50 protein-coding genes and 2 tRNA genes (2 of these 52 running past the window's edge) are annotated in these 56,714 nt (G+C 65.1%); 28 read left to right on the top strand and 24 right to left on the bottom strand.

What is annotated here, in order from left to right; translation table 11 throughout:
• Nucleotides 1-63 carry the 3' end of a DUF4031 domain-containing protein gene (locus tag E3T41_RS00665; protein ID WP_092450788.1) on the top strand. It extends 210 nt beyond the left edge of the window, so 63 of the gene's 273 nt are visible here — the last part of the coding sequence; its start codon lies beyond the left edge, outside the window; the stop codon is at nt 61-63.
• Between the two features lie 23 nt (nt 64-86).
• On the opposite strand, the gene E3T41_RS00660 is transcribed toward E3T41_RS00665, so the two are convergent.
• Genes E3T41_RS00660 through E3T41_RS00645 form a run of 4 tightly spaced genes read right to left on the bottom strand, consistent with a single transcriptional unit; the run spans nt 87 to nt 6,315 of the window.
• Nucleotides 87-1,559 (bottom strand): hypothetical protein, encoded by a 1,473-nt coding sequence (locus E3T41_RS00660; protein ID WP_134476775.1) that lies wholly within the window; start codon nt 1,557-1,559, stop codon nt 87-89.
• The gene (locus E3T41_RS00655) at nt 1,549-2,316 is read right to left on the bottom strand and encodes a TIGR03943 family protein (protein WP_092450792.1); all 768 of its coding nucleotides are present in this window, start codon (nt 2,314-2,316) and stop codon (nt 1,549-1,551) included. Before E3T41_RS00655 ends, E3T41_RS00660 begins: the two co-directional genes overlap by 11 nt.
• Nucleotides 2,306-3,373: a permease gene (locus E3T41_RS00650; protein WP_134476773.1), complete on the bottom strand. Its 1,068-nt coding sequence runs from the start codon at nt 3,371-3,373 to the stop codon at nt 2,306-2,308. The genes E3T41_RS00655 and E3T41_RS00650 overlap by 11 nt, the downstream gene beginning before the upstream one ends.
• A gap of 14 nt (nt 3,374-3,387) precedes the next feature.
• On the bottom strand, nt 3,388-6,315 hold the full coding sequence (locus tag E3T41_RS00645) for a ribonuclease E/G (RefSeq protein ID WP_134476771.1): 2,928 nt from the start codon (nt 6,313-6,315) through the stop codon (nt 3,388-3,390).
• A 318-nt stretch (nt 6,316-6,633) separates the two neighbouring features.
• Between E3T41_RS00645 and E3T41_RS00640 the strand changes: the two genes are divergently transcribed.
• Complete coding sequence (locus E3T41_RS00640) at nt 6,634-7,233, top strand: vitamin K epoxide reductase family protein (RefSeq protein WP_233195431.1); 600 nt, start codon at nt 6,634-6,636, stop codon at nt 7,231-7,233.
• A gap of 54 nt (nt 7,234-7,287) precedes the next feature.
• Here the strand turns inward: E3T41_RS00640 and ndk are convergent, their stop codons facing one another.
• The 4 genes from ndk to ileS all read right to left on the bottom strand — a co-directional run bounded on the left by ndk (nt 7,288) and on the right by ileS (nt 12,944).
• Nucleotides 7,288-7,710 carry a nucleoside-diphosphate kinase gene (ndk, locus tag E3T41_RS00635; RefSeq protein ID WP_092450801.1) on the bottom strand — a complete coding sequence of 141 codons (423 nt, stop codon included), beginning with the start codon at nt 7,708-7,710 and terminating at the stop codon, nt 7,288-7,290.
• Nucleotides 7,707-8,084: a DUF4233 domain-containing protein gene (locus tag E3T41_RS00630; protein ID WP_158251688.1), complete on the bottom strand. Its 378-nt coding sequence runs from the start codon at nt 8,082-8,084 to the stop codon at nt 7,707-7,709. The genes ndk and E3T41_RS00630 overlap by 4 nt, the downstream gene beginning before the upstream one ends.
• Complete coding sequence (locus tag E3T41_RS00625; protein ID WP_092450988.1) at nt 8,081-9,451, bottom strand: folylpolyglutamate synthase/dihydrofolate synthase family protein; 1,371 nt, start codon at nt 9,449-9,451, stop codon at nt 8,081-8,083. Before E3T41_RS00625 ends, E3T41_RS00630 begins: the two co-directional genes overlap by 4 nt.
• Nucleotides 9,452-9,536: 85 nt before the next feature.
• A complete protein-coding gene (ileS, locus tag E3T41_RS00620) occupies nt 9,537-12,944 on the bottom strand; it encodes an isoleucine--tRNA ligase (protein WP_241990989.1) in 3,408 nt (1,135 codons plus the stop codon).
• Nucleotides 12,945-13,277: 333 nt separating this feature from the next.
• Between ileS and E3T41_RS00615 the strand changes: the two genes are divergently transcribed.
• The 7 genes from E3T41_RS00615 to E3T41_RS00585 all read left to right on the top strand — a co-directional run bounded on the left by E3T41_RS00615 (nt 13,278) and on the right by E3T41_RS00585 (nt 21,866).
• Nucleotides 13,278-14,942, top strand: a complete 1,665-nt coding sequence (locus E3T41_RS00615; RefSeq protein WP_092450807.1) for an ABC transporter substrate-binding protein — start codon at nt 13,278-13,280, stop codon at nt 14,940-14,942.
• Nucleotides 14,927-15,895, top strand: coding sequence for an ABC transporter permease (locus E3T41_RS00610; protein ID WP_092450990.1), 969 nt, complete (start codon nt 14,927-14,929; stop codon nt 15,893-15,895). Before E3T41_RS00615 ends, E3T41_RS00610 begins: the two co-directional genes overlap by 16 nt.
• 62 nt (nt 15,896-15,957) lie before the next feature.
• The gene (locus E3T41_RS00605; protein WP_241990988.1) at nt 15,958-16,752 is read left to right on the top strand and encodes an ABC transporter permease; all 795 of its coding nucleotides are present in this window, start codon (nt 15,958-15,960) and stop codon (nt 16,750-16,752) included.
• Nucleotides 16,749-18,407 carry an ABC transporter ATP-binding protein gene (locus tag E3T41_RS00600; protein ID WP_134476765.1) on the top strand — a complete coding sequence of 553 codons (1,659 nt, stop codon included), beginning with the start codon at nt 16,749-16,751 and terminating at the stop codon, nt 18,405-18,407. Before E3T41_RS00605 ends, E3T41_RS00600 begins: the two co-directional genes overlap by 4 nt.
• Nucleotides 18,408-18,528: 121 nt before the next feature.
• The gene (gene valS, locus E3T41_RS00595) at nt 18,529-21,138 is read left to right on the top strand and encodes a valine--tRNA ligase (RefSeq protein ID WP_134476763.1); all 2,610 of its coding nucleotides are present in this window, start codon (nt 18,529-18,531) and stop codon (nt 21,136-21,138) included.
• An 8-nt stretch (nt 21,139-21,146) separates the two neighbouring features.
• Nucleotides 21,147-21,593 (top strand): N-acetyltransferase, encoded by a 447-nt coding sequence (locus tag E3T41_RS00590; protein ID WP_092450816.1) that lies wholly within the window; start codon nt 21,147-21,149, stop codon nt 21,591-21,593.
• A gap of 3 nt (nt 21,594-21,596) precedes the next feature.
• Nucleotides 21,597-21,866 (top strand): hypothetical protein, encoded by a 270-nt coding sequence (locus E3T41_RS00585; RefSeq protein WP_092450818.1) that lies wholly within the window; start codon nt 21,597-21,599, stop codon nt 21,864-21,866.
• A 15-nt stretch (nt 21,867-21,881) separates the two neighbouring features.
• Here E3T41_RS00585 and E3T41_RS00580 read toward each other — a convergent pair whose 3' ends face one another.
• A complete protein-coding gene (locus tag E3T41_RS00580; protein ID WP_134476761.1) occupies nt 21,882-22,715 on the bottom strand; it encodes a class I SAM-dependent methyltransferase in 834 nt (277 codons plus the stop codon).
• 90 nt (nt 22,716-22,805) lie between these two features.
• Here E3T41_RS00580 and E3T41_RS00575 point away from each other — a divergent pair, with 90 nt between their 5' ends.
• Entirely contained in the window at nt 22,806-24,869 is a 2,064-nt protein-coding gene (locus E3T41_RS00575; RefSeq protein ID WP_134476759.1) for a M3 family metallopeptidase, read from the top strand.
• An 89-nt stretch (nt 24,870-24,958) separates the two neighbouring features.
• Here the strand turns inward: E3T41_RS00575 and E3T41_RS00570 are convergent, their stop codons facing one another.
• The 6 genes from E3T41_RS00570 to E3T41_RS00545 form a co-directional block, all read right to left on the bottom strand.
• Nucleotides 24,959-26,149: a benzoate/H(+) symporter BenE family transporter gene (locus E3T41_RS00570; RefSeq protein WP_134476757.1), complete on the bottom strand. Its 1,191-nt coding sequence runs from the start codon at nt 26,147-26,149 to the stop codon at nt 24,959-24,961.
• Between the two features lie 30 nt (nt 26,150-26,179).
• A complete protein-coding gene (clpX, locus tag E3T41_RS00565) occupies nt 26,180-27,457 on the bottom strand; it encodes an ATP-dependent Clp protease ATP-binding subunit ClpX (protein WP_092450827.1) in 1,278 nt (425 codons plus the stop codon).
• A gap of 131 nt (nt 27,458-27,588) precedes the next feature.
• A complete protein-coding gene (locus E3T41_RS00560) occupies nt 27,589-28,248 on the bottom strand; it encodes an ATP-dependent Clp protease proteolytic subunit (protein WP_241977922.1) in 660 nt (219 codons plus the stop codon).
• 66 nt (nt 28,249-28,314) lie between these two features.
• Complete coding sequence (locus tag E3T41_RS00555; protein ID WP_104199110.1) at nt 28,315-28,917, bottom strand: ATP-dependent Clp protease proteolytic subunit; 603 nt, start codon at nt 28,915-28,917, stop codon at nt 28,315-28,317.
• Between the two features lie 180 nt (nt 28,918-29,097).
• Complete coding sequence (tig, locus tag E3T41_RS00550) at nt 29,098-30,507, bottom strand: trigger factor (protein ID WP_166791466.1); 1,410 nt, start codon at nt 30,505-30,507, stop codon at nt 29,098-29,100.
• Nucleotides 30,508-30,550: 43 nt separating this feature from the next.
• Nucleotides 30,551-30,624 (bottom strand) — tRNA-Pro (locus tag E3T41_RS00545).
• A 183-nt stretch (nt 30,625-30,807) separates the two neighbouring features.
• Between E3T41_RS00545 and E3T41_RS00540 the strand changes: the two genes are divergently transcribed.
• Nucleotides 30,808-30,878, top strand: a tRNA-Gly gene (locus tag E3T41_RS00540).
• Between the two features lie 93 nt (nt 30,879-30,971).
• Here E3T41_RS00540 and E3T41_RS00535 read toward each other — a convergent pair.
• The 4 genes from E3T41_RS00535 to E3T41_RS00520 are packed head-to-tail and all read right to left on the bottom strand — an operon-like array spanning nt 30,972 to nt 34,722.
• Nucleotides 30,972-32,552, bottom strand: a complete 1,581-nt coding sequence (locus E3T41_RS00535) for a multicopper oxidase family protein (RefSeq protein WP_134476755.1) — start codon at nt 32,550-32,552, stop codon at nt 30,972-30,974.
• Nucleotides 32,553-32,597: 45 nt separating this feature from the next.
• Entirely contained in the window at nt 32,598-33,581 is a 984-nt protein-coding gene (locus tag E3T41_RS00530; protein ID WP_092450838.1) for an Fpg/Nei family DNA glycosylase, read from the bottom strand.
• A gap of 1 nt (nt 33,582) precedes the next feature.
• A complete protein-coding gene (locus tag E3T41_RS00525; RefSeq protein ID WP_104133103.1) occupies nt 33,583-34,080 on the bottom strand; it encodes a ribose-5-phosphate isomerase in 498 nt (165 codons plus the stop codon).
• Nucleotides 34,081-34,089: 9 nt separating this feature from the next.
• Entirely contained in the window at nt 34,090-34,722 is a 633-nt protein-coding gene (locus tag E3T41_RS00520) for a DsbA family protein (protein WP_092450842.1), read from the bottom strand.
• A 165-nt stretch (nt 34,723-34,887) separates the two neighbouring features.
• On the opposite strand from E3T41_RS00520, the gene E3T41_RS00515 reads away from it, so the two are divergent.
• The gene (locus E3T41_RS00515; protein WP_092450844.1) at nt 34,888-36,456 is read left to right on the top strand and encodes an MFS transporter; all 1,569 of its coding nucleotides are present in this window, start codon (nt 34,888-34,890) and stop codon (nt 36,454-36,456) included.
• Between the two features lie 98 nt (nt 36,457-36,554).
• Entirely contained in the window at nt 36,555-38,081 is a 1,527-nt protein-coding gene (locus E3T41_RS00510) for an SDR family oxidoreductase (RefSeq protein WP_134476753.1), read from the top strand.
• On the opposite strand, the gene E3T41_RS00505 is transcribed toward E3T41_RS00510, so the two are convergent.
• Together E3T41_RS00505 and E3T41_RS18805 are read right to left on the bottom strand one after the other, a co-directional pair.
• Nucleotides 38,082-38,381 (bottom strand): type II toxin-antitoxin system PemK/MazF family toxin, encoded by a 300-nt coding sequence (locus tag E3T41_RS00505; RefSeq protein ID WP_134476751.1) that lies wholly within the window; start codon nt 38,379-38,381, stop codon nt 38,082-38,084.
• Between the two features lie 2 nt (nt 38,382-38,383).
• Nucleotides 38,384-38,620: a YlcI/YnfO family protein gene (locus E3T41_RS18805; protein ID WP_092450850.1), complete on the bottom strand. Its 237-nt coding sequence runs from the start codon at nt 38,618-38,620 to the stop codon at nt 38,384-38,386.
• 169 nt (nt 38,621-38,789) lie between these two features.
• Here E3T41_RS18805 and E3T41_RS17725 point away from each other — a divergent pair, with 169 nt between their 5' ends.
• From E3T41_RS17725 to E3T41_RS00480, 5 genes are all read left to right on the top strand, one after another.
• On the top strand, nt 38,790-38,939 hold the full coding sequence (locus E3T41_RS17725) for a hypothetical protein (RefSeq protein ID WP_166791465.1): 150 nt from the start codon (nt 38,790-38,792) through the stop codon (nt 38,937-38,939).
• A gap of 24 nt (nt 38,940-38,963) precedes the next feature.
• Nucleotides 38,964-40,532, top strand: a complete 1,569-nt coding sequence (locus E3T41_RS00495; protein ID WP_134476749.1) for an ATP-binding protein — start codon at nt 38,964-38,966, stop codon at nt 40,530-40,532.
• A 190-nt stretch (nt 40,533-40,722) separates the two neighbouring features.
• Nucleotides 40,723-43,269, top strand: coding sequence for an aminopeptidase N (gene pepN / locus E3T41_RS00490; protein ID WP_134476747.1), 2,547 nt, complete (start codon nt 40,723-40,725; stop codon nt 43,267-43,269).
• Between the two features lie 203 nt (nt 43,270-43,472).
• Nucleotides 43,473-44,603 carry a mechanosensitive ion channel family protein gene (locus tag E3T41_RS00485; protein WP_134476745.1) on the top strand — a complete coding sequence of 377 codons (1,131 nt, stop codon included), beginning with the start codon at nt 43,473-43,475 and terminating at the stop codon, nt 44,601-44,603.
• Nucleotides 44,604-44,630: 27 nt separating this feature from the next.
• A complete protein-coding gene (locus tag E3T41_RS00480) occupies nt 44,631-45,092 on the top strand; it encodes a globin (protein ID WP_092450861.1) in 462 nt (153 codons plus the stop codon).
• 156 nt (nt 45,093-45,248) lie between these two features.
• Here the strand turns inward: E3T41_RS00480 and E3T41_RS00475 are convergent, their stop codons facing one another.
• Entirely contained in the window at nt 45,249-45,743 is a 495-nt protein-coding gene (locus E3T41_RS00475; RefSeq protein WP_158251685.1) for a MarR family winged helix-turn-helix transcriptional regulator, read from the bottom strand.
• Between the two features lie 91 nt (nt 45,744-45,834).
• On the opposite strand from E3T41_RS00475, the gene E3T41_RS00470 reads away from it, so the two are divergent.
• The 7 genes from E3T41_RS00470 to E3T41_RS00440 all read left to right on the top strand — a co-directional run bounded on the left by E3T41_RS00470 (nt 45,835) and on the right by E3T41_RS00440 (nt 52,364).
• Complete coding sequence (locus E3T41_RS00470; RefSeq protein ID WP_134476744.1) at nt 45,835-46,515, top strand: NADPH-dependent F420 reductase; 681 nt, start codon at nt 45,835-45,837, stop codon at nt 46,513-46,515.
• A gap of 12 nt (nt 46,516-46,527) precedes the next feature.
• On the top strand, nt 46,528-47,583 hold the full coding sequence (locus E3T41_RS00465) for an LLM class flavin-dependent oxidoreductase (RefSeq protein ID WP_134476742.1): 1,056 nt from the start codon (nt 46,528-46,530) through the stop codon (nt 47,581-47,583).
• A 96-nt stretch (nt 47,584-47,679) separates the two neighbouring features.
• Nucleotides 47,680-48,300, top strand: coding sequence for a PadR family transcriptional regulator (locus tag E3T41_RS00460; protein ID WP_104133094.1), 621 nt, complete (start codon nt 47,680-47,682; stop codon nt 48,298-48,300).
• Nucleotides 48,297-48,986 (top strand): ABC transporter ATP-binding protein, encoded by a 690-nt coding sequence (locus tag E3T41_RS00455; protein ID WP_134476740.1) that lies wholly within the window; start codon nt 48,297-48,299, stop codon nt 48,984-48,986. Before E3T41_RS00460 ends, E3T41_RS00455 begins: the two co-directional genes overlap by 4 nt.
• Nucleotides 48,983-51,145, top strand: coding sequence for an ABC transporter permease (locus tag E3T41_RS00450; protein ID WP_134476738.1), 2,163 nt, complete (start codon nt 48,983-48,985; stop codon nt 51,143-51,145). The genes E3T41_RS00455 and E3T41_RS00450 overlap by 4 nt, the downstream gene beginning before the upstream one ends.
• A 171-nt stretch (nt 51,146-51,316) precedes the next feature.
• Nucleotides 51,317-51,787, top strand: coding sequence for a DUF1772 domain-containing protein (locus tag E3T41_RS00445; protein ID WP_134476736.1), 471 nt, complete (start codon nt 51,317-51,319; stop codon nt 51,785-51,787).
• Between the two features lie 43 nt (nt 51,788-51,830).
• A complete protein-coding gene (locus E3T41_RS00440; protein WP_134476734.1) occupies nt 51,831-52,364 on the top strand; it encodes a DUF488 family protein in 534 nt (177 codons plus the stop codon).
• Between the two features lie 13 nt (nt 52,365-52,377).
• Here the strand turns inward: E3T41_RS00440 and E3T41_RS00435 are convergent, their stop codons facing one another.
• Entirely contained in the window at nt 52,378-53,019 is a 642-nt protein-coding gene (locus E3T41_RS00435) for a DNA-3-methyladenine glycosylase (protein WP_134476732.1), read from the bottom strand.
• A gap of 113 nt (nt 53,020-53,132) precedes the next feature.
• On the opposite strand from E3T41_RS00435, the gene E3T41_RS00430 reads away from it, so the two are divergent.
• Nucleotides 53,133-53,798, top strand: a complete 666-nt coding sequence (locus tag E3T41_RS00430) for a hypothetical protein (protein ID WP_134476731.1) — start codon at nt 53,133-53,135, stop codon at nt 53,796-53,798.
• A gap of 5 nt (nt 53,799-53,803) precedes the next feature.
• On the opposite strand, the gene helR is transcribed toward E3T41_RS00430, so the two are convergent.
• Nucleotides 53,804-55,951, bottom strand: coding sequence for an RNA polymerase recycling motor ATPase HelR (gene helR / locus E3T41_RS00425; protein ID WP_241990982.1), 2,148 nt, complete (start codon nt 55,949-55,951; stop codon nt 53,804-53,806).
• Nucleotides 55,952-56,056: 105 nt separating this feature from the next.
• On the opposite strand from helR, the gene E3T41_RS00420 reads away from it, so the two are divergent.
• Both E3T41_RS00420 and E3T41_RS00415 read left to right on the top strand, forming a co-directional pair.
• The gene (locus tag E3T41_RS00420; protein ID WP_092450884.1) at nt 56,057-56,458 is read left to right on the top strand and encodes a hypothetical protein; all 402 of its coding nucleotides are present in this window, start codon (nt 56,057-56,059) and stop codon (nt 56,456-56,458) included.
• Nucleotides 56,459-56,472: 14 nt separating this feature from the next.
• Nucleotides 56,473-56,714: the start of a DUF6194 family protein gene (locus E3T41_RS00415; RefSeq protein ID WP_092450886.1), read on the top strand. Its footprint extends 250 nt past the window's final position; the window shows 242 of its 492 coding nt (coding positions 1-242); it begins with the start codon at nt 56,473-56,475; the stop codon falls past the right edge of the window.

Here is a 56,714-nt window from a genome sequence, read left to right as displayed (position 1 = left end):
ATGATCGTGCGGTTGCGCGCCAGTGGCCTGCGGGTGACCGCTCGAAAGCGCCGCGGGCTGTAGCCGGGGCGTTGGCCACCCGGCAACTACTGCCAGGTGGCGTCGAAACCGAGCACGCTGCGGCGCAGCTCACCGGTCGCCACGTTCACAAACAGGGTCGTCGCATCCGTCGCCTGGGCATTCTCCGGGTAGCCGTCGGAGAGTTCGCTGTCTCGATTGGGCACCACCTGCACCGCCAAGTACTGGTCGTTGGGTGAGATCTCGAAGCCGATGATGGTTTCCAAAGCGGATGCCGGCGCGTAGACCGTGCGCGCCTCACCCCCCGCAACGAGGGACAGGTACTGCCGCACGGCACCGGTCGCCGGATCAAACTCGGCCACCCTCTGCACGTACCGGTCGGTCTCCGTATCCCCGTCTCCCCCGGCCAGAAACTTGAGCTCGGCCGTGTACCGCGTGGTGCCTTCCACGCTCTGCGGCACAATCGCCGACTCAGTGCCCCGCGAGAGATCGAGCACGTATTGGCCATCGCGGTCGGAGACGGCGATGCGCACCCCGTCGGGGGCAAAGGCGGTGAGGTTGGCAAATTGGCCGAGCGGTACCGGCGGGTCGAGCTCTGGTTCGTTCTCGAGCGGGTTGCCGCCGGACTGGTCGATCGGGTTGATCAGCAGCATGGTCGAGTCGTATTGCTGCGCGACGATATCGGCACGATTCGCCATGAATCCCCAAGTAGTGACGCTGAGTGGGTCACCGTTCAGATCGGCCACCGGAGTGGACGCGTTGGTGCGCAGGTCGAGGATGAACAGCACATTGTCGTAGCGGGGGCCCGCGGCATTCGCTGCGCTGGTGAATCGAAAGCCGACCAGGGACTGGCCGGGAGCGGCCTGCAAGGCGTGCACGATGCCAACTCCGGGCAGGTTGAGCACCTCGGCGCTGCCGTCGGCGTCGACCCGGTAGAGCGCGTTGGCCAGGTCGTCGTTGACCGTAACGACGGCCAGCTCCGTGCCCATCGGCACGAACTCCTGAATATTCGCGGCGGCAAAGGCAACGCTTGTTTCAGTCGAACCGACCGTGGTGCGAAGGATCCGGTCGAGGGCCCGCGCGTCGGCACCGACCGAAGGGGCGGCCCGGCTGAGGTAGTACAACGACGGTTCGGAGGTGCTGAACTCCGTACTGAAGGACGACTGGCGGTCAACGGCTGCCCCAGTAACACCCCGCACGGAGACGGCGTAGTCGGTGTTGTAGGCGAGCGGCTGGGGAAAGGAGATCACGACGGAGTTACCGCTCGTCGTCACCTGGAAGTCCGTGGCGGGCGCGATATCCACCTGGTCCGGCGTGACCTCGACGAGCTGACGATTGGTCGCGATAACCAGGCGCTGGTTGGCGGCGGAAACCACAGCGGTCGTGTCGACGTCGACGGAGGTGAGCCGGGGACCACTAATCAGGTTCACGGCGACAAGGGCGAAACAGGCCACGACCAGACCGCCAACGAGCAGCCAGAGTGCGCGACGAAACGGACGCAGTGCTGACTGCTGCTGCTGCGTAGCCTGCTCAATAGACATAGGGATCATTCGGCTGATCGACGGGAAGAATTTCGACCGGGGTAATCGCGAGCGGGTCGCTCGCCGCTGCGCTCGCGCTCACCTCGAACCGACCGGTGACCTGCACCCAGTCATCGACCTCGTACTCGGCCTGCCAGCCGGGCAGATAGACCGGGACGCCAATTGGCTGGGCGTCGACGGCGCAGCACGTCACGACGAACCGGGCGACGTAGAACACGTTCTCCGGGTCACCGGCATCGGGGGTCACAAACCCGGTGACCTGCGCGGTCTTATCGGAGTAAAAGGCTGGGTCGGAGGATTGCGCGAGCAGGGAGACCCATTCCCGTACGCTCAGCTTCTCGAAATCACCCGTGCCGATGAGTGCAGCCGCCTGCTCGGCATCCTCGTCGGTGCCGAGTCCGCCGGAGTTTACCTCGCGCTGGGTAGCGGTCGCGCTCGTCAGTGTGGTCGGCGGCAACACGACAATGGCGACACCCATGACGAGCAGCAGCACGACCCCCACACCGGTCAGGGTCGTTTCCACCCAGCCGGTACGTTCCACCGCGAAGTGGCGGCGGCGCGCGAAACCGGCGCTCACCAGCACGAGCCCGACGACCGCCATGGCGATCGTGAAGACGAAGTAGCGCGGGTGGATATACAGCCCGAGCTGACCGCTCAGGCCGAGCCACAGGGTCGCCACGACGACGACGAGGCTGAGCAAAACTCCCTGCCAGCGCTCAGCCCAGTAGCGGAGCGCCGAACCGTTCCTACGCAACATAGTTCACCAGCAATCCGAGCGCCGCGCTCATCAACCCCACCACCACTGTGATGTGCAGGAGCGTGCGACTCGTGAAAGTCGTGCGCATAAGGGCGAGCATCTTGACGTCGATCAGGGCGCCGAACACGAGGAACGCCACGATACCGCCGGGAAGAAAAGTGCTACCAAAGGACAGTACGAAGAAGGCATCGACGTTGGAACAGACCGCCACGATGAAGGCCAGGGCCATCATGGCCAGCACGGACCAGACCGGGTTGCTGCCGAGGGCCAGCAGCACCGAGCGCGGCACGAACACCTGGGTGAGGGCGGCCACGGCCGATCCGATGAACAGGGCCGGCATGATGACCGAAGTCTCGCGAATGAAAATCTCGGTGGTGCGGCTGAACCGGCTCTCACGGCCGCGCTCATGATCGTGGCCTGCACCGCCGTGGCCGCTGGTCGAACCAACCGCGCAGGCGGCAGCGAACCTCGTCGTCAGCAGGCTTTGGGGGTCTGGGTGCTTGCTGAACAGCCAGCCGACGACGTTAGCGATCAGAAACCCGCCGAGCAGCCGGGCGACCAGGATGTGGCCGTCCCAGCCGAAGGCCTGGTGCGTGGTGATGATGGTGATCGGATTCAAAATAGGCGCGGCGAGCAGAAATGTGATCGATTCGGAGACAGTGAAGCCTCCCACCATGAATCCGCGCGCGAGCGGAACGTTGCCGCACTCGCAGACCGGAAAGAACATGCCGAGGAGAGAAATGGATGCCCGCCGCAAAATCGGATTGCGCGGCAGGTGCCGGGCCAGCACGCCGTGCGGCAGCCAGACCTGCACGACCGCGGACAGCAGAATGCCCAGAAAAACGAAGGGCACCGACTCGATGATGACGCTAATGGCGAGAGTGAGGGTGTCCTGTACCCGGTCGGGCAGCTGCCAGTCGGTGAGCTGCTCGTCGACGAAGGCCGGCGACAGGGCCCGCACGACGAAAACGGCGAGCACCACCAACACCCCTGCGGTGAGGCCGAGAGGCCATCGCCGCAGGAGCGGAAGCCGCCCGCCGATTACGTCGTCGCCCAACTCGCTGCTCGCGCCTACTCGCCGTGCGGCGGCTGGCTGGTGGCAGAGGCGGCGGACGCGACCGGAACCGTTCCGGTCGCGGTCAGAATGGCCTGGCCGGCGGCACCACCAGCGGTTGTGACGCGACGGCTGCGCGCGCGTCCCTGACCGGGCAGTTTCGGTTCTGGCAGGGAATCGAGCACGGAGTCCAACAGCTGGTCGGTGACCTGCTTGCTGGGGCGCCGCGTATTGCGGGTGGACTTCTGAACCGGGATGTCAAGAATTTCGACGGATTCCGACTGCTCGGGCGCGGGTGACTGCACGGCCGGCGCACCGGCTGCCAGGTTGCTGCGACCGCCACGGGTGCGGGGTGCTGCTTCCGTGGCGACCGACTCGACTGCCGGCTCGACTGTTGCCGCGGGTGCTGTCTCAGCGGCCGGGGCAGCGGATGCCGCTGGCTCGGCCGGCACGGTGTTCGCCGGTGCAGTGCTGGCCTGAGCGGTGCTGGCCTGAACGGTGCTGGCCTGAACGGTGCTGGCCTGAGCGGTGCTGGCCTGCTCCGCCTGGCGGGCGCGGGCCTGTTCGGATCGCGACTGCTGGCCGCGCCCACCCTGGCCGCGCGAGCGCGACTGGCGACCACGCGAACGCTCGGTGCCCGTCGTCGGGTCGCCCGGTTCCGTGCTGACTGGCTCGGCTGTCGACTGATCCGCTGCTTCCGGTTGGACTCCGGCCTGCGCGGTACCGGCCTGCGCGGTACCGGCCTGCGAGACCGCAGGTGCCGGAGCATCCGGTGCGGTCACGATGGCGATGGAACCGGTGCGGGTGATGGTGCGGGCGGCGATCAATGCGAGGGCATGCTTGGCGTCTTCGGTTATGCCGTGCGTGCCCGCCCCGCTCTTGGGAGCGTCGGACGACGAGTTGGAACCCGCGTGCTGGTCGCGGTTGGAGCCGTCACGCTGGCCGGAGTTGTGCGCGTTGTCACCGTTGCTCGTGCCCCCGTTGCTTCCGCTCTTGGTGCGCGGGCGTCGTTCCTGCGGCGGCTGCGCCGTCTGGCGGTGCTTGATGACCGGGTCGTGGTGCACGATGATGCCGCGGCCAGCGCAGGCCTCACAGTTCTCGCTGAACGATTCGAGCAGCCCGAGGCCCAGCTTCTTGCGGGTCATCTGCACGAGTCCGAGCGAGGTGACCTCGGCCACCTGGTGCTTGGTGCGATCCCGGCTGAGGCATTCGATCAAGCGACGCGACACGAGGTCGCGGTTGCTTTCGAGCACCATGTCGATGAAGTCGACGACGATGATGCCGCCGATGTCGCGCAGGCGCAGCTGGCGCACAATCTCTTCGGCCGCTTCGAGGTTGTTCTTGGTGACGGTCTCTTCGAGGTTGCCGCCGCTGCCGACGAACTTGCCGGTGTTGACGTCAACGACGGTCATGGCTTCGGTGCGGTCGATCACGAGGGATCCACCGGACGGCAGCCAGACCTTGCGGTCGAGGGCCTTTTCGATCTGCTCCGAGATGCGGTACTCGTCGAAGGCGTCGACCTCGCCCTCGTGGGTTTCCACGCGCTCGAGCAGGTCGGGGGCGACTTGACTGAGGTAGTTCTCAATCGTCGAGCGCACGTCGGGGCCGGCCACGACCATCCGCTGGAAATCTTCGTTGAAGACGTCACGCACGATCTTGACCAACAGGTCGGGCTCGCTGTGCAGCTCGGCGGGCGCCTGCGCCGACTCGACCTGCTCTGCTATGTTCGCCCACTGCAGGCGCAGCCGGTTGACGTCGACGGTGAGCTGCTCGTCGGTGGCGCCCTCGGCGGCGGTGCGCACGATGACGCCGACGTTGTCGGGCAGAACCTCCTTGAGGATCTTCTTCAGGCGGGCCCGCTCGGTGTCGGGAAGCTTACGGCTGATGCCGTTCATCGACCCGTTGGGCACGTAGACCAGGTAGCGGCCGGGTAGCGAAACTTGGCTGGTGAGGCGGGCACCCTTGTGGCCGATCGGGTCTTTGGTGACCTGCACGAGCACCTTGTCGCCGGGCTTGAGCGCGAGCTCGATGCGGCGGGCCTGGTTGCTGGTGCCGGAGTTCTCGGCGGCGGCGTCCCAGTCGACTTCACCGGAGTAGAGCACGGCGTTGCGGCCGCGTCCGATGTCGACGAAGGCGGCTTCCATGCTGGGGAGCACGTTCTGCACCCGGCCGAGGTAAACGTTGCCGATGAGCGAGGCGTCCTGGTTCTTGGCGACGTAGTGCTCGACCAGCACGCCGTCCTCGAGCACGCCAATCTGGATCTTGTTGTGCTTGGCGCGCACGACCATGAGGCGGTCGACGGACTCACGACGGGCGAGGAACTCGGCCTCCGTGATCACCGGGCGACGACGTCCGGCATCGCGGCCGTCGCGACGACGCTGCTTCTTCGCTTCGAGCCGGGTCGAGCCCTTGATGCGCTGGGGTTCGGTGATGAGTTCGGGTTCGCGCGGCGCGCGCACCTTGACCACGGTGTTGGCGGGGTCGTCGGTACCCGAACGGTTCTCGTCGCCGGTGCGACGACGGGCCCGACGACGAACCGTCGTGGACTCTTCTTCCTCGTCGTCATCCAGCTCGTGCAGTCCCTGCTGCGATTGCTGCTGCGACGAGCGGATGCCGGTGCGCGCCGGCAACGGCAGAATCTCCGGCGCCTGAAACAACAGGGAGAACGACGGGCGAACCTGGGCCTGGGCCTGACCGTCCTTCTGGTCGTCCGTCGTCTTGGCGCGCTCTGGCGTGGAGTCGGTCATCTGCTGCGCTCCGGTGACGTTGTTGTACTCGGCGATGGTCACCTTGTTAATCGGAGGCTCCGGCGGCATTGCGGGCGCTTCGATGGCGGGCGCTTCGGCTGCTGGCGCAACGGTCGGCACAGTGACCGGCGTCTTCCGGGTTGACTTGCGAGTGCCGAACAGGCTCTTGCGTTTTTTGTTTTCGTTGTCTTCCACCATCGCTGGTGCGCTCCTTGACCGCTGTGAATGACCGCGCCATCCACCGGTTACTCTCTCGTGCGAGGTCTCCACCTGCGTGAAATCCCCGCGAATCTTTTACTGCTGCACCCGGCTTTGACCCCCGGTGTAAATTCGGGGACCTGTGCTCTGGCTGCTAATACTGCGGGTCGTGGGACCCTTCTACTGGGCGACTTTTGCCCATTAAGCTCTGTACTCGTTAAGCACTGTGGCGTCTGCTTGAGCGCGGCTCAACGACTACCAACGATTATCGCATGCAATCGCACTAAGCCACGCCGTGCGGGTGGCATAATCACAAGAGTGCCGCAGACAGAGCGTTATCACCGTCCAACGGGGCTGGCCTTTTTCCTGATCATCGCCGGAATCATCGCGTTTGCCGCCGCATTCGCCCTCACGCTGGACAAGATCCACCTGCTGGAGGATCCCAATGCGCAGCTCAGCTGCAGCTTCAGTGTGTTGATTGGCTGCGCGACGAATCTGTCCTCGCCACAGGGCGCCGTTTTCGGTTTTCCGAACCCGCTGATCGGGCTCGCCGCCTGGAGCGTCGTGATCACGATCGGCATGGCCATTCTGGCCGGCGCCCGGTTTGCGCGCTGGTTCTGGGTCGGCTTCAACGTCGGTGTGCTCGGTGCGATCGTGTTTGTGATCTGGCTGATCGGGCAGAGCATCTTCGTGCTCGATGTGTTGTGCCCCTGGTGCATGGCCACCTGGGCGGTGACCATTCCGGTCTTTTTAGCCGTGACGCTGTACAACTTCAAGGTCGGCAATCTGCCGGGTGGGGCATCCGTTCGCCGCGCGGCTGCTGGGGCTTATTCGTGGATGTTCGTCATCACGATCGTCTGCTACATCGTGTTCTTCATCGTTGCCCAGGTCAATATGGACGTGCTGAACCGCCTGTAACGATAACCAGAAAAGGCCCCCGTCTTCTCGAGACGGGGTCCTTTTAGATGGTGCCTAGTCGAACCAGAGCGCGAGTTCACGCGCGGCGGATTCGGGCGAATCGGAGCCGTGCACGAGGTTCTGCTGCACCTTGGAACCCCAGTCGCGGCCAAGGTCACCACGGATGGTGCCCGGAGCGGCGGTCGTGGGGTCTGTGGTTCCGGCCAGGGCGCGAAAGCCTTCGATGACCCGATTGCCGGCAACGCGGAACGCGACGATGGGGCCGCTCTCCATGAATTCGACGAGGGGCTCGTAGAAGGGCTTGCCCGCGTGCTCGGCGTAGTGCGCGGCGAGCAGTGAGCGGTCGGGTTCGACGAGCTTCACGTCGACCAGGGAGTACCCCTTGGCCTCGATGCGCCGCAAAATTTCGCCGGTCAGGTTGCGGGCAACGCCGTCGGGCTTGACCAAAACGAGGGTTTCTTCAATCGGGGTGTTCATTCAATCTCCTTGTGTTGATCTGGATGCGTGTGATCTATTCGGGAGCCGGTGACCATGCAGTAGGTCCACATGGCGGCAAACAGGGCGCCGACAAAAAACATGGCCGGGGTGACGAACCCGGTGGCGATAATGATCGCCTGCAGCGCCCAGCCGATCGGGTACGACCAGCGGTAGCGGAGCAGTGGGATCAGGGCGACCATGGCCGCACAGAGCAGCACGCCGCCGATGATCACGCCGAGCGGTGCGACCGGGCCGGGCTCGGTCGCCACGGACACCAGCCCCAGGGTGACGACGCCGCCCAGAAAGACGACGATGGTCTCGAAACCGAGCAGAATCGTCGCGAGCGACCGCTTGACCGAGCGCGGACCGCTCACTTCTCCATCCACTCACCGGCGGCGGCGAGGATGATCGCGTCGCCGACTAGCACGATCGATCCGGTGACGAGCACAGCACGCTTGGGCGCCTCGGCGGCCCATTCACGGGCGCTCTCCAGGGCACCGGCCAGGTCATCGAAGCGGAAGGTGATCTGGTCGCTGGTCCACTCGGCAATGTTGTCGGCGAGGTCGTCCATGCGCACAGCCCGCTCCGAGTGCGGCTCGGTCACGTAGAAGCGGTCGACCTGCGGCGCGAGCGCAGCGATGATTCCCTGCGCGTCTTTCTCGGCCAGAATTCCCACGACCACGGCGATTTCGTCGAAGTCGAAGTACGCCTCGAGGGCTGTTGCGAGGGCTGTGGCACCGTGCGGGTTGTGCGCGGCGTCCACGAGCACGGCCGGTTCGATTCCGACAAGCTGCAAGCGGCCGGGAGACGTCGCCGTCGCGAGGCCCTCGGCGAGGAGATCGCTGGCGAGGGCCTGGCTGCCGGCGCCGAGAAACGATTCGACGGCGGCAATGGCCACGGTGGCATTCTGCGCCTGGTGGGTGCCGTAGAGCGGCAGGAAAAGTTCGCTGTAGGTGCCGGCCAGGCCGCGCACCGAGATGACCTGCCCGCCGACGGCGACGGTGCTCGAGAGCAGTTCGAAGCCCTCATTCTCGAGGGCCAGCGTTGACTCGGTCAGTTGCGCTGCGCGATTAAGTTCGGCCTGCACCTCAGCGCTCTGCGCCGCCGAGACCACGGATGCCGCCGGCTTGATGATTCCGCTCTTGGTGCGGGCAATCTCGGCGACGGTATTGCCCAGGCGCAGCGTGTGATCGAGGGCGATCGGGGTGAAGACGGCGACCTGGCCGTCGGCGACGTTGGTGGAATCCCACTCGCCGCCCATGCCGACCTCGATCACGGCGACATCCACCGGCGCGTCAGCGAAGCAGGCGAATGCCAGCACGGTGAGCGCCTCGAAGAAGGTCAGCGGCGCTTCGCCGGCGGCTTCAAGCTCGCCGTCGACCAGCTGCAGGTAAGGCTGGATGTCGGTCCAGTTCGCGGCGAGGATCTGGTCGCTGATCGGTTCGCCATCGATGACGATGCGCTCGTTCAGCCGGACCAGGTGCGGACTGGTCAGCAGGCCGGTGCGCAGACCGTAGGCGCGCACGATGCTCTCGACCATACGACTCGTGCTGGTCTTGCCGTTAGTGCCGGCGATGTGAATGATCGGATACGACGTCTGCGGGTCGCCGAGGAATTCCAGCGCCCGACGCGTCGGTGCGAGACGCGGTTGCGGCTGGGCCTCGCCCACCCGCAGCAGCAGGGCGGCGAAGACGGCGTCGCCGGCTTCACGAAAAGCATTGAGCGGAGCCGGCTGGTTCATCGGCTCCTCATCGTCACCGCGACCGGTGATGCTCTTCCAGCCGGCAGTGTCGTCGTCGGGAGTGCCCTCAGCAGGGGCGTTGGTGTCAGACAAGGATGGCTCCATTCACGCGTGCGACGGCAACAATGACGGCGCCCAAATTGACATAGTGGTCGGCTTCAAAGCGCACGTAGTGTTCGACCGGCGCGCCGACGCGCGCTTCGAGCCACTCGGACGGCAGGTCGGCGGAGAATTCGCCCTGCGACGGGCGATGGGTGCTGAACGTCGTGGCGAGGGTTTCGTCCGCGACGTTCACCCCGAGGGCCAGGTCGAAGGAGTCGGCATCCGCTTCATTCTGAAACAGCAGATCGAGACGGATGCGGTCGCTCACCTGAAAACCGGCCGATTTGCGGGTGTCCTGCACGGCGCGAATGAGGTCGCGGGCAAAGCCCTCGGCCTCGAGTTCGGGCGTGGTGCTGGTGGCGAGCAGGGCGAACCCGCCGCCGGGCAATAACGCCAGCGCGGTGCTGCCGTCACCCGCCTCGTTGTTCGCTTCGAGGGTCAGTTCGAATTCCCTCGGCTCGAGGGCGATGCCGCCGGCCGTCACGATGCCGTCGGTCTCACTCCAGTCGCCGGCGCGAGCGGCCTTGATCACCTGCTGCACCTGCTTGCCGAGGCGGGGACCGGCGGCGCGGGCGTTGACTACGAGTTTGCTGGTGACGCCGTACGCGGCGGCACTGTCATCTTCGAGCTCGATCAGGGTGACCGTTTTCACGTTGAGTTCGTCGCGGAGGATGCCGACGAACGCAGCGAGAGCGGACGTGTTTCCGGTGACGACGGTGAGGTTGGTTAGCGGCAGACGCACGCGCAGGCCGGCCTGTTTGCGCAGCGACAGCACGGTGCTACTGATCAGGCGCACCTGGTCCATCGCGGTGACGAGTTCTTCGTCGGCAGGGAACAGGGCGGCATCGGGCCAGTCTTCGAGGTGCACGCTGCGGCCGCCGGTCAGGCCCTGCCAGATGCGTTCGGTGACGAGCGGCAGCAGCGGAGCCGTGACCCGGCAGACGGTTTCCAGCACGGTGTAAAGGGTGTCGAAGGCTTCGTGCGAGGTGGCACCGGCAGCGGCGCCGCCCCAGAACCGGTCGCGGGACCGGCGTACGTACCAGTTGGTGAGCACGTCGGCGAAGTCGCGCAGGCGGGCGGCGGCGACCGTGCTGTCGAGGGCTTCGAGGTCGCTCGTGACGCCGACGATGAGGTCGCGGGTCTTGGCGAGCAGGTAGCGGTCGAGCACGTCGGTCGAGTCGGTACGCCAGGTGGCGTCGTAGCCGGCGGTGTCAGTGGACGCAGACGCGTTGGCGTAGAGGGAGAAGAAGTACCAGGTGCTCCACAGCGGCAGCATGACCTGGCGGGTACCCTCACGAATTCCCTCCTCGGTGACGACGAGGTTGCCGCCGCGCAGCACCGGTGAGCTCATCAGGAACCAGCGCATGGCGTCGGCGCCATCGCGGTCGAAGACCTCGTTGACGTCGGGGTAGTTGCGCAGCGACTTGCTCATCTTCTGGCCATCGTTGCCGAGCACGATGCCGTGACTGACCACGTTCTTGAACGCCGGCCGGTCGAACAGGGCGGTGGAGAGCACGTGCAGCAGGTAGAACCAGCCGCGGGTCTGCCCGATATACTCCACGATGAAGTCGGCCGGGTTGTGCGCTTCAAACCATTCCCGGTTCTCGAACGGGTAGTGCACCTGGGCGAACGGCATGGAGCCCGAGTCGAACCAGACGTCGAGCACGTCCGTGATGCGGCGCATGGTGGACTGGCCGGTGGGATCGTCGGGGTTCGGTCGGGTGAGTTCGTCGATATACGGGCGGTGCAGGTCGGTCGGGCGCACCCCGAAATCGGCTTCCAACTCGTCAAGCGAGCCGTAGACATCCGTTCTGGGGTAATCGGGGTTGTCGCTTTTCCAGACCGGAATCGGGGAACCCCAGTAGCGGTTGCGGCTGATCGACCAGTCGCGGGCGTTGCCGATCCACTTGCCGAACTGGCCGTCTTTGACGTTCTCCGGAACCCAGTTCACCTCTTGGTTGAGCTCGACCATGCGCGGGCGAAAGTCGGTGACGCGCACGAACCAGCTCGACACGGCCTTATAGATGAGCGGGTTGCGGCAGCGCCAGCAGTGCGGGTAAGAGTGCTCGTAGCTGGCCTGGCGCAACAGCCGGCCGTTGGCCTTGAGCAGCGCGGTGAGCGGCTTGTTGGCGTCGCTCCAGAGCTGGCCGGCCACCTCGGAAATGTCGCTGAGAAACTTTCCCCCGTCGTCGAGGGAGAGAATGACCGGGATTCCGGCGGCCTCGCAGACCTTCTGGTCCTCCTCGCCGTAGGCGGGAGCCTGATGCACGATGCCGGTACCGTCGCTCGTGGTGACGTAGTCGGCGACGACGAAACGCCAGGCCTGCTCGGTGCCCCAGACTGCGGTGTCGGCGTAGTAGTCGAACAGGCGGTCATAGCCGACACCGGCGAGCTCGGTCCCGGTAACAGTGCGCGAAACGGATGCGACGGCGTCCGCCGCCGACTCATAGCCCAGGTCCTTGGCATAGTTGCCGACCAGGTCGATGGCGATCAGGTATTCGGCGCCGAGTACTTCTGCCGTGGCATCGGCGGCCTCCCGCAGCACCTCGGCGTCCGGCGTGCCGTTCGGGCCGGCCGGAACGATGGCATAGGTGATGTCGGGGCCGACGGCGAGGGCCATGTTGGACGGCAGGGTCCACGGGGTGGTGGTCCAGGCCAGGGCACGCACCGCGGTCAGGCCGAGGGCTTCGGCCTTCGTGCCGATCAGCGGGAACGTGACCGTGACGGTCTGGTCCTGGCGCATCTTGTAGACGTCGTCGTCCATACGCAGCTCGTGGTTGGAGAGCGGGGTCTCGTCTCGCCAGCAGTAGGGCAGCACCCGGTAACCCTCGTAGGCGAGGCCCTTGGTGTGCAGCTGCTTGAAGGCCCAGATCACCGATTCCATGAAGGTGATGTCGAGGGTCTTATAGTCGTTCTCGAAGTCGACCCAGCGGGCCTGCCGGGTGACGTACTCTTCCCAGTCCTTGGTGTATTCGAGCACCGACTCGCGGGCGACGGCGTTGAAGGCAGCGAGGCCCATCTCTTCGATCTGGCTCTTGTCGGTAATGCCGAGCTTACGTTCAGCCTCGAGCTCAGCCGGCAGACCGTGGGTGTCCCAGCCGAAGCGGCGGTGTACTTGCTTTCCGCGCATGGTCTGAAACCGGGGGAACAGGTCTTTGGCGTATCCGGTGAGCAGGTGCCCGTAGTGCGGCAGCCCGTTGGCGAACGGCGGGCCGTCATAAAAGGTCCACTCTTCGGCGCCGGCGCGTGCGTCGATCGAGGCCTGGAAGGTGTCGTCGTTCTTCCAAAATTCCAGCACCTCGCTCTCGAGCGCGGGAAAGTTCGGTGACGGAACGATGGCCTCGGCGGGCGTGCCGTGGGGGGTCGTGTTGCGGCTCTTGGGGTACAAAATGCTTCTCCTACCGGGACGGGTCACTGGGGCCCTGCTCCACGAGGACGAACGATTCTGTAGAAATCGCCGCGGTACCACCTCGCTTGCCGCCCAAAACCGCCGGGCGACCGCTTGTTCACAGGCTGTAACGGGCCCGACTCGTTCGGTTCTACTGAGCTGTCCACCCGAAGGTGGGCATCCGTTCTTCCGAAGACTTCCCGGTGATGGCCGGGTCACTGTCATCCACTTTTGATTGTACTGGAGTGGGACGGCGTTAGTGTTATAGGTCGGCCCATTCGCACGATGGGTCGGTTCAGTTGAGACCAACTCGGCAATGGATGAAAGAGTTTGTGAATGTCTGCTCCCCACCGCGTTTCCACGCGCACCGCTCGGTCATTCGGAGGGCTCGTCGGCCTGGTCACCGTCGGCCTGCTGGTCGCCGGCTGCACGCCGACCACCTCGAACGACCTCGTCGGCGAGCCGCAAAGCGGCGGCACCCTCACCTACGCCTCGGGCGATGCCGAACCGAGCTGCCTCGACCCGCACGTCGGGGGCAATTTTCCGCAGGGAATGATCAGCGCGCAGTACCTGGAGTCGCTGGTTTCGCGCGATTCCGCCGGCCAGATCATTCCGTGGCTGGCCGAGACCTGGACGCCGAGCGCCGATGGCCTGACCTGGGACTTCACTCTGCGCGATGACGTCACCTTCACCGACGGCACGGTCTTCGACGCCGCAGCCGTGCAGGCGAATGTCGCCCACCTGCAGGACCCCGAAACGCTCTCCTCGACCGGTTACCTCGCCCTCGGCAAGGTCGCCAGCACTGAGGTTGTCTCCCCCACCGTGGTGCGTTTCACCCTGACCGAACCCGACAGCGCTCTGCTCGAGTCGCTGTCGCAGGTCTGGCTCGCGATGGAATCCCCCACCGCGCTCGAGCGCAGCCAGGACGAGAACTGTGCCACCCCGGTGGGCACCGGCCCGTTCCGTGTCGACAGCTGGGTCAAGCAGAACGCGATCACCCTCGTGCGCAATGATGACTATGTTTCCCCGCCGGCGGATGCCGACCACAGCGGTCCCGCCTACCTCGACAAGGTGATCTGGCGATTCATTCCCGACTCGGCCTCCCGCTATGCCGCGCTGCAGTCCGGCGAGGTCGACGTGATCGACAACGCCCAGCCCGACACCATCGTGCAGGCCGAGCAGAGCGACTCGATCGAGCAGCTCGACTCGCCGCGCCCCGGCGCCTCCAACCGCATCGAACTGAACTCGGGTCAGGCACCGTTCAACGATGTGCGCGTTCGTGAGGCGTTTATCCGCTCGGCCAACGTCGACGACGCGGTGTCGAGCCTGTTCCAGGGCACCGCCACTCGGTCGTACTCGGCGCTGTCGAGCGTTGAGGCCATGGGCGTGTCGAACGAAGCCCTGTTCAACTACGACCCGTCGGCCGCCGCGGAGCTGCTCGATGCGGCAGGCTGGCGTGAGACGGATACCGACGGCTACCGGGTCAAAGACGGCGTGCGACTCTCGGTGGAATTTCCGGTCAGCACCAACCAGTCCATTCCGGCCGAGCAGAGCGTGTTCGAACAGATCCAGGCCACGGCCAAGGAGACCGGTTTCGAAGTGAAGCTCGCCCCGATGGATCTCTCCAGCTGGTATGCCGCGCTCGCCACCAACGACTACGACGCCGTGAGCGCGCCGTATACCAAGGTCGGCCCCGACGTGCTGCGCATCCTGTATCACTCCGATAGCATCGTGCCGGCCCCGAGCGGGTACTTCGCCAACCTCGCCCAGGTCAACGATCCCGAGATCGACGAACTGCTCACGACGGCGGCCCGAACCGCGGATGAAACAAAGCGCACGTCGCTCTACGCCGAAGCGCAGGACCGCATTCTGGCGGGCTTCTACATTCTGCCGCTCTACGACCAGCAGAACCACTACCTGCTGCGCAGCGACGTCGTTGGCCTGCGCACGCTGCCGACCGTGGCCGTTCCCACGCTGTACGACGCGTGGCTGAACCGGTAGCGCCGACCGATCGCTCCGGGCCGCGGGCGCTCGGCCGACTCGGCGTGCGTCTGGGCGGAGCGGTCTTCGTGCTGTGGGCCGTGGCATCCGTCACTTTTTTTGCGGTGCGGTTGATTCCCGGCGACCCGGCTCAGGCTGTGCTCGGCGGCCCGGGGTCGCAGGCCTCCCCCGAAGCACTCGCTGCGGTCACCGCGGAGTACGGCTTCGACCAGCCCGTTTTCACGCAGTACCTGGTTCAGCTGGGACGCCTCGCGACCGGTGACCTCGGGCGTTCCTACGCCCTTAATATGGAGGTCGGTCCGCTCGTTCTGGCCCAACTCGGGGGCACCCTGCTGCTCGCCGTGCTCGCCCTCGGCCTGGCCTGGATGATTGCGCTGGCCCTGGCCACCTGGTCGACCCGCGGTGGTCGGGTCGCTGCCCGGGTGGGGTCGAGCCTCGAAATCGTCGCGGCGGCGATGCCGCATTTCTGGCTCGCGACCTCACTGATCGTCGTGTTCAGCATCTGGCTCGGCGCACTGCCCCCGATCAGTACTGGCGGGGTGGCCGGACTGGTCTTACCGGTGCTCACCCTGGCCATTCCGCTGGCCGGTTTTCTCGGGCAGATCATGCGTGAGTCCCTCATGATCGCCCTGGAGAGCCCGTTCGTGCTCTCGGCGCGGGCGCGTGGCGAGGGTGAGCGCGGCGTCCGCTGGATCCACGCACTGCGTCATGCCTCCCTGCCGGCGATCAGCCTCTCCGGCTGGGCCTTCGGCTCACTGATCAGTGGCGCGGTCGTCGTCGAGACCATTTTCGCCCGCCCCGGACTGGGCCGCACCCTGCTGAACGCGGTCACCCTGCGCGACGTTCCGGTGGTGATCGGCGTCGTCATGATCGTCGCCGTCGCCTATATCCTGATGACTTTGCTGACGGATGCCGTCAGTCGCCTGGTCGATCCCCGGCTGCGACTCTCGTGAGCGATCTCGAGGTACAGGCCGAACTCGCCGTGCGGTCCAGCCAGTCCTTTCGGCAACGACGTCTGGGAGTGGCCGAGGGCGTGGCCGGCTTGCTCGCCCTCCTGTTATTGATCGCGGCAGTGGCGCCGCAGTTTCTAGCCCCTGGCGATCCACTCGTCATCGACCCGCTGGCGGCGTTTTCGCCACCGACCTTCGCTCACGGTTTCGGCACCGACGAATCCGGCCGCGACATCTACACCCGGGTCGTGCACGGCACCCAGTACTCGCTCGTGATCGGTATCGCCGCGACCGCGATCGGTCTGGGGCTCGGCGCGATGCTCGGAACTCTGGCCGGAATGCTCGGACCCATCGTCGATTTCACCGTGAACCGGGTTCTCGAGGTATTGTTCGCGTTTCCGGGTCTGCTGCTGGCCCTGCTGTTCATTCTGGTGTTCGGCCCCGGCGTGGCGACGGCGACCATAGCGGTCGGGCTGTCCACCGCCCCGGGCTACGCCCGCATTATTCGCGCGCAGCTCATCGCCGTGCGCGGGGCCGCCTTCGTCGAGGCCGCGACCGTGCTCGGCCGCACCCGCTGGCAGATATTGGTGCGTCATATTCTGCCGAATACGCTCGCGCCGTTGTTCGTGCTCGCCACCCTCGGAGTGGGCCAGGCGATCGTCTGGGCCGCAACACTGAGCTATCTCGGCCTCGGTGCCGAACCGCCGACCGCAGAGTGGGGCGCGATGCTCTCGGCCGGACGTACTTACATCACCTCGGCCTGGTGGATGAGTTTCTTTCCCGGTCTGTTCATCGTGCTCACCGCCGTGACCGCCACCGTGCTCGGCCGCAGCATCGACCGTCGAATGCGGCACGCATGAGCGCCACCGCGGCGCTGACCGTGCACAACCTGCGTGTGGGCTTCGGCGCGACCGAGTCGGTCGTGAACGGAGTGTCGTTCGAGATAGCGCCGGGCGAGTGCCTCGCCATCGTCGGCGAATCCGGCTCGGGCAAGAGCGTGACCGCGCGCAGCCTGCTCGGACTCGCCGGCGGCAACGCCCGGGTGCAGGCCGACCGGCTCGACCTCGGCGGGCGCAGCGTGCTGGGGCTGACCGACCGGGCCTGGCAGTCTCGGCGCGGCAAGGACGTCGGCCTGGTGCTGCAGGATGCCCTGGTTTCGCTCGACCCGCTCCGGCCGATCGGGCGGGAGATCGCCGACTCGCTGCGGCTGCACACGACCCTCGGCGCCGCGGCTCGTGCCCGCCGGGTGGTCGAACTGCTCGATGCCGTCGGACTGCCCGACCCGGCTCAACAGGTACACAAACTGTCCGGGCAGCTTTCCGGCGGTGAACGCCAACGCGCCCTGATCGCGGCGGCGATCGCGCTGGGCCCGCCGCTGCTCATCGCCGACGAACCGACGACGGCGCTCGACGTGACCGTGCAGGCGCAGATTCTGGCGCTGCTCGAGCAGATCAAACTGAGCGGCACTGCCCTGCTCCTGATCAGCCACGACCTCGCGGTGGTGAGCCGCATCGCCGATCGGGTTGCGGTGATGCACAACGGCCGGTTCATTGAATCCGGCCAGACCGAACAGGTTTTGGGTTCCCCACAGCACGAGCAGACCCGCCGCATGGTCGCCGCGGTTCCGGCGGACAAGCCGCGCGGAAGCCGGCTGAGCCCGCTAGATTCCCCCACCACCCAAACTGTTCCTCGCTCCCCGGCTCCGGCCCCGAACGCCACGGAGCAGGGCGAAATCGTGCTCGAGGCCATCGGCCTGACCAGGAGTTTTCGGCGTCCCGACGGCAGCCGGCAGCTCGCCGTCGACGACGTCTCGTTCGCACTGCACCGGGGTAGCACCCTCGGCATCGTCGGTGAATCCGGCTCCGGAAAAACCACGACGGCTCGCCTGATGCTCGCACTGCTGAAACCGGAACAGGGCGAAGTAGCGCTGTTTGGCCGGCCGTGGAGTTCGATCGCCGAGAAGGACCGGCGGGGACAACGACCCGGCATTGGGGCGATCTATCAGGATGCCCTCGGCTCGTTCGATCCGCGCCGCAGCGTCGCCGAGATTCTCGCGGATGCCCTCGGTCCCGCGCTCACCAACTCACGGGGTTCGCGGCGGTCCCCGCAGAGCCTTGCCCGGCTCACGACTCTGCTGGACGAGGTCGAACTGGCCGGAACAGTACTGCCGCGGCGCCCGCTCGAACTTTCCGGCGGACAGCGCCAGCGTGTCGGTATCGCCAGAGCACTGGCCGGGCGTCCCGAAATCCTCATTTGCGACGAGCCCGTGTCCTCCCTCGACGTGAGCGTTCAGGCGCAGGTGCTCGATCTCCTCGACGACGTGCAGCGGGAACGCGGACTCAGCCTGATCTTCATATCGCACGACCTCGGGGTCGTGCAGCACATCAGCGACGAGGTCGCCGTGATGCGCAGCGGGCGCATCGTGGAGAGTGGTCCTGCGGCGCGCGTATTCGCCGCACCGCAGCATCCGTATTCGGTGCAATTGCTCTCAGCTGTACCCCGACTACTCGGGTAAACACCTGCCGACGCGCCCTACCGCTCTGCCCGTTCGGGGAAAAAGAGCCGATCGGGTAGATTAGACGGGCAGACTTAGGCACCTCACCACCGACACGGTGCCGCATACGAACCGGAGAGCTATGACCACCGCCGATCGCGCCGCAGACAATCGAGTGCCAGAGAAACCAGCCCTCGAAGGGCTCGAAGCTAAATGGGAGTCCCGCTGGGAGACCGACGGCACCTATCGCTTCGCCCGGGAGAACGCGACCCGCGAGACGATCTACTCGATCGACACTCCCCCGCCGACCGCCTCCGGCTCGCTGCACATCGGCCACGTGTTCTCGTACACCCACACAGATGTCGTCGCCCGCTTTCAGCGCATGCGCGGCAAGAACGTGTTCTACCCGATGGGCTGGGACGACAACGGCCTGCCCACCGAGCGTCGTGTGCAGAACTACTACGGTGTGCGCTGCGACCCATCGCTCGGCTACACCGACGACTTCGTTCCGCCGTTCGAGGGCGGCGATGGCAAAAGCGTCAAGGCCGCCGACCAGCTGCCGATCAGCCGCCGCAACTTCATCGAACTGTGCGAAACCCTCACCAAGGAAGATGAGAAGCAGTTCGAAGCGCTGTGGCGCACCCTCGGCCTCTCTGTCGACTGGACCCAGACTTACCGCACCATCGGCCAGGAAGCCTTGTTCACCTCGCAGCTGGCTTTTCTCGGCAACGTCGAACGCGGCGAGGCATACCAGGCGATGGCACCGACCCTGTGGGACGTCACGTTCCGCACCGCGGTCGCCCAGGCCGAACTCGAAGACAAGGACATGCCGGCCGCGTACCACCGGGTGTCGTTCGCAAAGCCCGACGGCACCACGATAGAGATCGAAACGACCCGCCCCGAGCTGATGCCGGCCTGCGTGGCGCTGGTGGCGCATCCGGATGACGAACGGTACAAGCACCTGTTCGGCACCACGGTGACCACCCCCGTGTTCGGCGTTGAGGTTCCGGTGCTCGCCCACCACCTCGCCCAAAAGGACAAGGGCTCGGGAATCGCCATGATCTGCACCTTCGGCGACGTGACCGACGTCGTCTGGTGGCGGGAGCTCGATCTGCCCAACCGTGCAATCATGGGCTTCGACGGTCGCATCATGGCCGAAGTGCCAGAGGCGATCACCTCCGAAGCCGGCCGTGAAGCGTATGCGCAGCTCGCCGGCAAGACGGTGTTCGGTGCGAAAGCGGCCGTGGTCGAGCTGCTGAAAGCCAGCGGCGACCTGATCGGCGAACCCAAGCCCATCGTGCACGCGGTGAAGTTCTTCGAAAAAGGCGACAAGCCGCTCGAAATCGTCTCGACCCGCCAGTGGTATATCCGCAACGGTGCTCGCGACGAAAAGCTGCGCGCCCGCCTGCTCGAGCACGGCACCGAGCTGGCCTGGCACCCCGAATTCATGAAGGTGCGTTACGAGAACTGGGTCAACGGCCTCACCGGCGACTGGCTCGTCTCGCGTCAGCGCTTCTTCGGCGTGCCACTGCCGGTCTGGTATCCGCTCGACGCCGACGCCAACCCGGTCTTCGACCAGCCGATCGTCGCCACCCGCGACCTGCTGCCGGTTGACCCCTCGTCGGATGCCGCCCCCGGCTACACCGAGAGCCAGCGCGGCCAGGCCAACGGTTTCGTCGGCGAGGTCGACGTGATGGACACCTGGGCCACCTCCTCGCTCACCCCGCAGCTCGCCGGCGGCTGGGAGCGGGACCCGGAGCTGTTCAACCTCGTCTTCCCGTACTCGCTGCGACCGCAGGGCCAGGACATCATTCGCACCTGGCTGTTCTCCACCCTGCTGCGCGCAGAGCAGCAGCACGGCAAGTCACCCTGGCAGCACGCCGCGCTCAGCGGCTTCATCGTAGACCCCGACCGTAAGAAAATGTCGAAGTCGAAGGGCAACGTGGTCACCCCGGCCGACATGCTCGAAAAGCATGGTTCCGATGCGGTGCGCTACTGGGCGGCATCCTCTCGCCTGGGCACCGATGCGGCCTTCGATCCGCAGAACCCGACGCAGATCAAGATCGGCCGTCGCCTCGCCATCAAGATTCTCAACGCGAGCAAATTCGTCTCCATGTCGCAGGGCAGCATCGACGCCCCGGTGACCGAGCCGGTCGACCAGAGCATGCTCGCCGGCCTGACCGCCGTCGTCGCCCAGGCCACGACCGCGTTCGAGAACTATGACCACGCTCGGGCGCTGGAAACCACCGAGAGCTTCTTCTGGACTTTCTGCGACGACTACCTCGAACTGGTCAAGGAGCGCGCCTACGGCGAGCCCGGAACCGGTCAGGCTTCCGCTGTTGCTGCGCTGCGCACCGCGCTGGCCACCCTGCTGCGCTTGTTCGCACCGTTCGTGCCGTTCGCGACCGAAGAAGCTTGGTCTTGGTCGAATGAGGGTTCGGTGCACACCGCGCCGTGGCCCGTCGCGGCGGACCTGCTCGGCAGCGATGAGGTTGCCACCGGCAACATCGCCCTGCTGGATTTGGCCAGTCGCGCGCTCACCGGCATCCGTCGGGCTAAAACGGATGCCAAGGCCTCCCAGAAGTCCGAGCTGGATTCCGCAGTGATCTGCGGTGCACCGGCCGAAATCGCGCTGCTTACCCTGGCCGCCGCCGATCTCAAAGCGGTCGGCCGAATTCAAGAATTAACCTTTGTCGACGGCAGCGAACTCGCCGTGACCGACATCGTTTTCGCCACCGTGTTGGAAAGTTAGGAAACCAGATGTCAGTTACCGTACGCCCGCTGGGTGACAAAGATTTCTTCCCCTGGCTGGGCCTGTTTGAGGGTTACAGCGCGTTCTACGCGAGCGAGTTGACCGACCAGATCGCGCTGCAGGTCTGGAGCTGGATCATCGACGCGAACAACTCTCTCGACGGTGCCGTCGCGGTCAATGACGCCGGCGACTTCGTCGGTTTCGCGCACTACCGCACCGTGCCGCGCACGCTCAGCGGCGATCATGCACTCTTTCTCGATGACCTGTTCGTGGCCGAGGATTCCCGCGGCCAGGGCGTCGCAACGCAGCTGATGGATTTCACCAAGTCCTACGCGCGTGCGCGAAAGCTGGCCCAGGTGCAGCTGCTGACCGCCGCCGACAATGCCACCGCCCAGGTGCTCTATGACCAGGTCGGCACCCGCACGGACTGGGTCACCTACGAGATCGACGTCTAAGTCATGCAACTCGGCACTCGCTGGTCGCTCGGCGGCACCCTGCCCGCCGGCCTCCCCCACGTCGTGGAAATCGCCCTGCACACCGTGGAGGAGGACCTCGCTGCCCTCGCCGTGGACACCAGCACCTGGCGCTGGACACTGACCTGGCTGGAGTCCAAGCCGGTGATCGAGCTGGACGATGGCACCATCATTCGGTTCAACCCGGTCGATGACAGCGCCACCATCACGCAGCCGTCCACCAACACGGATGACGATGACGAGGAGTGGATCTAACCCGTAACTCCTGGGTCAATCCCGCGCAAGAATTTCGCCGTGCGGTATGCCGAACCACCCGGTCGGATCGCGCAGCCACACGCGCCAGGCGGCCGCCATCCGTTTGAGATCGGCCAGCTCGGCCACGCCGGCTTCGATGGCGTGCGCCGCGAAGCTCGACTCGGTCACGCGCACGGCCCAGGATTCTCCCCACCATTCCCGTTCGGCATCGGACGCGAAACACCACATGGAGGCACTACTCGTCACGCTGGTGAAGCCCGCCGCCAAAGCCCACGCTTTCAGCGAGCGTCCGGCGTCCGGGTCACCGCCGTTCCAGTAGTGCACCTCGCGGTAGACCCGCATCCACTCGGTGAGACCATCGATCACGGGAGCAATCATCACTCCCCCGTAGTCGACGTCACGGGCGGCGAAGACGCCGCCGGGCCGCAGCACTCGCCGAATCTCGGCCATGGCGGCGACGGGACGGGCCAGATGCTGCATCACCTGGTGGGCGTGCACAATGTCAAACGACGCATCCGGAAAGTCCAACGCGTAGATATTTCCGACCTGGAACTGCGCGTTGTGCACTCCCGCATCGGCGGCCAGCCCGGCTGCACGCTCGACGATCTCGGACGACGCGTCCAGGCCGACAACTCGGCCGGGGGCGATCCGACGGGCCAGATCAACCGTGATCGTGCCGGGTCCGCAGCCGACATCCAGCAGCACGCCGCCGGCTGCGAGCTCGGGAATCAGATAGGCGGCCGAGTTGGCCACCGTGCGCCAGGTGTGTGAGCGCAGCACGCTTTCGTGATGACCGTGGGTGTACTGGTCACGTGGAGCGGACTCGGAGCTCGCGGTCTGGTCTGTCATGGTCAGATCCTACGACCCCGCGGCAGCCTGCGGCTGATTTGCGCGCCGCGCGCTGGCGAGCGTGCTCGGGCCGGTCGCTAGTCTGGGAGTATGGCTTCCACCGCGAACAATCCCTTCTTCGCCCGCAGTACGCTGCCCTACCAGCTGCCGCCCTTCGCGCAGATTGCCGACGCCCATTACCGGCCGGCTTTTGTGCAGGGCATGACTGACCAGCTCGCCGAGGTCGCTCTCATCACCGGCACAGCGGATGCGCCCACCTTTGAAAACACGTTCGTCGCCCTCGAGCGCAGCGGGCAGACCCTGGGTCGGGTTGCCGAAGTCTTCTTCAACCAGAGTTCGTCAGACTCCAGCGACTTCACCAACGACCTCGAAGAAGAACTCGCGCCGTTGCTGGCCGCCCACGCCGATTCGATCCGACTCGATCCCGCACTGTACACGCGCATCTCCGCCGTGCACTCGCAGCGAACGAGCCTGAGTCTCGATGCCGAGTCGCTCTATCTGATCGACCGCTACTACACCGAGTTCACGCTCGCCGGAGCCGGGCTCGACGATGAAGACAAGCGGGCACTGCGTGATTTCAACTCACGCCTGTCGACCCTGACCACCCGCTTCGAGAAGAATCTGCTGGCCGATACCAACGAACTCGCGTTGGTGATCGACGACGTGGCCGAGCTCGCCGGGCTCACCGACGGCGAGATCTCGGCTGCGGCTGAAGCGGCCGCCGAACGCCGCCTCGACGGTAAATACCTGATCAGCCTCGTTCTGCCCACGTCGCACCCGTACCTCGCGAGCTTAACCAACCGGAGCGTGCGGGAACGGTTGCTGACGGCGAGCCGGGCCCGCGGCATCCGTTCTGATGAGGCCGGAGCCGGCAACGACAACCAGCCGCTCGTGATCGAGATCACGCACCTGCGTGCCCAGCGCGCCAGCCTGCTCGGGTTCGACAGCCATGCCGCCTACGTTACCGCCGACGAGACAGCCAAGACTCCCGGCGCCGTCTGGGATCTGCTCGGCGGCCTCGCCCCGGCCGCCGCCCGCAACGCCCTCGTGGAACAGGCCGACCTGCAGGCCGTGATCGATGCCGAAGGCGGTGGCTTCGAGCTGGCGGCCTGGGACTGGGCGTTCTACACGGAGAAGGTGCGCCGGGCGAAGTACGACGTCGATACCGCGGCGATGCGCCCCTATTTCGAACTCGAAAGCGTGCTCGCCAACGGAGTCTTCTTCGCGGCCCAGCAGCTCTACGGCCTCAGCTTCACGGCGCGGCCCGACCTGGTCGGCTGGCATCCCGAAGCACGCGTGTTCGAGGTCAGCACCGACGACGGCACCGGTATCGGATTGTACATCGGCGATTTCTACACCCGCGATTCTAAGCGTGGCGGGGCGTGGATGAATTCCCTCGTCTCGCAGTCCGCGCTGCTCAGCACGGACACAACCGTGGTCTGTAACAACCTCAACGTGTCCAGGCCGGCAGCTGGCCAACCCACGCTGCTCACCTATGACCAGGTCACCACGCTGTTTCACGAGTTTGGCCATGCCCTGCACGGGCTGCTCGCCCGCGCGACCTATCCCAAATTCTCCGGCACCAACGTGTATCGCGACTTCGTGGAGTTTCCCAGCCAGGTCAACGAAATGTGGATGCTCTGGCCCGAAGTGCTGGCGAACTACGCCCACCACTACGAGACCGGCGAAGCGATGCCGCAACACCTGGTAAGTCGCATCCAGGCGTCCTCGGCCTTCAACGAGGGATTTCTGACCAGCGAATACCTCGCCGCCGCGCTTCTCGACCAGGCCTGGCACCGCATCGACGCCGACACGGTCGTTACCGACGTTGCCCAGTTCGAAGCGGATGCCCTCGCCTCGGTTGGACTCGACAATCCTGCCGTGCCCACCCGTTACGCGAGCACCTACTTCGCGCACACGTTCTCCGGCGGTTATGACGCCGGGTATTACTCCTATATCTGGAGTGAGGTGCTCGACGCGGACACGGTCGAATGGTTCAAGGAGAATGGCGGGCTAACCCGCACCAATGGTGACCGTTTTCGTGATCGGCTGCTCGGCGTCGGAGGTACGAAGGACCCGCTTGAGGCCTACCGCCACTGGCGCGGGCGCGACGCAGCGTTGCAGCCGCTCCTCGACCGCCGCGGCCTGAACTAGGCTGAGGCATCCGCTCAATAGACAACTTTGGTGGGTGCGGACCCGCCGGCACCCACCAAAGTTGTCCACTGAGCCGGGTCCATGGTCGTCTACGCACCGAGGGGCCGCCGCCAGCCAAGCCAGAGCATAAAGATGCCACCGACCACGAGGCCCCAGAACGCCGACCCGATGCCCACGATTGTAATGCCCGATGCGGTCACGAGAAAGGTCGCCATCGCGCTGATGCGGTGTTCCGGTTCTTCGAGCGCGCTGGTCACACTCGTCACAAGCGCACCGAGCAGGGCCAGACCGGCGACGGCAATGATCAAAATGGGCGGCGACGCCGCAACGAGGGCTGTGGCTAGCCCTGACCCGAGTCCAAGCACGAGATAGCCGAAACCCGATGCGACCGTGGCAATCCAGCGTTTCGACGGATCGCGGTGAGCATCCGGACTAGCCATGAGGGCCGCCGTGATGGCCGCCAGGTTCATATTGTGCGCGCCGAAGACCGATCCGAGCATGGTGCCGATCCCCGACCAGACCAGCACCGAACGCGGCGGCGGCCGGTAGCCGAAGGTTGAGAGCACGGCGAATCCGGGAACGTTTTGGCCCGCCATGGTCACGACGAACAACGGCAAGCCGAGGCTCACAATGACGAGCGGATCAAAAACCGGCGCGACGAAGACCAGACCGGGAGCGGATGTCGGTGCTGACAGCCAGCCCGTTCCCGCGGTTATGCCGATACCGATCGCCGCCACGACCATGGCCATCGGGACCGCCCAGCGCGGGGCCAGCCGGTAAAGCACCAGCCACACCAGCACGACGGGAATCGCCAGCAGCGGCTGTTCAATTGACGCCTGAATCGGCGCGAGACAGATGGGAAAGAGGATACCGGCCAGCATCGCGCCGGCGAGGGGCCTCGGGATGCTCGTGATGACCCGTCCGAGCGGCGGCCAGACGCCACAGAGCACGATGAGCGCACCGCAGACGAGAAAGGCGCCGACGGCAGCGCCGAAGTTGTCGGTCGTGGCGCCCGCCGCGACGAGGAGTGCCGCGCCGGGTGTTGACCAGGCAAATGAGATCGGCATGCGAAAGTACAAGGGCAACGCGATGCAGGCCAAACCGACGAGTAGGCACAGCGCCAGCAGCCCTGAAGACGCCTGAGCTTCGGAGGCGCCGACAGCGCGCAGCCCCGCAATCACCAACACGAACGAACTGGCAAACCCGGTGATCGCGGCGACAATGCCGGTCGAGATCGGCTGAAACACACCGGGGCTTGCGCCGGATGACTGCTCGCTCATCGTCGCTCCCCCGTGCGACTATTCAGCGGCCTACGCTGACTTCACCTGGCGGGTCTTGTGCAGAACCATTTCAGCGGGGGCATTGTTCAACACGGTGTCGCGGGTGATGATGACCCGCTCGACGTCGGTGCTGGAGGGCACCTCGAACATGACCGGGCCAAGCACTTCTTCGAGGATGGCGCGCAAACCGCGGGCACCGGTCTTGCGAAGCACAGCCAGGTCGGCAATGGCTTCCAGGGCGGGCTGCTCAAATTCCAGCTCAACGCCGTCGAGCTCGAACATGCGCTGATATTGCCGCACGAGCGCGTTCTTGGGCACGGTGAGAATCTGCATGAGCGCCACCTGGTCGAGCTGGGTGACCGTCGTGACGACGGGAAGCCGGCCGATGAACTCGGGAATCAGCCCGAACTTGTGCAGGTCTTCGGGCAGAACCTCGCTGAACAGGTTGATGTCGTCGCCCTTGATGTGCAGCGGAGCGCCGAAACCGATGCCCTTCTTGCCGGCCCGAGACGAGATGATGTCTTCGAGCCCGGCGAAGGCGCCGGCCACAATGAATAGTACGTTCGTGGTGTCGATCTGAATGAACTCTTGATGCGGATGCTTGCGCCCACCCTGTGGGGGCACGGAGGCAATGGTGCCCTCGAGGATCTTCAGGAGCGCCTGCTGCACGCCCTCGCCGGAGACGTCGCGGGTGATCGACGGGTTCTCGGCCTTGCGGGCGATCTTGTCGATCTCGTCAATGTAAATAATACCGGTCTCGGCGCGCTTGACGTCGTAGTCGGCGGCCTGAATCAGCTTGAGCAGAATGTTCTCGACGTCTTCACCGACGTAGCCGGCCTCGGTGAGGGCCGTCGCATCCGCTACGGCGAAGGGTACATTGAGACGCTTGGCCAGGGTCTGGGCCAGGTAGGTCTTGCCACAGCCGGTCGGGCCGATCAGCAGAATATTGGACTTGGCAATCTCGACATCGTCGTGGATCGCCTCGGCTGCGGTGAGCGTGGCACGAGACCGCACACGCTTGTAGTGGTTGTACACGGCGACGGCGAGGGCACGCTTGGCGGGTTCCTGGCCGATGACGTATTCCTCGAGGAAACCGAAGATTTCTTTGGGCTTGGGGAGGTCGAATTCACCGGCGGTCGCTTCAGAGCCGGCCTCGGCCAGTCGCTCTTCAATGATCTCGTTGCACAGCTCGACGCACTCGTCACAGATGTACACGCCGGGGCCGGCGATAAGCTGTTGTACCTGCTTCTGGCTCTTTCCGCAGAAGGAACACTTGAGCAGGTCGGCACTTTCGCCTATTCGGGCCATGTCCGCCTCCTCCATTGGTCTCGCTGCAATTGAGCCTAGCCTGTGCGTACGACACTTGCGTGCAGCGCGCCACAAACCGAAACGGCGCGGCGCCCGAAGGCGACGCGCCGCAGCGGTATATAGGTGTGCGGCTACTTTACCAACATCGGAAGGTTCTTGCGGCTGGTCAGAACCTGGTCGATCAGGCCGTACTCGAGGGCCTCGGCCGCGCTCATGATCTTGTCGCGGTCGATGTCCTTATTGACCTGCTCAACGCTCCGGTTGGAGTGGTGCGCGAGGGTCTCTTCGAGCCAGACCCGCATGCGCAGAATCTCGGCGGCCTGAATCTCGATATCCGAAGCCTGGCCGCCACCCTGCCCACCAACCGAGGGCTGGTGAATCAGGATACGCGCGTTCGGCAGCGCGAGGCGCTTGCCGGCGGTTCCACCGGCGAGCAGCACGGCTGCAGCGGATGCCGCCTGGCCGAGGCACACCGTCATCACGTGCGGGCGAATGTACTGCATGGTGTCGTAGATCGCCGTCATGGCGGTGAACGATCCACCGGGCGAGTTGATGTACATCGTGATGTCGCGGTCCGGGTCCTGGCTTTCGAGCACGAGGAGCTGGGCCATCACGTCATCGGCGGAGGCGTCGTCAACCTGCACGCCGAGGAAGATAATGCGGTCCTCGAACAGCTTGGCGTACGGGTCTTGGCGCTTGTAGCCGTAGGCGGTGCGTTCTTCGAAGGTGGGGAGGATGTAGCGCGATTCAGGTGCGCCGTTATTAGTCAAGTGCTTGGTCGAGCCGCCCATCGAGCTGTAGGCCGTTCCACCGAATGTGGGGATAGTCATGATTTCTTCCTGTTCAGTTTCGGCGGACTACTTGGTGGCGTCGGCGTCGGGGTCGGTGCCGCCGCCGCCGATGACATCCGAAGCGGATGCGCGGAGATGGTCGACGAAGCCGTACTCGAGGGCTTCCTGCGCACTGAACCAGTTGTCGCGGTCACCGTCGGCGTTGATCTGCTCGGGGGTCTTGCCGGTCTGCACGGCCGTGATCTCGGAGAGGCGCTGCTTCATGTCGAGGATGAGGCGAGCCTGGGTCTGGATGTCGGCGGCCGTGCCGCCGAACCCGCCGGACGGCTGGTGCAGAAGCACGCGAGCGTTCGGGGTGATGTACCGCTTACCCTTGGTCCCCGAGGTAAGCAGGAACTGACCCATCGAGGCTGCCATGCCGATACCGACCGTGACGATGTCGTTGGGTACGAACTGCATCGTGTCGTAGATCGCCATGCCGGCGGTGATCGAGCCGCCGGGAGAGTTGATGTAGAGGTAGATGTCGCGTTTGGAATCTTCCGCTGCCAGCAAGAGGATCTTGGCACAGATCTCGTTCGCGTTTTCGTCACGGACCTCTGAGCCGAGCCAGATGATGCGGTCCTTCAGCAGTCGGTCAAATACACCATTGGTGGGTGTCGGGTCGGCCATGTCGTGCTCCGTTTCAGTTGTCGCTTCTCAATGAATCTATCGGAGCGCGAGCGTCAAAATGGCTCTGTTCGCCCTCGGCAGATTACCGGCCATCGCACAGGTGCCCGGCAGCATGCAAGAGGCCGGCTGGCCAGCACTTCTGAAAAGTACTGGCCAGCCGGCCTTTCACGCACACAGGTACTACTTCTTGGCAGCAGCCTTCTTCTTCTTGGGCTTCTCGTCGGCCTCAGCTGCGACCTCAGCGTCAGCCTCGGCGGCCGGAGCTGCCTCGACTGCGCTGTCAGCAGCATCCGTTTCAACAGCCGTGTCGTCGCCGACCGGGCCGGTGAATTCACTCAGGTCGACCGGCTTACCGTTGGAGTCAACGACCTCGGCCTTGCCCAGAGCAATGGCGAGGGCCTTGTTGCGAGCGACCTCGGCCACCATCGACGGAATCTGTCCGTTGGTGTTGAGCGTCTGCACGAACTCGCTCGGGTCCATGCCGTACTGGCTGGCACCCTGGATGAGGTACTGGGTGAGTTCGTCCTGGCTGACCTTGACCTGCTCGGCTTCGGCGATCGTGTCGAGCAGAATCTGCTGACGGAACGTCTTCTCGCTGGCTTCGGTGACCTCGGCGCGGTGGGTGTCGTCTTCGAGGCGACTTTCGCCCTCGAGGTGACGGTTGACTTCGTCGAGGATGATCGCGGCCGGGATCGGAACCTCGACCGAGCCGAGAAGCGTCTCGATGAGACGCTCACGGGCCTGGCTGCCCTGGCCGAAGGCCTTGGACTTCTCAACCTGAACCTTGAGGCTCTCGGTCAGCTCGGCGATCGTGTCGAACTCGCTGGAGATCTGAGCGAAGTCGTCGTTCGCCTCGGGAAGCTCGCGCTCCTTGACAGCGATAACTGTGATGGTGATCTCGGCCGTCTCACCCTCGTGTTCTCCGCCCATGAGGTCGGAGTTGAAGGTCGTGGTCTCGCCGGCGCTGAGCGAGTCAAGCGCCTCGTCGATGCCGTCGATGAGGTCGCCGGAGCCAACCTCGTAGGAGATTCCGCTCGCGGTGTCAACCTCTTCGCCGTCGATCGCGGCGTTCAGGTCGATTTGGGCGAAGTCGCCGGTCTTTGCGGGGCGGTCCACCGTGATGAGCGTGCCGAAGCGGCTGCGCAGCTTGTCGAGCTCTTCGGCGACTTCCTCGTCGGACACCGCGACGGCGTCAACGGTGAGTTTGAGGCCGTCGTAGCTGGGCAGGTCGATCTCCGGGCGCACGTCAACCTCGATGGCGAGGAGCAGGTCACCGGAGAAGTCGGTGTTGCTCGGCCATTCGACGATGTCGGCCTCTGGACGGCCGAGCGGGCGCAGCTTGTTCTCTTCGACAGCCGCGCGATAGAAACCGTCGAGACCCTCGTTGACGGCGTGCTCCAGAACGGCGGCCTTGCCGACGCGCTGGTCGATGATTGCCGGCGGGACCTTGCCCTTACGGAAACCGGGGATGTTGATGTCTTCGGCAATGTGGCCGTAAGCATGGGTGATGGCTGGCTTCAGCTCGTCGGGGCTCACCGTGATGGTGAGCTTGGCGCGCGTGGGGCTCAGTTTTTCGACCGTGGACTTCACTCGAGACTCTCCTGTGTATTGAAACGGTGTGCTGCGGATAATGTCGGGGCGACAGGAATTGAACCTGCGACTTCTCGCCCCCAAAACGAGCGCTCTACCAAGCTGAGCTACGCCCCGGATCTACTTCGACCCATCGGTACTACTTTGTTGGGGAACCAATCCGTCGCGCACGCAATAGCTCGCGACACGCGGATTGACCTCATCCAGTCTAATGCACGCCTTTCGAGCGGATGCGTCCGCACTGGCAAACGACCCCCGGTTTCCTGTACTACGATATTCGAGTGCCCAGATTTTGGGCCTGGGGTCGTAGCTCAATGGTAGAGCCTGAGTTTTCCAAACTTATGACGCGGGTTCGATTCCCGTCGACCCCTCCGTTTAATGCACAAACACTGAGTTTAATGCAGAAACACTGAAAGCCGCCAGCTCAAGCTGGCGGCTTTCTCTCGTTGAGCGGATGCGGACAGCTAGTGACCGTGGGCCGGCGCGAGTGCCCGCGGCCCGCTCCCGACGGCCAGGTTCGACTGTGGAACAATGGCGTCGTGAGCGGTCGGCGGGGTGCCTGCTTCCTCGCCGGGCTCGACCACGACGAACTGGCCCATCATTCCGGCGTCCTCGTGCGAGAGCATATGGCAGTGGAACATATACGGAAAGTCGGGGTCGGTATATTCCGCAAACTGCATAATGAGTTCGTAGCGCACTCCGGGCTCGAGGTAGATCGTGTCCTTCCAGCCGGCCAGCTCGACGGGCGGCGGCTCGGTGCCCACCCGCAGCACCTGAAACTGCACGCCGTGCACGTGAAAGTTGTGGGGCAGCGGCATGGCGTTGTCGACGGTCCAGACCTCGGTCGCGCCGACCTCGATCGTCTCGTCGATGCGGGTCATGTCCATCAGCCGATTGTTGATCGTGTAACCGTTGAGGGTGAACGACCGGTCGACTGTGGCATCCGCTTGGTCGAGCGGTTCGATGCTCGCGAGGGTGCTGGCGGTCTCCCCGATGCTGCTGAGCGTGTCGGCGGCGCGCAGCTCCAGCACATCGAGGGTGTCGTCACCGGCGTTGCGCGTCGCGGCACTGGCTGAAATGCCGAGGTCTGGCGGGTTCGACTGCAGATTCACGGTCTCCCCCGGCACCAGCTCAACGAGCACTTCGGCGCGTTCCCCCGGCGACAAACGGATGCCGTCCATCGGCGCCGCCTCCTCCAGCAGCCCGCCATCGGTTCCGATCAGGTTGAAGGACCGGCCGTCACTCAATCCGAAGTCGTAAACCCGGGAGGTTGACCCGTTGAGCAGTCGGAGGCGCACCACCTCGGAGGTGACGTCGAGGTAGGGCGCGAGGGTGCCGTTGACGAGCAGCTGGTCACCGATCGGACCGATGTAGCCGCGCACGTCGGTGACGAACTGCCCGTTCTCGTCGAAACGGCGGTCCTGCACCACCACCGGAATATCGTCGACGCCGTAGCTGCGCGGCAGGTTTAGGGCTGCCTCCTCGTCGTCCTGCACGATGAAGACCCCAGCCAGACCCATCTCCACCTGGTGCTCGGTATCGCCTTCCGGGTGCGGGTGATACCAAAGGGTTGAGGCTGGCTGGTCAATCTCGAAGTTGGGGCTCCATTCGGCGCCGGGCTCGACCATCTGGTGCGGTCCACCGTCCATTTCGGCGGGCAGATTGGCGCCGTGCCAGTGCACGGTGGTGGCTACATCGAGGTCATTGTTGACGTTTATGCGCACGTTTTCGCCGCGCCGGGCGACGATCGTCGGGCCGAGGTAGCTGCGGTTGTAGCCCCAGGTCTCGGTCACGACGCCCGGAGTGAACTCGGTCGTGCCAGCCTCCGCCGTGAGGTCGAACACCCGCTCACCGGCGGCATTGACCGTTGATTCGGCGAGCGGCGGGATCGCCAGCGGGTTGACGAAGTCAACGCTGCCGACCGTGTCGATCACGCCGGCCCCGTCTTCGCCGGAACACGCGGTGAGGCCGAGGGCCAACACGACCGCGCCGACGACGCTCACAAAGGTTGCGACGCGACGACGGGGCCTGGCAATTCGGATCATGCTTCTATTTTCGCAGTCCACCCAGTGCGCTGACACCACAGGGACTCAGGCCTGGCAGCGCGGGCACCAGTACAGCTTGCGGGCGGCCATCTCTTCAAGCACTATGTGGGTGCCGCAGACCCGGCAGGGCAGCCCCTCCCGCTTGTAGACCCAGTGCCGGTCGGCCCGATTCTTCATGGCGAGTCGGTACGGCTCGCCATCGAGGCCGTCCATGGTCATCATCTGGCCGGTCGCCACCCCGATGTGAAGGAGGTGTGCCCAGTCGCTCCACAGGTCGCGTACGGTTTCGTCGCTGAGCGATTTTCCGGGCGCGTGCGGGTTGAGTCCCGCGCGAAAGAGCATTTCGGCGCGATACACGTTGCCGATTCCGCTGACCACGGTCTGGTCCATCAGCAGGCGGCCGATCGGCGTGGGCTTCTTGCGCACGACGCTGACGAAGCGCTGCTCCGCCTCCGGCGTATTATCCAGCTCGGGGTCGGGCCCCAGCTTGGCGATGACGGCCTCGACCTGGGACGGGTCGAGCACCTCGCAGGCGGTCGGTCCGCGCAGGTCGGCACACACCGTGTCGCTGAGCAGCCGCACCCGCACCTGACCGACCGGCTCCGGCGGGAAAGCGTCGGCGAGGTCGATCTCTTTCTCCTGCTCCGACATGCGCACCCGGGTGCGGCGGGGCGCACCGATGCTGAAGATCGAATTCTCCCCCGCGGCGTCAAACGTTGGTAGATCCGTGCCGTGCTGGTTGGTTTGCCCCATCCGGCCGTTGGCCGAAGCCATCGTGGCATCCATCTGAATCTCGCCGCTGAAATCCCACGCCCCATACATGCCCAAGTGGATGCGCAACCACAACCAGTGGTCGAACTCCAGAAACATCTGTTTGCCGACGGCGCGGGCATCCGTCACCGTGTGCCCGCTGAGCTGGGCGGCACCGATCACGAACCGTCCCTGCGGTGAGGAGACGGTGACCCGGTGACCGACGAAGTTGCGCTGAAACTGGCGGGTGATGCGGTGAACGGAGTGGCCCTCTGGCACCTCAGTTCACGACGCCGTCGACGTCTTTTCCGGCGATGGTTCCGGTCGTTTCATACTCTCCGAGCTGGTGGATACGACGCACGTGACGCTCCTCGTCGGTGAACGGCTCGGCGATGAACGCGTCGATGAAGCTGGTGGCTTCCTCGATGGTGTGCTCGCGGGCACCGATGGAAATAACGTTGGCGTCATTGTGCTCACGGGCCAGACGGGCCGTGCTGAGGTTCCAGACCAGGGCGGCGCGGGCACCGGACACCTTGTTGGCGGCCATCTGCTCGCCGTTGCCGGAACCGCCGAACACGACGCCGAGCGCTTCGATGCCGCTTTCTCGGTCGTCGACGGTGGCCTGCGCTGCATTAATACAAAAAGCAGGGTAGTCATCGAGGGCGTCGTATGTCTGGGGCCCGTGATCGACGACCTCGTGCCCGGCCGCACGCAGGTGCGTGATCAGGTGGTGGCTGAGGTCGAGACCGGCATGGTCCGTGGCGATGTGGATGCGCATATGAGCAGTCTATTTTGTGCTGGCCGACGTGCTGACGGCCTGGGCGAAAATAGGCTCGCGGGTTCGACTGCGCTTGAGTTCGAAGAATCCGTCGTAGCTCGCCAGCGCGACGACGCCGTCCCAGAGGGCCAGGGCCTGCTCACCCATCGGGGCCGGGGAAATGACCGGGCCAAAGAAAGCGACACCGTTCACCGCGATCACGGGCGTTCCGACGTCCTGGCCGACCCGGTTGATGCCGTCAAAGTGGCTCGCCCGCATCTGACGGTCGTACTCGTCGCTGTCGGCGTAGGCGGCGAAGCTGGCAGGCAGGCCGACCTCGGCGAGCGCGGCCGGAATGACCTCGTCCGGGTTCGTATTGCTGCCTGGGTGAATCTGCTGGCCCAGTGCGTCGTAGAGGGCCTTGACCATCGCCTGGCCGTGCAGTTCATTGGCGGCGGCGACGAGGCGGGTGTACTTGAGCGCCCGCGGAAAGAACGCCGCGTACTCCTCGCTCACCTGCTGATCTTCGTTAAGCACGGCGAGGCTCATGACATGCCAGGTCACCTCGAAATGACGCAGCCGGGCGACCTCGTCCACCCAGCGCGAAGTCATCCAGGCCCAGGGGCACGAGGGGTCAAACCAGAAATCCACAGAATCAGTCATGCAACCAGCCTAAGCGGGGGCGTGCGGTCCCGTTCATCCCCAAACCCGAGAATTCCCATTAGAGCAATGCCCCCCATTCAGGTATTGTCGACGGGTCGAAAAAAATCTGCAGTATGCAGTACAGCTCTACGTCGCAAGCACAATATCTCCCCGGGAGAAATTAACATGCCCATTGACCGAAGCACGCCCAACGCGAATTCCGGCGCCACGAGCGCCGCCGCGGTGAAGCCCAAAAAGGCTCTCCTGCGCCGCCGCATCTCAGTATCCGACGTCAACGTCGTCGACAAGCCCATTATGAAGCGCGCCCTCGGCGGCACCATCGTGGGAAACACCATGGAATGGTACGACGTCGGTATCTTCGGATACCTCATCACCACCATGGGACCGGTCTTCCTGCCAGAGGCCGACGCATCCGTTCAAACCCTGTTTCTGCTCGGCACCTTCGCCGCGACGTTCTTCGCCCGACCGCTCGGCGGCGTGTTCTTCGGCTGGCTCGGCGACCGGATCGGTCGCCAGAAGGTGCTCGCCACCACACTGATTCTGATGGCCGCCTCGACCTTCGCGGTCGGCCTGCTGCCCGGCTACGCGCAGATCGGCGTCTGGGCGGCGGTGCTGCTGGTGTTCGTCAAGCTCGTGCAGGGGTTCTCCACCGGCGGCGAGTACGCCGGTGCGACGACCTTCGTCAGCGAGCACGCACCCGACAAGCAGCGAGGCTATTTTGCCAGCTTTCTCGACATGGGCAGCTACCTCGGTTTCGCCATCGGAGCCTCGCTCGTCTCGGTGCTGCAGCTCACACTCGGTCAGTCGGTCATGGAAGATTGGGGCTGGCGCATCCCGTTTCTCATTGCCGGGCCGCTCGGCCTGATCGCCATCTACTTCCGTATGAAGATCGACGAATCGCCCGCGTTTCAGGCCACCCTCGACGCCCAGGAAGCCGCCCAGAAGAACCCAGTGGGGGCCACTGCCGAAACCCCTAAGGGCCCGATCCAGATCTTCAAGGCCTACTGGCGCAACATCATCATCGCAATGATCCTGGTCGCCGCCGCGAACACCGTCGGTTACGCGCTCACCTCCTATATGCCCACCTATCTCACCGAGAACAAGGGCTATGACGAGCTGCACGGAACGGCGCTGACCATTCCGATTCTCGTGATCATGGCACTGTGCATCCCGCTGGCCGGCCGCCTGTCTGACCGAATCGGGCGCAGGCCGGTGTTGTGGATCGGAGCCATCAGCACGGTGGTGCTGGCCTACCCGGCGTTCCTGCTGATCGGCATCGGTGACATCTGGTCGACGCTGTTCGGCCTAGCGCTTATTGCGTTCCCGGTCACGTTCTACGTCTCGAACCTCGCCTCGGCCCTGCCGGCCCTGTTCCCGACTGCGAGCCGTTACGGAGCGATGGGTATCTCGTACAACTTCGCCGTAGCCATTTTCGGCGGAACCACGCCGTTCATCATTGCGGCGCTCATCGTGGGCACCGGCAATGACATGATGCCGGCCTTCTACCTGATGGCCACCTCGTTCATCGGGGCGATCGCCATCTTCTTCCTGCGGGAATCGGCCAACCGCCCGCTGCCGGGCTCCATGCCAAACGTGAACACCGACGAGGAAGCGCACGAACTGGTGAAGACGCAGGACGACAACCCGCTGCTCGACACTGACCAGATGCCCTTCGACCACACCTACGAGCCGCCGACCATCGCCATTCCCATTCAGGAACCGGCCAAGGTCTAGTTCAGTAGTTGCCGGCGGGCGTGGGCGGTTTCGATCGCGCACGCCCGTTTGTCGTCGGTTGAACGGATGCTCACAGTCGGCCCGCGTAGAATTCGCGGATGACCACTGCGCCCCACACCACTGCGCCCACCAACGCGAGTGCGGCCGAATCGAGTGCGGCGGCCCCCGAATTCGCCGGAATCGACCCGCACGACCTCGCAGTGACCCTGCGGGTGCTCGCCTCGCTGCGCGACGTGGACCCGGACAGCGCCGACTTCGTCACCGTGCGCCAGGCGACCGCCAAGATGTTCAAGTCGGTCAAGATGTCCAGGCGTCTGGAGAAACGCGCGGTTATCGCCGACGCCGATCGCAGCGTCATCGCCGCCACAGCGACCGGCGCCCCGACCCGCATCGACGACGAGACCCGCGGCTCCCAGCTCTCCCTCGGCACCAGCGCGGCGACGGCCGGCGAGCTGCTCGTTCCGCGCGCCTGCTATATCTGCAAGCAGAAGTACACCGTGGTCGACGCGTTCTACCACCAGCTCTGCCCGAGCTGCGCCCTCTCCAGTCACGCCAAGCGCGACGCTCGCACCGATCTCAGTGGCAAGCGGGCCCTGCTCACCGGCGGCCGCGCCAAAATCGGCATGTACATCGCGCTGCGCCTACTGCGGGACGGCGCTCACACCACCGTCACCACCCGGTTTCCGCGCGATGCCGTTCGCCGCTTCGCGGCGATGGACGATTCGAAGGATTGGCTGCACCGCCTGCGCATTGTCGGTATCGATTTGCGTGACCCGGCCCAGGTGATCGCGCTGGCCGATTCGGTTGCGGCCCAGGGTCCGCTCGACATTCTCATCAACAACGCAGCGCAGACCGTACGCCGCTCGCGCGGCTCGTACTCCCCGCTCGTCGAGGCCGAGGAATCTCCCCTGCCCGACGGGCCGCTGCCCGAGATCGTGTCGTTCGGACACACCAACGATGCGCATCCGCTCGCCCTGGCCGCGTCGGTCTCCGGTCACCCGCTGCTCGCGGTCGCGTCCGGTGCCGGTGCCCTCACCGCGGATGATCTCACCCGGCTGGCCCTCGCGGCGGGGTCCTCGTCGCTTGAGCGACTCGCCGCTGGCACCGCGATCGACGCCGGCGGTCTCGTACCCGACCTGCACTCGCGGAACAGCTGGACCGCGAACGTCGAAGACGTGGACCCGCTCGAGATGCTCGAGGTGCAGCTGTGCAACACGACCGCACCATTCTTGTTGGTGAGCCGTCTGCGGGCCTCGCTCACGGCATCCGCTGCCCGCCGAACTTACATCGTGAACGTGTCGGCGATGGAGGGCGTGTTCGGTCGCGGGTATAAAGGACCGGGCCACCCGCACACCAACATGGCCAAGGCCGCGCTAAACATGCTCACCCGCACCAGCGCCAAGGAGATGCTCGAAGACGGCATTCTCATGACGAGCGTCGACACCGGCTGGATCACCGATGAGCGTCCGCACCCGACCAAGGTGCGCCTGGCCGAGGAGGGCTTTCATGCCCCGCTTGACCTGGTCGATGGCGCGGCCAGGGTGTACGACCCGATCGTGCGCGGCGAAGCCGGCGAAGACCTCTACGGCGTCTTTCTCAAGGACTACCAACCGGGCGCCTGGTAGTCAGTCGAGGTCGAATGCCGCGGCGATGGCGGCACTCAGCCGCACCTCTTGTTGGGGCAGCAGAAAGCCAATCTGGCGGCCGAGGCTGGCGACCGGAATGGTCACGACATTGTCACAGCTCACCGCGCAGTCCTGGTCGAGGCCGTTCGCGGGGCCCACCGGGACTTCGGTCGACATGCCCCGCACGGTACTGGTGATCGGTGCGACGGTAATTCGGGTGAGGTGGGGGCGCACGAGTTCGCGGGTTAGAACGAGGACCGGCCGGGCCTTGTCGAGGTGCGCTATGTGAATTGCCCGCATCGTTAGGCGAGGTCAGACGGAATACTCGCGCCAAAGCTGGCGAGTTCGTCCAGATCGTCGGCTTGAGCGAAACGGTCGGTCAGAATGCGCACGTCGTGCAGGGCGAGTTCGCGTCGCCGTTCTCGTTCGAGAGCTCGAGTAATCACGGAAGCACGGCTACTTTCCCGCCCTTCACCCACCGCCTGGTCAAGGTATTCCACTAATTCGTCGGGCAGGCGCACCGCTATTTGTCGGCTCATTTCCTGAGCATACCATTATGGGATCCATTCAGGTATGCTCTCTTTTTGGCCACGGAATATCCAGGAAAGCACAGTTCATGCGGCAAAATGCCCGCTGCTAGGCTGACCGAATGTTACGCCGCAGTCGCATCGCGCCGACAGTTCTTCTCGCCATCGTGGCGCTCAGCGGATGCACCGCTCAGCCCCGGCAGAACTGTCAGAATCGCCAGCGACGATCGCACCGACGACAGCGGCGGCAGCGGCGGTGAGCGCCTACACCTGTGACGACATTGCCACCCTCGGTAACGTCGCCGAGGCAGTCATCGCCCAGTCCCGCTAGCTACCCGATCGAAAGGACTTATTCATGACCGAGGACACTTTCGACCGAGACGTCGTACGTTCCTTCAAACAGTTCATGGACCGCGTCGTCGCCAACGCGGATGACCGCGGCCGGTCCGCGCTGTCACCGCTCGGCGAGAAGGTCACCGAGCACCTCGGCGCTGACGCGTCGACCTTGCCGGTCGTGTCTGAGACCCTCGCCGATCATCGACTGGTGGATGCCGATATCGCCCTGACCGGCCTCAGCGGCCCCGACCCTGATGCATTGCTCGGCGTATCCGGCGGCCAGCAGCGGTTTCACTCCACCCTTTCCGAGCTCGTGGCCAGCCCGTTCCAGGGGTTCGGCCCCGGTCCGGTGGACTACTCGGCCAGGGCGACCGGTCCGACGTCGACCCGTCAGGTGGTCTCCTTCGGACTCCGTCTCCTCCACTTTGACGGACAACCGCTTGCGGTGCTGCAGCGCGCCGCGAACCCGCAATTCGGGCGAAACACCGCCGAACTCGAAATCATGGCGGTCGCGCCGGAGATCGTGAACGCCTTTCTGACTCACCTGCGCGAGCTCATGATCGAGCACAGCGTGCTGCGCGGGCAGGTGCTCTCATTCGTGCAAACCGAATACGGGTCCGGCGCCGGAATCACCTTTCTGGAACGCCCCCTCGTGCCCGCTGCGGCGATCGTGCTGCCGGAGGGCATCCTCGGCACCATTTCCCACCATGTCATCGGAATCGGTGAGCAACGCCAGGCGCTGCTCGCCGCCGGCCAGCACCTGAAGCGCGGCGTGTTGCTCTACGGTCCTCCCGGCACCGGCAAAACCCTCACCGTGCGCCACCTGCTGAGCGAAACACCGGGCATCACGGCCGTACTGCTCACGGGGTCCAGCATCGTGCACATCGCTGCAGCCGCAGAGATCGCGCGCACCTTTGCGCCCTCCATCGTCGTGCTCGAAGACATCGACCTGGTCGCGATGCAGCGCCACGCCACGCCGCAGCCGCTGCTGTTCGAGGTGCTCGACGCTCTCGACGGACTCGACGGTGACGCCGATGTGGCCTTCGTCATGACCACCAACCGGGTCGAAGTCGTCGAGCGAGCCCTCGCCGAACGGCCCGGCCGGGTCGACCTCGCCGTCGAGGTGCCATTGCCCGCGCTGGCAGAACGCGAGCGGCCGTTCCGCCGCTATGCCGAGGCCCTGCCGTTCGGCCCGGCCGCGCTTGATGCGGCTGCCCTGCGTGCGGAGGGCGTGACCGGGTCCTTCGCGAAGGAACTCATCCGCCGTGCCGTGTTGCGCGCCGCGCTCCGGTCCGAACCCGTTGACGACGACGATTTGCAGGTCGCCCTCGACGATTTGTTGTCAGCGGGTGCGGCCCTGACCCGGCGACTCCTGGGCACAAGCAGCGGCGAAAATGAGCGCTGGCAGCCCGATGATGAGCCAGGCGACGGGCCGAACGGCGGCAGCTACGTTCCACTGCACGGTGCGGCGGCCGTAATGACGCGCCAATTCGCCTCCTTCAGGGCGAGCGGTAGCACCCCGCCAGTCACGGTCAAGCCACCCGCCGACGTCCAGGGCGCACCTGACCATACCGACGAAACTCACTGACCGGCACTGACCGGCACCGACAGACCCTGACGAGTTGTCGCCGAACCTGCAGATCTTTTGCTCACTCTCACCAGGATGACCAAAGCCACGCCCTAGCCAGCGCGGCAACCAGTCATGGTTAGGCTTAAGGGGTGCGATGGCGCCACGAGCGCCAAAGCCTCACAATCGTGAACCGAATTGGAGAACCAAGTTGCCTGGAGAAAATCTCACCCGCATCGAAGCCCAGGAGCGCGCCGCGCTCGTGACCGTCGCGAGCTACGACGTCGTGCTCGATCTCACTACCGGTCCAACCACCTTTGGCAGCACCACCACGGTGCGCTTTATTGCGACCCCCGGCGCCTCGACCTTCATCGATGCCATTACTTCCACGGTGCACTCGGTGACCCTCAACGGCGGGGCGCTCGACCCGGCCGTCGTGAGTGACGGCATCCGTATTCAGCTGGACGGCCTGCAGGCCGAAAACGAGCTCATCGTCGTCGCCGACGCGCTGTACACCAACACCGGAGAGGGCCTGCACCGCTTCGTCGACCCGGTCGACAACGAGGTCTATCTCTACAGCCAGTTCGAGGTGCCCGACTCTCGCCGCGTCTTCGCCGTGTTCGAGCAGCCCGACCTCAAGGCGAAATTCGCTTTCACCGTCACCGCGCCGAGCAAGTGGCAGGTCGTGTCCAACTCAACCACCCCCGAGCCGACCGACGCCGGCAACGGTGCCAGCACGTGGGCGTTCGCACCGACCCACGTGATCTCGAGCTACATCACCGCCCTCATCGCCGGCCCATACGCCGTCGTGCGCGGCGAACTCGTTTCGAGCGACGGACGCACCATCCCGCTCGGTGTGTTCAGCCGCAAGAGCCTCAGCGAATATCTCGACGCCGACTACATCCTCGAGAAAACCCGCCAGGGCTTCGCCTACTACGAGGAGAAGTTCGGCTACGCCTACCCCTTCGACAAGTATGATCAACTGTTCGTGCCGGAGTTCAACGCCGGCGCCATGGAGAACGCCGGCGCGGTTACCTTCACCGAAACGTACATCTTTCGTTCCAAGGTAACCGACGCCATCAAGGAACGCCGCGTCGTCACCATTTTGCACGAGCTCGCCCACATGTGGTTCGGCGACCTCGTCACCATGACCTGGTGGAACGACCTCTGGCTCAACGAGAGCTTCGCCGAGTGGGCGTCGACCATCGCCACTGCCGAGGCCACCGAGTGGCATGAAGCCTGGACCACGTTCGCCGTCATGGAGAAGAGCTGGGCCTACAAGCAGGACCAGCTTCCCTCGACCCACCCGGTCGTCGCCACAATTCGCGACCTCGACGATGTGCTCGTCAACTTTGACGGCATCACCTACGCCAAGGGTGGCTCTGTACTCAAGCAGCTCGCCGCCTGGGTCGGCATCGACGCGTTCTTCACCGGCGTCGGCTCCTACTTTCAGAAGCACCAGTGGGGCAACACCGAGCTTTCCGACCTGCTGGTCGAGCTCGAGGCTGCCAGCGGCCGCGACCTCAGCGGCTGGGCCCAGCTCTGGCTCGAGACCGCCGGCGTCAACACCCTGCGCCCAGAGATCGCCGCAGACGAGACGGGCACGATCACCGGCTTCACTGTGCTGCAGACTGCGGCCGCCGACTACCCCACGATTCGCCCGCACCGCCTCGCGATCGGTTTCTACACCTTCAACGACGCGCAGAAGCTCGTGCGCACGCATCGCGTCGAGCTTGACGTTGACGGTTCGACAACGGATGTCCCCGCTCTCGTCGGCCAGAAACGCCCAGACCTGATTCTGCTCAACGACGACGACCTCAGCTACGCCAAGGTGCGCCTCGACCCGGTTTCGGAGGCCGTCGCGCTCGAGCACCTCTCGGCTATTGAGAGCCCGCTCGCACGCGCCCTGGTCTGGGGTTCGGTCTGGGACGCCACCCGCGACGCCGAAACCACGGCCCGCGACTTCGTGCGCCTGGTGCTGAACAATGTCGCCACCGAAACCGAGTCGACCACGCTGCGCACCGTGCTTGGCCAGGTCGTGCTCACCGCGAGCTACTACGTGGCGCAGCCGTACCGCGAAGCCGTCACAACCGAGGTCGCCGATGCACTCTGGGCGCTCGCACAGGGCGCGGCGGCGGGAAGCGATGCCCAGTTCCAGTTCGTGAAGTTCTTCGCCTCCGTCGCAGCCACCCCCGCGCAGCTTGAGAACGTGGCTGCGCTGCGTTCGGGCAGCACCGTGCTCGATGGCCTGACCGTCGACACCGACCTGGCTTGGGAGCTGCTCACCGCTCTCGTGGCCGGTGGCCGCGCTGACGCCGCTGAGATCGACGCGGCCCTCGCGGCCGACAACACGGCGACCGGCGCACAGTCGGCTGCCCTGGCCCGGGCCGCACTGCCCACTGCGGAGGGCAAGCTCGTCGCCTGGTCGTCGCTGATCGATGTTGACACGGCTGCGACGACCATCGTGCGCACGACGGCCGCGGGGTTCCTGCGGGTGAACGACTCAGGCCTGCTCGAGCCGTTCGTCTCGACCTACTTCGAGATGCTGCAGCGAGTGTGGGAGGCGCGCAGCTTCTCGATCGGCGAAAAGCTCGTGATCGGCCTCTACCCGGCACCGCTGAACAACCAGGCCCTCGCCGACGCGACGAAGACCTGGCTCGACGCGAACCCCGAGCCGGCCGCTCTGCGTCGCCTCGTGGTCGAGAACCTGGCCGGAGTCGAGCGCTCGCTTCGCGTGCAGGCTCGCGACGCCGAATAGTTAGCACCAACGAGCACTGCGAACCCCGCGACCAGCCAGGTCGCGGGGTTTTCGCGTGCGCCGACGCGTTCACAGCTAATCGAGAGGATGCCGCTGCCTGCGTTCTCTGCACCGGGTTGCGCTGGCCGCGTGGGTGATCGGTCACCAGCGACCGGGGCTACCTCCCGGGTACCGCCGAGGCCCCTCGGTAGACTGGCTTGGATATGAACTGGGAAACTTTCTGGGCCAACCTCGCCACCTCCATCGCTGGTATTCCGTGGACCGATTACGTCGGAAAGATTGTCGCCATTGCGGCAATTATCGTCGTCGCCTTCGCACTGCGCTGGGCTCTGCAATTCGTGATTCGCCGGGTCGTGCAACAGATCGTCTCTGGCGTCAAGAAGAACCAGAAGGTCGACGACACCCAGGCGCTGAACGTCTCCCCCCTGGCTGCCGTGCGCGTCGTGCAGCGCTCGCGCACACTCGGCGCGGTGCTGGCGAACATCGTCAACGTGTTCATTCTGATCACTGCACTGTTGCTCATCGTCACGACCCTGAACAAAGACATCCTCGGCTCCTTCGCGCTGCTGACCGCGGCGATCGGCGCCGGCCTCGGTTTCGGTGCGCAAAACATCGTCAAGGACATCCTCAACGGCTTGTTCATGGTGGTGGAGGATCAGATCGGCGTTGGCGACATCGTCGACGTGGGATTCGCATCCGGTGTCGTCGAAACGGTCGGAATTCGCATCACGCAGGTGCGCGATGTCGACGGAACGCTCTGGTTCGTGCGCAACGGTGAGATTCTGCGGGTCGGCAACATGTCGCAGGGCTGGGCCCGCGTCATCATCGACCTCGCCATCCCCTACAGTTCCGACGTGGAGGCCGTGCAGGACGAGCTGCTGCGCGTCGCCAGTGCCCTGGCCTCGAGCCGCAAGTGGCGCGCCTATATCCTCGAAAAGCCGGAGATCTGGGGCCTCGAGTCGATCACCGCCGAAGCCCTCGTCACCCGGCTAGTGGTCAAGACCCGGGTCTCGGCCAAGTGGGACTTCGCCCGCGATCTTCGCCTGCACATGAAGAAGGCCCTGGACGGCATGGGCGTTCCGCTGACCCCGCTCAACAGCGTCGTCATGACCACCGGCGACGGCACCATCGACGGCTCGACCGTTGAACCGGTCGAGGGTGCCCTCGACGCGGCCGAAGAGGCCGCGGCAGCCGTGCCCGACGTCGTAGCCGGCGTGCGCACCGGTCCGGTCGCGGTGCGGAAGCCCCGCGGGCCGCGCAAGGCCAAGCCCAAAGACGTGCCGGCTCCGATGAAGGCACCAGACCCCGAAGTTCGCGGCGACGGCATTGACTGACCCGTACCGAAGAGAAAGCTGCACCGAATGACCTCTGAACGACACCCGACCGATCAGCCCGCCACCCCCGCCGGCGTGCACCTGCGCGATGGCGAGAACGGCCCTGCCGCGGTGTCGACGTTCTTCGACGAGGTCGGTGGAACGCCATTCTTCGAAAGGCTCGTGCACGATTTCTATGTGGGCGTTGCGACCGACCCGGTGCTGAAGCCGATGTATCCCGAAGAGGATCTCGGCCCGGCCGAACACCGGCTGGTCATGTTCCTCGAGCAGTTCTGGGGCGGTCCAGGCACTTACAGCGAGCAGCGCGGTCACCCGCGTCTGCGCCAGAGGCACCAACCGTTCAAGGTCAATCCGGATGCCCGCGACCGGTGGCTGGGCCACATGAAAGTCGCCGTGGGCGCGGCTAACCTGCCACCGCTGCAGCAGGGCATCCTCTGGGATTATCTGGAACGTGCAGCTTTCGCGATGGTGAACAGCTTCGAGGACTAGGTGTACCGAGCCGACGGCGATAGCTCCACGGTGCTCGGTGCGTTCGGGCAACGACTTGGTTTTGGGGTTTTACGAGTACCTCGGCTACGAGGACGCCAGCGTGCAGGTGCGCTCCAAATGGTTGATCCAGCCGACAAACTAACCGGGCTGGGCCTGTTACTGTGCGAGCGACTCGGCGGCCGCGCAGGGGCTCGCCGTTGGATCGGCGCGGTGCACGCTCGTGGCCAACGCGCCGAGCAGCCCGGCCAGCCGGTGGGCGTCATCGTCGTCCATTCCGGAGAGGATGCTGGCTTCCACAGCGGCAACGCGCGTCTCGTACCGAGTGAGCACGCTCAAGCCCTCTGTTGTGGCCCGAATCTTTCGGGCCCGACGATCGGTGGGGTCGGGAATGCGTTCCACCAGCTTGGCGTCCACCATGCCGTCGAGCAGGTAGGTCAAGACCGTGCGATCGATGGCGAGGTGCGCCCCGATGGCTTGCTGAGACGGCAGGTCTCGGTGAATGACGGTCGACAGCACCTGATAGCAGCGCACTCCCCCGGGCAGCCCCACGACAGCGGTCTCCAGCTGACGCTGATAGCCGCGCAAAACCATCGCGAGGTTCCACCCCAGATCTCCCGGCACGGTGGCCGGCAGAATCGATTCGGAAGTCATGCCAGCCATCCTATCCCAAACCATGCGGTTGCATAGATATTCTTAGCGTCATATGATCTGTAAAGCATCATATTTCGACGGGAGCAGCGCGATGAGCAGTCAAAGTGCCAGGAGCAGTCAGCAGACCACCACCATCGGCATTCTGGGCGCCGGGCGGGTCGGAACAGCTCTGGCTCGGCAGGCGCTGAAAGCCGGTTACCAGGTGTGCATCGCGACCACGCAGCCCGCGGCGGACAACGCGCTACTGGTGGACATTGTGGCCCCCGGGGCGGTGGCGGTGAAATCAAGCCAGGCCGCGGCATCCGATCTGGTGGTACTGGCGATTCCACTGCACAAGTACCGCACGCTCAACCCCGGCGAGCTCGCCGGCCGAATCGTTATCGACGCGATGAACTATTGGGCACCGGTCGACGGCGTGTTCGATGATTTCGAGCGCGACTCGCGCACAACGAGCGAGGTCGTCGAAGAGTTTCTGCGCGATGCCCGGGTGGTGAAGTCGCTCAACCACATCGGTTACCACGAGCTCGAAGAAGACGATAGGGCCGCGGGCGCGCCGATGCGACGAGCGCTCGCCCTGGCCGGTGACGACCTCGAAGCCAAGGCAGTCGTCGAAAGTTTCATCGACCGACTCGGCTACGACGCGATCGATGCCGGCCCCCTCGCCGCCGGCCGCTCGTTTGAGCCGGCCACCGAGATCTTCACCGGCAGTCACACCGCGAACCAGCTTCGCGCCCTCATTCAGAAGGCCCGTCCGCTCGCGGTCGCTGCCTAAGCCACTCACACAATGGAGAACACCTTGGAAATCGGCGCCTACAGCTTCGGTGACACTCAACGGGGCCCCGACGGCAGCTCGCGTTCCACCGCGGAGGCGACCAAGAACCTGTTCGACGCCATCGTGCACGCCGACCAGGCGGGGTTGGACTATTTTGGCATCGGTGAACACCACACCGTCTCCATGCCCGCCTCATCACCCGGCGCGATCATCGCCGCGGCCGCTGCGGCGACGACTCGGATCAAACTCGGCAGCGCCGCCAGCATTATTGGAACGGATGACCCGGTGCGGGTGTTCCAGCAGTTCGCCACGGCAGACGCCATCTCCGGCGGCGGCCGCATCGAGATCACGGCCGGCCGCGGCTCCTCGGTCGAGACCTTTCCGCTGTTCGGCTACGAATTGAACGACTATGACGAGCTCTACGCCCAGAAGCTCGACCTGCTGCTCACGCTCAACAACAGCTCCACGGAGAACGTGACCTGGTCGGGAACCGCGCGTCCCTCGATCCCCCAGCTCGACGTCGTGCCGCGTCCGGTGCAGGGCTCCTTGCCCATCTGGATCGCCACCGGCGGCAGTGCACCGTCGTCGGCCCGGGCCGGGCGCCTCGGCCTCCCGCTCGCCTACGCCATCATCGGCGGGCAGCCGCACCGGTTCGCGCCCCTCGCCAATCTCTACCGGCAGTCAGCGGCGCAAGCCGGCCACAGCGGCGACAACATCAAAGTCTCGGTCGCCACCTTCGGCCTGGTAGCTCCGACCAAGAAGGAAGCGGTCGAGCGGATGTATCCGGGCTGGGTCAACCTCAACGTGGAGATGGGTCGGCTGCGCGGCTGGCCAGCGCCGCAACGAGGTTCCTACCTGGCCCAGGTCGACGCCCCCAATGCCTACTTCATCGGCGACCCGGACGACGTTGCTGAACGCATCGTCGACCTGCACCGGCACCTCGGCCACATGCGGCACTTTTTGCAGGGCGACCACGGCGGGCTCCCCCAGGAACACCTGCTTGAGTCCATCACCCTGCTCGCCACCGAGGTCAAGCCACGCGTGGAACGGCTGCTCGCCGCTAAATAGCAGCAGACCGATCCGGTCCGAAAACAGTTCTCCCACACTCCCTAGAAGTAATGTATAGTCGCCATACATATACTCGCCAGTGATTTAGGGAGCGCGATGTCGGTAGCGATGAGCCTCCTGGCCATGGTGGCGCAGGGACCCCGCTACGGCTACGAATTGCGGGCCGAGTTCGATCGCAGAACCAGCGCGCAGTGGCCGCTCAACATCGGCCAGGTCTACAAGACGCTGGATCGCCTGGAACGCGAAGGCCTGGTCGAGAAAAGTGCGAGCACGGATGCCGATGGGCACGTCTACTATGCGGCGACGCCGGCCGGCCAGGACGCGTCGCGAACCTGGTTGCAGCAGGCCGATCCACTACCCTCGGCCGCGCGCGATGATCTCGCGATCAAGCTCGCCATTGCCGTGACCCTGCCCGGTGTCGATGTGGCCGCGCTTCTGCGTGCGCAGCGCCACGCAGCCATCAGTCGGCTGCAGGAACTCACCCGCCAGACGGGTGGCGGTCCCGTTCTGACCGCGCAGGATCTGGCCACCCGCATCGTCAGCGACGCCGCACTCATCGCGGCGGAGACGCAACTGCGCTGGCTCGACCAGGTATCCGCACGCGTTCGCGACGCACTGGCTCGGGGCATTCCCCTCACCGTTCCCTTCAACACCGAACGGCCCCGACGTGGACGTCCCCGCTCGACCTCCTCCATACCCTCGAAGGAACCACGATGACGCAGGCTCTGCAACTGATCGACGTCTCCCGCGACTTTGGCTCCGGCGCCCTGCGCGTGCGGGCCCTCGAAAACGTCAACCTCACCGTGCGGGCCGGTGAATTCGTCGCCGTGATGGGGCCGTCAGGTTCGGGTAAGTCAACCCTGCTCGATATTGCCGGCGGCATCGAACGACCCAGCCAGGGCGATGTGCTCATCGACGGAGTATCGCTCGGTTCGCTCGATTCCAACGCCCTGGCCATGGTGCGGCGGCGATCAGTCGGGTTCGTCTTTCAAAAGTACAACCTCATCCCGATTCTCACGGTGCTGGAAAACGTTGCCGTTCCGATGGAGCTCGATGACTGGCCGCGCGGGCGAGCGCTCGAGGCGGCGCGTCAGGCACTTGACGAACTCGGCTTGCAGGGCGTTGCCGATTTTTACCCGGAAAATCTGTCGGGGGGACAACAACAACGAGTCGCGATCGCTCGGGCAACGGCGGGAAGCCCCCGACTGATTCTGGCCGACGAGCCGACCGGCGCCCTCGATACGATCACGGGCGAGGCCATCGTGCGCCTCATTCGCGACCGAGTCGACGCCGGGGCGGCCGCCATTGTGGCTACCCATGACCATCGGTTGGCAGCCTGGGCAGATCGCGTCTTCACCCTCGAAGACGGCCGCCTGTATGCCACGGAACAGGCTCAGCGATGAAATGGCTGGGACGCTGGCGGTTCGCCGGTCGGATCGCCGTGCGGGACATCCGTCACAATCGCCTGTCGGCTGCGCTGAGTGTGATTGCCATGGCGATACCGGTCAGTGCGGTGGTGGCCGTGGCGGTCGTTGCACCGAACGTCAGCCCAGTATTCGACGACGGCACGAGCTCCGAGTCTGGGTCGGCCGCCGGCATGATCGCGGTGGCGGCGTACTTCGCCGTGCTGGCCCTGCTGCTCGTGGGCGCAATGGTCGCGGCCGCGATGATCGTCTCCGTGCGTCGCAGCGAACGGATGCTTGCCCTCCTCGCTGCTACCGGTGCGCCGCGAAGCATGCTCGCGCGTGTGATGACGGCACGGGGGCTTATTTTCGGAGCCGTGACGGCCGGCACCTCGGTCGTGATCGGGATCGCCGCGGGCAGCACGATACTCCTGGCCGGAGGCACCGTCATCACCCGAATCGACGTTGTTGCCATCGTTCTGGTCGCCATCGCGACCATCGGGGTGGGCTGGTCGGCGTCGCTGACAGCGGCGGTGCGGGCATCCGGAATCAACGTTTCCACGGTCTTGCGAGATGCCCCGCGGCCGGCGCGATCAGCGCCGCACGTAGCCCGAGCCGGCCGCATTGTGATGCTGACCGGTCTGGGCGCTCTGCTGCTCGGTTCTGCGCTCGGGATTGCCGGGCGCGCTCTGCCCGCAGGGCTGTTCGCTAATCTGCTGCCGTACCTGAGCGGAATGCTGGCTGCGCCAGCCGCGATCACGATTCTGGTCGGCGCACTTCTCGCGTTTCCCGCCGTGATTCGGTGGGTCGGTCGGGTGCCAGCACTCCTTCCCGGCGCGGCCGGACTCGCAGCGCGCACTGCGGCTCGGGACGCGGAGCGAAGCGGGGCGCGTTCGGGCGCTGCCGCGGCATCCATCATGCTCGTGACCTTCCTGGTCAGTTCCTATCTCACATTCTTTTCCGCGAACGATGCGTGGTCGGTCACCGACCACGACTGGCAACTGCAACGAGATCAGGTCGCTGTCGACCTGATCGTGCAGGAGCGCGGGAATCCGAGCGAGCGTGGAGTCGCCGACAACCCAGAAGCCGTCGCCTCGGCCGTTTCCGACGGTGTCGATGCGACCGACGTACGAGTCATCGATGGCGTTCTCGGCCCCTTCTGGGGAACGCCCGTTGACGACGATGAAGGCTATAGCGGTCGTCAAGCAATGATCTTTCCGCCGGAGGGACTCCCCCAGCCCCAGATTGCCACCGACGGCATCTGCGCCCAATCGTTCGAGCAAACCGGTGTCAACGAATCGCTCTGTGCGCCGGGGCCCTACGAACAATTCGAACTTTCACCGACCCGACCCACGATCTGGGTCGGCGATGCTGCCGACCTTGAGCTTATTTTGGGCCAGACGACGGATGCTACCACCCGCGCTGCCCTCGCCGCTGGCACGGTCATCGTGCTCAATCCCCGCTACATGGCCACCGACGGCAGCGTCACAATTCACTGGTGGGGCGCGAAGCAGTTCGTCGCGGAAGATGAACCGGGCGAGTTTTTGCCTTCCGGTACGCCGCTGAGTTCCGTGCGCCTGGACGGCATCACCGTGCCGATGGACCATCAAGTCGGGTACGGACTTTTCCTGAGCCCGTCCGCGGCCGATGTGGCGGGGCTCGTTCCATTGCCCGCTCGCGTTCTGGCACAAGCGCCGCCTGGCCTGAGCTACACCACGGTCTATGCCACCGATCTGCGCGTCTTCTCGGAGTATCTATTTCTCGAACTCGAAACGGGGCCGAGCACCGGTGACCGAGCCTGGTTCTGGGGCGCTGTCATGCTCGCAACCGGTCTGGTGCTCGCGATCGCGATCGCAGCGATCGGGCTCTCCCGCAGCGAAGGCCGCCAAATTGACCGGACCCTTGCCGTACTCGGCGCGGCCGACGGACTGCGCCGACGGATCAACGGCTGGTACGCCCTGTTCGTCGTCGGCACAAGTTGCCTGATCGGCACCTTCTGCGGAGTGCTTCTGGTCCTCGCCTTCTCTGTGGCGATGTTCTCGCCGCCCGTCATCCCCGTTCTTGCACTCGCGATCATCGGGCTCGGCGTGCCGCTGGTCGTCGCGCTCGCTGCCCGCATCCTTCCCGTACGCTCACAGACGGATGCGCGCCGCGGCTGAGCCCTAATCCCCCAACGCAATCGGATGGGGCGTGCGCCTGCCTGCACTTGGATTGCCGTCGCGGGGCGGCGTGCGATTTACTGGGGTGATGACCACAACGGATGCCGCAGCACGCGCCAGAGACACCGGCGCGCACCGCCCGCCACGACCGAGCCGCCAAAGCCAGGTCCGATGAGCGCGGTCGAAGTCGCCCTGACTATTGCGGCAGCACTCGGGGCCGGCCTGACCGGAGGCGTCTACCTGGCTTTCTCCTTTTTGGTTCTGCCCGCCTTCCGCACGCTTCCCGCTGCGCCCGCCGTGTCCGCCATGCAACGCATTAACGTGAGCGCGGTTCGAGCACCGTTCATGACGGTCTTTTTTGGCGGCGCCGCAGCATCCGTTGCTGTGATCGTGGTGCAACTCACGTCAAACGTGCCTGCCGGACCCACGCGAATCCTTGGAGCGGTTCTGGCCCTGGCCGCCGTCGTGATCACCGTGGTGCGCAACGTTCCGTTGAACAACGCCCTCGTGAGCGTCGACGCCAATTCACCCGGCCTGACGGCTGCCTGGCAGTCCTTCGACCGGAGCTGGTCCCGGGCCAACTATGCGCGTGCCGCCGTGTCCGTCGCTGCCGCTGTCGCTCTGATTTTTTCGCTCACCTGACCGGCAACACCGGGTCAGCGAGCACCTGCGGTTAAATGGGACCATGGCCGGAACCTGCGTGTACACGATCGGGCATTCGACGCATCCGCTGGATGAGTTCGTTGGAATGTTGAAGGCCAATGGTATCGAGCGGCTCATTGACGTGCGCAGCGTGCCGGGGTCTCGTCACAATCCGCAATTCGGGGAGAGCGAACTCGTCACCAGCATGCCGGCGGCCGGTATCGACTACCAGCGACTCACCGCGCTCGGCGGGTTACGGCATACCCCGGTCGCAGCGGCAACGATCAACGGCGCGTGGCGCAACAAGAGCTTTCGTGCCTACGCCGACTACATGCAAACCCCCGAATTCGTCGGCGGCATCGACGAATTGATTGCGCTGGCGAGCACGCAGACGGTGGCCATCATGTGTGCAGAGGCCGTGCCCTGGCGTTGTCACCGATCGCTGATCGGAGACGCGTTGCTCGCGCGCGGACTGCAGGTGGCCAACGTGATGAGTCGCACCTCCACCACGCCGCACACGCTGACCAGTTTCGCAAAGGTCGAAGGTGACCGCGTCTGGTATCCGCCCGAAGATTAACTCTCAGGCCAGATTACTGGCGGCCCGGTTTGTAGGCCGAGACCGACGAGGCATCCGCTACCCAAAATCGCCAGGGGAAGTTCGTCGCGCTGCCGCCGGGCCCGCTGACGCCCACGCGTGGTCCGGTCAGATGCGGCAGCATCACCGCGTCGTCAGGCACAAAGAATGTCCATTCTCCGCCGAACAGATCGTCACCATCGTTGGCCAGGGTCGCCCCGAAGGCTTGGGCAACACAGCCAGGCCCTCGCGCCAAGCTCCGATCGAGAAGCGGAACTTTTCGTGGCTTGCTTTCTCGGCGGCTGCGGGCGATGTCGGCTCCCTGCAGCACGTCCCCGGCCCTGATGAGGCAACCGTAGGGCTGGCCTGGTTCTCCGGCGACGAGGTTCAGCGCGTGGTGCATTCCGTAGGTGAAGTAGCAGTACAGGTGCCCGGCTGGACCGAACATGGTCTTGTTCCGATTCGTCATACCCCGATAGGAGTGCGCGCCGGGGTCGCGTTCACCGGCGTACGCCTCGACCTCGGTTATTTGAATGGCTACAGTGCCGTCGTCATCCGTGCGTTGCAGGATGCAGCCGAGAACTTCGGGTGCGAGTTCGAGCACCTCGCGGGCAAAAAATGCCCGGTCGGCGGGGTGGAATCCCTCTGGCACGTTCACTCCAACAGTGTACGCAGGTCCCTGGCACGATAGCGTGGGTCGTGGGTGAAGCGGGGTTGTTCACCTCGACAGTTCTGGGGGCTCTTATCCGTAAATCATTTGCTTTAATCGCCATGCTCGCTCTGGCCGGTGCCTTGTCGGCCTGCACCGCCGCATCACCCCCAGCACCACCGACCGTCGAACCGGTAGCGTCCGAAACAGCGGCAGCAGACCCCTCCCGCATTCTCATCGGTGCTGAGACCACCGACGTCGTTGATGAGGGCGGAACCGTGCTGCTCTCACTCCGCTATTCCGAGAACGGTGACGAAGCCGTGGCGGCCGTCATCGACCTTCTCGGCGAGCCAGAAGCCACTCATCATCAGGATGGCTCCAATCACTACCCCGAGATGGATGGGACGTCGTGGGGCGGTTTCGACGTCGTGGTGAACCGTTACCGGAGCGAGCGACCGTCCACCGACGCGGCCATCCCCTACCTGCCCGCATTTAGCGTGCAGGCCACGGCGGCCACAACAGCCGGTGGCATGGCCATCGCCTCGGTCGACGGCACAAGCGTCGGAGATGACTTTGACGCTGTCTCTGCCGGGCAGGATGCGAACCGGGTGCACGTTGACGACCTCTTCGGCGTGCGCTCGGTGGCGCTCAACCTGCCCACCTCATTCCCCGGCATCGTCGTCGATCCCGGGATCGACATGGCCTACGGCGTCATTGGCCAAGCCGATCAGGGATCAAGCACCATCACCAAAATCGTCGCACCGAGTTTTCTGTTCTCGCAGGCCTAGTTCAGTCACTGGGGGGTCGTCAGGATCACCAGTTGCTGCGTGGCCCGAGTCATCGCGACGTAGCGGTCGACCGCTCCCTCGATGCCGGTGCCGAACGATTCCGGGTCGATGAGCACGACCAGGTCGAATTCGAGCCCCTTCGCCAGCTCCGGCGACAGCACCTTCACGCGTGAGTTCGGCGGGACGGTCGTCAGTTCGCCGATGATACAGGCGGTGCCATCGACGTGCTCGGCCAGCCAGCGCCCCAGAATCGATTCCAACGCTGAAACGGATGCATGCTCGACCGCAATCCCGCTGCTGCGGATCGACGTGGGCACGTTGGCATCGGGCAGCACCGAACGGATGACCGGCTCGGCCTCCGCCATCACCTCCTGCGGCGTGCGGTAGTTGATGCTGAGCGACGCCAGTGTGACGGTATCGAGCCCGATGCGAGCCAGCCGTTCCTGCCACGACTCGGGGAACCCGTGCCGAGCCTGCGCCCGGTCGCCGACAATGGTGAAGCTTCGCGACGGGCAGCGCGCCAGCAGCATTTGCCACTCGGCGTCGGTGAGTTCCTGCGCCTCGTCAATAATGATGTGCGCAAACGGGCCGGCCAGCAGGTCAGCATCAGCGCTCGGCAGTGCGGCATCATCGATCAGGCTGTTCTGCGCATCCTGTCCACGCAGCATCGACATTAGCTTCAGCTCGCTGTCGTCACTCTCGATGAGATCGTCGACGACCCGCGCCATCCGTTCCTGTTCGACGGCCAGGGTGGCTTCACGGCGACGCTGGCGCCGGGACTCCTCCGGGTCGCCGATGCGCTGTCGGGCCGCGTCGAGAAACGGGAGGTCGGCGCGGGACCAGGCGCGAGCATCCGTTCGCTGCAGTGTCTGCACTTCAGCCGAGGTGAGCCAGGGAGCGCAGAGTTTCAGGTAGGCCGGCACTGACCACAGGTCGGCGACCACGCCGGCCGGGTCGAGCAGTGGCCACGCCCGAGTGAAAATGCCGGTCAGCTCGTCATTCTGCGCGAGGGATTTGCGCAGCAGGTGCGGCGGCACGTCGTCGTGCTTGTCGATCAGGATGCTGAGCAACTCTTCCCAGACCTCATCGCGCGCTTCATTGTGCGGCGTGCCGGCGTCAGCCGCGTCGAACGCGTCGGCCCACTCGGCGGGGCTCAGCCACACATCGGACCACGGCGTCTCCACCAAAAGCGCCGCGGTGGGTGGCCGTTCATACCAGCGCACCGCCGCTTCAATCGACTTCACCAGCAAAGCGGATGCCTTCAGCCCGGCTGCTCCCAAAACGGCCTCGACCACGGCCGCAGTGCCCTCGGCGACGAGGTCGCGCAGGGTGCAGGTCTGCACGCTGTCTTCGCCGAGCGCGGGGAGCACATCGGCGACATAGGCCAGGTACGGCTGGTGCGGACCGACCACGAGTACCCCGCCCCGACCGTCGCCGAGGCGCGGATCGGAGTAGAGCAGGTACGCGGCACGGTGCAGGGCGACGACGGTCTTGCCGGTGCCGGGCCCGCCGTCCACGACAAGGGCGCCACGGGATCCGGCTCGGATGATGGCATCCTGATCGGACTGGATGGTGCTGAGCACATCGCGCATGCGGGGCGACCGACTGCTGCCGAGGCTCGCGATGAAGGCGGATTGATCGTCGAGCGCGGCGTTGGATTCGAGCCCGTCGGGGGTGAAGACTTCGTCCCAGTAATCGGTGATCTGACCGCGGGTCCACCGGTAGCGGCGGCGGCTGGCCAGTCCCATCGGGGTCGCATGGGTCGCACCGAAGAATGGTTCAGCGGCCGGGGAACGCCAGTCGAGCAGCAGGTGCCGACCGGCAGTGTCGGTGAGGCCGAAGCGGCCCACATAAACGGGCTCCTGGTCGTCGGTACTGACCATGCGGCCGAGGCAAATGTCGACGCCGAAGCGTCGCAGCACCCGCAGGCGGGCCGTCAGCCGGTGGATCTCCAGGTCGCGGTCGAGGGCGGCCTGCCCCGTGCCCCCGCGGGTCAGACGCTGGGCGTCAAGCCGATTGGACACCTCGATGATCTGCTGCTCGAGGGTCTGCCGAATGGCGACAAAGTGCTGCTCGTCGACGCTGATCAGCGTGGACTCGCGCTTGTGGGCGAGGCTGCCGGGCAGGTTGAACGCGGTCGCTGTGAGGTTCACGACACCAATCCTTTCGTGGCTGCGCGTGCGCCACCTGAATGTCAGCAAGAACAGTCGCGGTTCTATTCCGTGACGCGTGCGATGGCAGCGTCTATTCTGTGCGGCATGACTCGCTTTGTGATCGACGTGCCGACCCTGCTGCACATCGTGGCGACCGGCCTGCGTGTCGACGCGAGCCATCATCTCGTCGCGCCCAGCGTCATCCGTGCGCAGGCGCTGGCCCTGCTGTTTGCGGCCGTACGTGCCGGGGACCTGACCGAGGAGCAGGCACTCGAGCAGCACTTGCGCCTCACCGAACTGAAGAGGCGGCTGCTCGGCGACCGGGTATCGCGCCGCGCCGAATGGCGGATCTCGCGCGACCACGGGTGGGAGAACATGCACGATGCAGAATATATTGCGGTCGCCCGGTTGCAGGCCGACGCTCTGGTCACCGTTGACCCGGCGTTCGCGGCGAAGGCCGAAGGTCTCGTACCGTTCGCCGGTCTCGACGCGCTGACCGCGGTCTAGGCATTGTGGAAATCATGACACTCGAGCAGCTTCTGCACACGATTCGCGCCTTCGACAACGTTTTTGACCTCGCACCGGTTGAAGGCAGCGATGCTCCCGAGATCGCTTGGGGCGATCACTTCTTCTACTACGCGCCCGATGCCAACATCCCCAAAAGCGTGCAGCCGTACGCCACGATTGTGACCAAGGACTATCCCGGCGACGAGCACTCCCGCCTGAATCCAATCGGTCGGTGGCGGGTGAGTATCCAGGTCGG

This window comes from Cryobacterium sp. Hh38 (assembly GCF_004403235.1).
Taxonomy (GTDB): Bacteria; Actinomycetota; Actinomycetes; order Actinomycetales; family Microbacteriaceae; genus Cryobacterium; species Cryobacterium levicorallinum.
This window is presented reverse-complemented; position numbering and strand designations above follow the sequence as displayed.

What these genes read in the sequence shown, in the direction of transcription:
- E3T41_RS00465 (WP_134476742.1), top strand. Translation starts at nt 46,528, where the DNA reads ATGGAGAACACCTTGGAAATCGGCGCCTACAGCTTCGGTGACACTCAA.
- E3T41_RS18805 (WP_092450850.1), bottom strand. Translation starts at nt 38,620, where the DNA reads ATGAGCCGACAAATAGCGGTGCGCCTGCCCGACGAATTAGTGGAATAC.
- E3T41_RS00555 (WP_104199110.1), bottom strand. Translation starts at nt 28,917, where the DNA reads ATGGCCGACCCGACACCCACCAATGGTGTATTTGACCGACTGCTGAAG.
- E3T41_RS00615 (WP_092450807.1), top strand. Translation starts at nt 13,278, where the DNA reads ATGTCTGCTCCCCACCGCGTTTCCACGCGCACCGCTCGGTCATTCGGA.
- E3T41_RS00575 (WP_134476759.1), top strand. Translation starts at nt 22,806, where the DNA reads ATGGCTTCCACCGCGAACAATCCCTTCTTCGCCCGCAGTACGCTGCCC.
- E3T41_RS00580 (WP_134476761.1), bottom strand. Translation starts at nt 22,715, where the DNA reads ATGACAGACCAGACCGCGAGCTCCGAGTCCGCTCCACGTGACCAGTAC.
- E3T41_RS00510 (WP_134476753.1), top strand. Translation starts at nt 36,555, where the DNA reads ATGACCACTGCGCCCCACACCACTGCGCCCACCAACGCGAGTGCGGCC.
- E3T41_RS00470 (WP_134476744.1), top strand. Translation starts at nt 45,835, where the DNA reads ATGAGCAGTCAAAGTGCCAGGAGCAGTCAGCAGACCACCACCATCGGC.
- E3T41_RS00450 (WP_134476738.1), top strand. Translation starts at nt 48,983, where the DNA reads ATGAAATGGCTGGGACGCTGGCGGTTCGCCGGTCGGATCGCCGTGCGG.
- E3T41_RS00485 (WP_134476745.1), top strand. Translation starts at nt 43,473, where the DNA reads ATGAACTGGGAAACTTTCTGGGCCAACCTCGCCACCTCCATCGCTGGT.
- E3T41_RS00560 (WP_241977922.1), bottom strand. Translation starts at nt 28,248, where the DNA reads ATGGGCGGCTCGACCAAGCACTTGACTAATAACGGCGCACCTGAATCG.
- E3T41_RS00525 (WP_104133103.1), bottom strand. Translation starts at nt 34,080, where the DNA reads ATGCGCATCCACATCGCCACGGACCATGCCGGTCTCGACCTCAGCCAC.
- E3T41_RS00480 (WP_092450861.1), top strand. Translation starts at nt 44,631, where the DNA reads ATGACCTCTGAACGACACCCGACCGATCAGCCCGCCACCCCCGCCGGC.
- E3T41_RS00495 (WP_134476749.1), top strand. Translation starts at nt 38,964, where the DNA reads ATGACCGAGGACACTTTCGACCGAGACGTCGTACGTTCCTTCAAACAG.
- E3T41_RS00455 (WP_134476740.1), top strand. Translation starts at nt 48,297, where the DNA reads ATGACGCAGGCTCTGCAACTGATCGACGTCTCCCGCGACTTTGGCTCC.
- E3T41_RS00445 (WP_134476736.1), top strand. Translation starts at nt 51,317, where the DNA reads ATGAGCGCGGTCGAAGTCGCCCTGACTATTGCGGCAGCACTCGGGGCC.
- E3T41_RS00625 (WP_092450988.1), bottom strand. Translation starts at nt 9,451, where the DNA reads ATGAACCAGCCGGCTCCGCTCAATGCTTTTCGTGAAGCCGGCGACGCC.
- clpX (WP_092450827.1), bottom strand. Translation starts at nt 27,457, where the DNA reads ATGGCCCGAATAGGCGAAAGTGCCGACCTGCTCAAGTGTTCCTTCTGC.
- E3T41_RS17725 (WP_166791465.1), top strand. Translation starts at nt 38,790, where the DNA reads ATGCACCGCTCAGCCCCGGCAGAACTGTCAGAATCGCCAGCGACGATC.
- E3T41_RS00505 (WP_134476751.1), bottom strand. Translation starts at nt 38,381, where the DNA reads ATGCGGGCAATTCACATAGCGCACCTCGACAAGGCCCGGCCGGTCCTC.
- E3T41_RS00645 (WP_134476771.1), bottom strand. Translation starts at nt 6,315, where the DNA reads ATGGTGGAAGACAACGAAAACAAAAAACGCAAGAGCCTGTTCGGCACT.
- E3T41_RS00440 (WP_134476734.1), top strand. Translation starts at nt 51,831, where the DNA reads ATGGCCGGAACCTGCGTGTACACGATCGGGCATTCGACGCATCCGCTG.
- E3T41_RS00655 (WP_092450792.1), bottom strand. Translation starts at nt 2,316, where the DNA reads ATGTTGCGTAGGAACGGTTCGGCGCTCCGCTACTGGGCTGAGCGCTGG.
- E3T41_RS00585 (WP_092450818.1), top strand. Translation starts at nt 21,597, where the DNA reads ATGCAACTCGGCACTCGCTGGTCGCTCGGCGGCACCCTGCCCGCCGGC.
- ndk (WP_092450801.1), bottom strand. Translation starts at nt 7,710, where the DNA reads ATGAACACCCCGATTGAAGAAACCCTCGTTTTGGTCAAGCCCGACGGC.
- E3T41_RS00460 (WP_104133094.1), top strand. Translation starts at nt 47,680, where the DNA reads ATGTCGGTAGCGATGAGCCTCCTGGCCATGGTGGCGCAGGGACCCCGC.
- E3T41_RS00570 (WP_134476757.1), bottom strand. Translation starts at nt 26,149, where the DNA reads ATGAGCGAGCAGTCATCCGGCGCAAGCCCCGGTGTGTTTCAGCCGATC.
- E3T41_RS00520 (WP_092450842.1), bottom strand. Translation starts at nt 34,722, where the DNA reads ATGACTGATTCTGTGGATTTCTGGTTTGACCCCTCGTGCCCCTGGGCC.
- E3T41_RS00535 (WP_134476755.1), bottom strand. Translation starts at nt 32,552, where the DNA reads ATGATCCGAATTGCCAGGCCCCGTCGTCGCGTCGCAACCTTTGTGAGC.
- E3T41_RS00475 (WP_158251685.1), bottom strand. Translation starts at nt 45,743, where the DNA reads ATGACTTCCGAATCGATTCTGCCGGCCACCGTGCCGGGAGATCTGGGG.
- E3T41_RS00660 (WP_134476775.1), bottom strand. Translation starts at nt 1,559, where the DNA reads ATGTCTATTGAGCAGGCTACGCAGCAGCAGCAGTCAGCACTGCGTCCG.
- E3T41_RS00515 (WP_092450844.1), top strand. Translation starts at nt 34,888, where the DNA reads ATGCCCATTGACCGAAGCACGCCCAACGCGAATTCCGGCGCCACGAGC.
- E3T41_RS00590 (WP_092450816.1), top strand. Translation starts at nt 21,147, where the DNA reads ATGTCAGTTACCGTACGCCCGCTGGGTGACAAAGATTTCTTCCCCTGG.
- valS (WP_134476763.1), top strand. Translation starts at nt 18,529, where the DNA reads ATGACCACCGCCGATCGCGCCGCAGACAATCGAGTGCCAGAGAAACCA.
- E3T41_RS00600 (WP_134476765.1), top strand. Translation starts at nt 16,749, where the DNA reads ATGAGCGCCACCGCGGCGCTGACCGTGCACAACCTGCGTGTGGGCTTC.
- E3T41_RS00430 (WP_134476731.1), top strand. Translation starts at nt 53,133, where the DNA reads ATGCTCGCTCTGGCCGGTGCCTTGTCGGCCTGCACCGCCGCATCACCC.
- E3T41_RS00420 (WP_092450884.1), top strand. Translation starts at nt 56,057, where the DNA reads ATGACTCGCTTTGTGATCGACGTGCCGACCCTGCTGCACATCGTGGCG.